37 protein-coding genes, 1 tRNA gene and 11 pseudogenes (1 of these 49 running past the window's edge) are annotated in these 57,671 nt (G+C 43.3%); 34 read left to right on the forward strand and 15 right to left on the reverse strand.

Annotated features, from left to right (window positions below; all coding sequences use genetic code 11):
• Nucleotides 1-352 precede the first annotated feature (352 nt).
• Nucleotides 353-1,579 carry an RNA-guided endonuclease InsQ/TnpB family protein gene (locus tag LYNGBM3L_RS30970; protein WP_008190732.1) on the reverse strand — a complete coding sequence of 409 codons (1,227 nt, stop codon included), beginning with the start codon at nucleotides 1,577-1,579 and terminating at the stop codon, nucleotides 353-355.
• 971 nt (nucleotides 1,580-2,550) lie between these two features.
• Here LYNGBM3L_RS30970 and LYNGBM3L_RS30975 point away from each other — a divergent pair.
• The 4 genes from LYNGBM3L_RS30975 (at nucleotide 2,551) to LYNGBM3L_RS30990 (ending at nucleotide 7,134) form a co-directional block, all read left to right on the forward strand.
• Complete coding sequence (locus LYNGBM3L_RS30975) at nucleotides 2,551-3,171, forward strand: vWA domain-containing protein (RefSeq protein WP_071986975.1); 621 nt, start codon at nucleotides 2,551-2,553, stop codon at nucleotides 3,169-3,171.
• Nucleotides 3,172-3,479: 308 nt separating this feature from the next.
• Nucleotides 3,480-4,763 carry a circadian clock protein LdpA gene (gene ldpA / locus LYNGBM3L_RS30980; RefSeq protein ID WP_008190735.1) on the forward strand — a complete coding sequence of 428 codons (1,284 nt, stop codon included), beginning with the start codon at nucleotides 3,480-3,482 and terminating at the stop codon, nucleotides 4,761-4,763.
• A gap of 165 nt (nucleotides 4,764-4,928) precedes the next feature.
• A complete protein-coding gene (locus LYNGBM3L_RS30985) occupies nucleotides 4,929-6,872 on the forward strand; it encodes a R3H domain-containing nucleic acid-binding protein (protein ID WP_008190737.1) in 1,944 nt (647 codons plus the stop codon).
• Between the two features lie 190 nt (nucleotides 6,873-7,062).
• Nucleotides 7,063-7,134 (forward strand) — tRNA-Gln (locus tag LYNGBM3L_RS30990).
• Nucleotides 7,135-7,233: 99 nt separating this feature from the next.
• Here the strand turns inward: LYNGBM3L_RS30990 and LYNGBM3L_RS30995 are convergent.
• Together LYNGBM3L_RS30995 and LYNGBM3L_RS31000 are read right to left on the reverse strand one after the other, a co-directional pair.
• The gene (locus LYNGBM3L_RS30995) at nucleotides 7,234-8,106 is read right to left on the reverse strand and encodes a hypothetical protein (RefSeq protein WP_131827215.1); all 873 of its coding nucleotides are present in this window, start codon (nucleotides 8,104-8,106) and stop codon (nucleotides 7,234-7,236) included.
• A gap of 220 nt (nucleotides 8,107-8,326) precedes the next feature.
• Nucleotides 8,327-8,929 carry a DUF1517 domain-containing protein gene (locus tag LYNGBM3L_RS31000; protein ID WP_008190740.1) on the reverse strand — a complete coding sequence of 201 codons (603 nt, stop codon included), beginning with the start codon at nucleotides 8,927-8,929 and terminating at the stop codon, nucleotides 8,327-8,329.
• Between the two features lie 599 nt (nucleotides 8,930-9,528).
• Between LYNGBM3L_RS31000 and LYNGBM3L_RS42250 the strand changes: the two are divergent.
• The 5 genes and pseudogenes from LYNGBM3L_RS42250 to iscB all read left to right on the forward strand — a co-directional run.
• Nucleotides 9,529-9,723: pseudogene (locus tag LYNGBM3L_RS42250) on the forward strand (transposase); the annotation flags it as partial.
• Nucleotides 9,638-9,940, forward strand: a complete 303-nt coding sequence (locus tag LYNGBM3L_RS49590) for an ATP-binding protein (protein ID WP_044495539.1) — start codon at nucleotides 9,638-9,640, stop codon at nucleotides 9,938-9,940. The pseudogene LYNGBM3L_RS42250 and the gene LYNGBM3L_RS49590, both read left to right, overlap by 86 nt.
• An 845-nt stretch (nucleotides 9,941-10,785) precedes the next feature.
• Complete coding sequence (locus LYNGBM3L_RS42255; RefSeq protein ID WP_044495541.1) at nucleotides 10,786-11,055, forward strand: hypothetical protein; 270 nt, start codon at nucleotides 10,786-10,788, stop codon at nucleotides 11,053-11,055.
• Entirely contained in the window at nucleotides 10,979-11,335 is a 357-nt protein-coding gene (locus tag LYNGBM3L_RS50035; protein ID WP_008190749.1) for a sodium:solute symporter family transporter, read from the forward strand. Before LYNGBM3L_RS42255 ends, LYNGBM3L_RS50035 begins: the two co-directional genes overlap by 77 nt.
• Before the next feature lie 208 nt (nucleotides 11,336-11,543).
• Nucleotides 11,544-11,930: pseudogene (gene iscB / locus LYNGBM3L_RS31020) on the forward strand (RNA-guided endonuclease IscB); the annotation flags it as partial.
• Between the two features lie 97 nt (nucleotides 11,931-12,027).
• Here iscB and LYNGBM3L_RS31025 read toward each other — a convergent pair.
• Nucleotides 12,028-13,008 (reverse strand): transposase family protein, encoded by a 981-nt coding sequence (locus LYNGBM3L_RS31025; protein WP_008190751.1) that lies wholly within the window; start codon nucleotides 13,006-13,008, stop codon nucleotides 12,028-12,030.
• 68 nt (nucleotides 13,009-13,076) lie between these two features.
• Between LYNGBM3L_RS31025 and LYNGBM3L_RS37510 the strand changes: the two are divergent.
• Nucleotides 13,077-13,367, forward strand: a pseudogene (locus tag LYNGBM3L_RS37510) (RRXRR domain-containing protein); the annotation flags it as partial.
• A gap of 3 nt (nucleotides 13,368-13,370) precedes the next feature.
• Here the strand turns inward: LYNGBM3L_RS37510 and LYNGBM3L_RS31030 are convergent.
• Nucleotides 13,371-13,976, reverse strand: a pseudogene (locus LYNGBM3L_RS31030) (iron-containing alcohol dehydrogenase); the annotation flags it as partial.
• Between the two features lie 419 nt (nucleotides 13,977-14,395).
• Nucleotides 14,396-14,560 carry a carbohydrate porin gene (locus tag LYNGBM3L_RS50040; RefSeq protein ID WP_131827430.1) on the reverse strand — a complete coding sequence of 55 codons (165 nt, stop codon included), beginning with the start codon at nucleotides 14,558-14,560 and terminating at the stop codon, nucleotides 14,396-14,398.
• Between the two features lie 116 nt (nucleotides 14,561-14,676).
• Between LYNGBM3L_RS50040 and nadA the strand changes: the two genes are divergently transcribed.
• The 14 genes and pseudogenes from nadA (at nucleotide 14,677) to LYNGBM3L_RS31095 (ending at nucleotide 36,343) form a co-directional block, all read left to right on the forward strand.
• Complete coding sequence (nadA, locus tag LYNGBM3L_RS31035; protein ID WP_008190756.1) at nucleotides 14,677-15,651, forward strand: quinolinate synthase NadA; 975 nt, start codon at nucleotides 14,677-14,679, stop codon at nucleotides 15,649-15,651.
• A gap of 147 nt (nucleotides 15,652-15,798) precedes the next feature.
• Entirely contained in the window at nucleotides 15,799-17,523 is a 1,725-nt protein-coding gene (gene nadB, locus LYNGBM3L_RS31040; protein ID WP_008190757.1) for an L-aspartate oxidase, read from the forward strand.
• Nucleotides 17,520-18,356: an SAM-dependent methyltransferase gene (locus LYNGBM3L_RS31045; RefSeq protein WP_008190760.1), complete on the forward strand. Its 837-nt coding sequence runs from the start codon at nucleotides 17,520-17,522 to the stop codon at nucleotides 18,354-18,356. Before nadB ends, LYNGBM3L_RS31045 begins: the two co-directional genes overlap by 4 nt.
• Nucleotides 18,357-18,374: 18 nt before the next feature.
• Nucleotides 18,375-18,815, forward strand: a complete 441-nt coding sequence (gene ybiA / locus LYNGBM3L_RS31050) for a riboflavin biosynthesis intermediates N-glycosidase (RefSeq protein WP_008190762.1) — start codon at nucleotides 18,375-18,377, stop codon at nucleotides 18,813-18,815.
• 591 nt (nucleotides 18,816-19,406) lie between these two features.
• Nucleotides 19,407-21,095, forward strand: coding sequence for a methyltransferase domain-containing protein (locus tag LYNGBM3L_RS31055; protein ID WP_008190764.1), 1,689 nt, complete (start codon nucleotides 19,407-19,409; stop codon nucleotides 21,093-21,095).
• 351 nt (nucleotides 21,096-21,446) lie between these two features.
• Nucleotides 21,447-22,841, forward strand: a complete 1,395-nt coding sequence (locus LYNGBM3L_RS31060; RefSeq protein ID WP_008190766.1) for a flavocytochrome c — start codon at nucleotides 21,447-21,449, stop codon at nucleotides 22,839-22,841.
• A gap of 224 nt (nucleotides 22,842-23,065) precedes the next feature.
• A pseudogene (locus LYNGBM3L_RS31065) lies at nucleotides 23,066-24,760 on the forward strand (vitamin B12 dependent-methionine synthase activation domain-containing protein); the annotation flags it as partial.
• A gap of 224 nt (nucleotides 24,761-24,984) precedes the next feature.
• Nucleotides 24,985-32,538: a type I polyketide synthase gene (locus tag LYNGBM3L_RS49595; protein WP_008190769.1), complete on the forward strand. Its 7,554-nt coding sequence runs from the start codon at nucleotides 24,985-24,987 to the stop codon at nucleotides 32,536-32,538.
• 103 nt (nucleotides 32,539-32,641) lie between these two features.
• The gene (locus LYNGBM3L_RS31075; RefSeq protein WP_008190772.1) at nucleotides 32,642-33,388 is read left to right on the forward strand and encodes a sulfotransferase-like domain-containing protein; all 747 of its coding nucleotides are present in this window, start codon (nucleotides 32,642-32,644) and stop codon (nucleotides 33,386-33,388) included.
• A 568-nt stretch (nucleotides 33,389-33,956) separates the two neighbouring features.
• Entirely contained in the window at nucleotides 33,957-34,883 is a 927-nt protein-coding gene (locus tag LYNGBM3L_RS31080) for a glycoside hydrolase family protein (RefSeq protein WP_008190776.1), read from the forward strand.
• A gap of 4 nt (nucleotides 34,884-34,887) precedes the next feature.
• Nucleotides 34,888-35,001: pseudogene (locus LYNGBM3L_RS37520) on the forward strand (element excision factor XisI family protein); the annotation flags it as partial.
• Between the two features lie 21 nt (nucleotides 35,002-35,022).
• Nucleotides 35,023-35,196, forward strand: a pseudogene (locus LYNGBM3L_RS31085) (element excision factor XisH family protein); the annotation flags it as partial.
• Nucleotides 35,197-35,225: 29 nt separating this feature from the next.
• Nucleotides 35,226-35,543: pseudogene (locus LYNGBM3L_RS31090) on the forward strand (XisI protein); the annotation flags it as partial.
• 56 nt (nucleotides 35,544-35,599) lie between these two features.
• Entirely contained in the window at nucleotides 35,600-36,343 is a 744-nt protein-coding gene (locus tag LYNGBM3L_RS31095) for an isochorismatase family protein (protein WP_008190782.1), read from the forward strand.
• 47 nt (nucleotides 36,344-36,390) lie between these two features.
• Here the strand turns inward: LYNGBM3L_RS31095 and LYNGBM3L_RS31100 are convergent.
• From LYNGBM3L_RS31100 to LYNGBM3L_RS31110, 3 genes and pseudogenes are all read right to left on the reverse strand, one after another.
• Nucleotides 36,391-36,826 (reverse strand): annotated as a pseudogene (locus LYNGBM3L_RS31100) (RNA-guided endonuclease InsQ/TnpB family protein); the annotation flags it as partial.
• Between the two features lie 63 nt (nucleotides 36,827-36,889).
• Nucleotides 36,890-37,954, reverse strand: coding sequence for an IS4 family transposase (locus LYNGBM3L_RS31105; RefSeq protein ID WP_044495626.1), 1,065 nt, complete (start codon nucleotides 37,952-37,954; stop codon nucleotides 36,890-36,892).
• Nucleotides 37,955-38,011: 57 nt separating this feature from the next.
• On the reverse strand, nucleotides 38,012-38,854 hold the full coding sequence (locus LYNGBM3L_RS31110; RefSeq protein WP_008190789.1) for an RNA-guided endonuclease InsQ/TnpB family protein: 843 nt from the start codon (nucleotides 38,852-38,854) through the stop codon (nucleotides 38,012-38,014).
• Between the two features lie 393 nt (nucleotides 38,855-39,247).
• Between LYNGBM3L_RS31110 and LYNGBM3L_RS31115 the strand changes: the two genes are divergently transcribed.
• Both LYNGBM3L_RS31115 and nadC read left to right on the forward strand, forming a co-directional pair.
• Nucleotides 39,248-40,051 (forward strand): SDR family NAD(P)-dependent oxidoreductase, encoded by an 804-nt coding sequence (locus LYNGBM3L_RS31115; protein WP_008190792.1) that lies wholly within the window; start codon nucleotides 39,248-39,250, stop codon nucleotides 40,049-40,051.
• A gap of 136 nt (nucleotides 40,052-40,187) precedes the next feature.
• The gene (gene nadC / locus LYNGBM3L_RS31120) at nucleotides 40,188-41,045 is read left to right on the forward strand and encodes a carboxylating nicotinate-nucleotide diphosphorylase (RefSeq protein ID WP_008190794.1); all 858 of its coding nucleotides are present in this window, start codon (nucleotides 40,188-40,190) and stop codon (nucleotides 41,043-41,045) included.
• 391 nt (nucleotides 41,046-41,436) lie between these two features.
• Here nadC and LYNGBM3L_RS31125 read toward each other — a convergent pair whose 3' ends face one another.
• The 4 genes and pseudogenes from LYNGBM3L_RS31125 to LYNGBM3L_RS31140 all read right to left on the reverse strand — a co-directional run.
• The gene (locus LYNGBM3L_RS31125) at nucleotides 41,437-42,852 is read right to left on the reverse strand and encodes an ABC transporter substrate-binding protein (RefSeq protein WP_008190799.1); all 1,416 of its coding nucleotides are present in this window, start codon (nucleotides 42,850-42,852) and stop codon (nucleotides 41,437-41,439) included.
• 546 nt (nucleotides 42,853-43,398) lie between these two features.
• Entirely contained in the window at nucleotides 43,399-44,826 is a 1,428-nt protein-coding gene (locus LYNGBM3L_RS31130) for an ABC transporter substrate-binding protein (RefSeq protein WP_044495551.1), read from the reverse strand.
• A 59-nt stretch (nucleotides 44,827-44,885) separates the two neighbouring features.
• Nucleotides 44,886-46,310 (reverse strand): serine/threonine-protein kinase, encoded by a 1,425-nt coding sequence (locus tag LYNGBM3L_RS31135; protein ID WP_008190803.1) that lies wholly within the window; start codon nucleotides 46,308-46,310, stop codon nucleotides 44,886-44,888.
• A 462-nt stretch (nucleotides 46,311-46,772) separates the two neighbouring features.
• Nucleotides 46,773-47,685: pseudogene (locus LYNGBM3L_RS31140) on the reverse strand (LysR family transcriptional regulator); the annotation flags it as partial.
• Nucleotides 47,686-47,803: 118 nt separating this feature from the next.
• Here LYNGBM3L_RS31140 and LYNGBM3L_RS31145 point away from each other — a divergent pair.
• From LYNGBM3L_RS31145 to LYNGBM3L_RS50700, 5 genes and pseudogenes are all read left to right on the forward strand, one after another.
• Nucleotides 47,804-48,520, forward strand: coding sequence for an NnrU family protein (locus LYNGBM3L_RS31145; protein WP_008190806.1), 717 nt, complete (start codon nucleotides 47,804-47,806; stop codon nucleotides 48,518-48,520).
• A gap of 86 nt (nucleotides 48,521-48,606) precedes the next feature.
• A complete protein-coding gene (gene trxA / locus LYNGBM3L_RS31150) occupies nucleotides 48,607-49,038 on the forward strand; it encodes a thioredoxin (protein ID WP_008190808.1) in 432 nt (143 codons plus the stop codon).
• A gap of 745 nt (nucleotides 49,039-49,783) precedes the next feature.
• Complete coding sequence (locus tag LYNGBM3L_RS31155) at nucleotides 49,784-51,850, forward strand: NAD(P)H-quinone oxidoreductase subunit 5 (protein ID WP_008190813.1); 2,067 nt, start codon at nucleotides 49,784-49,786, stop codon at nucleotides 51,848-51,850.
• Between the two features lie 104 nt (nucleotides 51,851-51,954).
• Nucleotides 51,955-53,538, forward strand: a complete 1,584-nt coding sequence (locus LYNGBM3L_RS31160) for an NAD(P)H-quinone oxidoreductase subunit 4 (RefSeq protein WP_008190814.1) — start codon at nucleotides 51,955-51,957, stop codon at nucleotides 53,536-53,538.
• Between the two features lie 521 nt (nucleotides 53,539-54,059).
• Nucleotides 54,060-54,672 (forward strand): annotated as a pseudogene (locus LYNGBM3L_RS50700) (Uma2 family endonuclease).
• 169 nt (nucleotides 54,673-54,841) lie between these two features.
• On the opposite strand, the gene LYNGBM3L_RS31170 reads toward LYNGBM3L_RS50700, so the two are convergent.
• Nucleotides 54,842-55,591 (reverse strand): Uma2 family endonuclease, encoded by a 750-nt coding sequence (locus LYNGBM3L_RS31170; RefSeq protein ID WP_008190821.1) that lies wholly within the window; start codon nucleotides 55,589-55,591, stop codon nucleotides 54,842-54,844.
• An 83-nt stretch (nucleotides 55,592-55,674) separates the two neighbouring features.
• On the reverse strand, nucleotides 55,675-56,502 hold the full coding sequence (locus LYNGBM3L_RS31175) for a Uma2 family endonuclease (protein ID WP_008190822.1): 828 nt from the start codon (nucleotides 56,500-56,502) through the stop codon (nucleotides 55,675-55,677).
• A gap of 63 nt (nucleotides 56,503-56,565) precedes the next feature.
• Between LYNGBM3L_RS31175 and LYNGBM3L_RS44700 the strand changes: the two genes are divergently transcribed.
• The 3 genes from LYNGBM3L_RS44700 to LYNGBM3L_RS31180 form a co-directional block, all read left to right on the forward strand.
• Entirely contained in the window at nucleotides 56,566-56,739 is a 174-nt protein-coding gene (locus LYNGBM3L_RS44700) for a hypothetical protein (protein WP_154659977.1), read from the forward strand.
• Between the two features lie 263 nt (nucleotides 56,740-57,002).
• Complete coding sequence (locus tag LYNGBM3L_RS49180; protein ID WP_267872122.1) at nucleotides 57,003-57,128, forward strand: hypothetical protein; 126 nt, start codon at nucleotides 57,003-57,005, stop codon at nucleotides 57,126-57,128.
• A 9-nt stretch (nucleotides 57,129-57,137) separates the two neighbouring features.
• On the forward strand, nucleotides 57,138-57,671 hold the beginning of the coding sequence (locus LYNGBM3L_RS31180; RefSeq protein ID WP_202799283.1) for an agmatine deiminase family protein. The gene runs 609 nt beyond the window's last position; the window shows 534 of its 1,143 coding nt (coding positions 1-534); its start codon is at nucleotides 57,138-57,140; the stop codon falls past the right edge of the window.

The following is a 57,671-nucleotide window of genomic DNA, read 5'->3' on the forward strand; positions in this document are numbered from 1 at the left end:
ATTGTTAAATAGCCTCATAACCATTACACAGTAAGCTTTTCGGGGGTTTTTAACTAGAAATTTAGCATAGTAGGTACTGAAGAACCAAAATTATTAACTTATAGTTATTGTCCATAGCGGCACGAAGCGCGTTTCATTGTCTTGATATAGTTGTTTATGGTTAAGGTTGCTGCGTGGGTCACATGCAAGCACCGCTGTTTGCCCCGTGAGAACCCCCATCAGCAACTGGCGCTGTTGCCATGGACGGGCTGGGTGTCGAAACAAGTTCCGCACAAAGACCCAAAACCATAAGCGACTTCATCAAGACGCCGTTTGTCATTTGTCAGACAACTTAAGACGTTCGTGACAGCTCCTACACCGACCTTTCAGGTTCGGTGTAGGCTTCCCAGCCAATCCGGGCATCCCTTAGGAGGCGCTGGGCTTTAAGAACGGACTGCCCTGCCGCTCTATTTCTTATATTTATTGCCGCATTATGATCCCGGTCAAGACTGCATCCGCAATGAGGGCAATCATGCCAGCGAACATGCAGTTTTTTAGGAACTTTTTTTCCACAATTGGAGCAATTCTGCGAAGTATTTTTGGGACTTACTGCAACTGCCAACAAGCCAGCATTTAAGGCTTTGCTTGAAAGAATTGTCAGAAAGCGTGACCACCCGGCATCTAACACAGATTTAGCCAATCGGGATTTAGCTAATCCCTTAACATTTAGCTTTTCATGGGCTACTACATCATATTTGGACAACAAGTAATTTGCTGTCTTGAAATGAAAGTCTTTTCGCTGATCAGCTACTTTTTTGTGCTGCCTACCAAGTTGCTTAATAGCCTTGAGTCTATTGTTACTACCCTTCTTCCGTCGAGATATCCGCTTCTGGATAACCTTTAATCTTTTTTGACACTTTCGGTAATACTGGGGAATGCCAATAGTTTCCCCTTCAGAAGTAGTCAAGAATTCTTTTAGGCCAACATCAATGCCAACTATTAAATCAGGGTTAATATCAGGTTTCACTTCGGGAACGGTCTTGTCTTCTAGAGACAAGACCAAGTAATAGCCATCACACTTTTTAGTGATTGAAGCTGTCTTAATCTTGAATCCATTAGGAATAGAACGATGCAATACAATCTTGATTTGTCCTAATTTTGGCAGGTTAATCAAGTTACCCTCCAAGCATCCTTCTTTCATTTGGGGGTAAGTGAACGTACGGTACCGGTGACGCTTCTTGAATCTGGGTCTTCCACTACGTTTTCCGTTACTATCTCCTTTAATAAACCTGTCAAAAGCCAATTTCACCCTTTTAACCACATCCTGAAGCACCTGAGAATGCATGTTTTTATACCAAGGATGAGTCTTTTTGAGGTTTGGCAAGCTTTTCTTCTGACTGTAATAATCTGGATTTTCTCTTAATTCTGGAAGGTAACAAACAAGGGGGCAGGCATTAATAGAACAGCGATTTTGCTCATACCAATTAAATCTATCAGCCAAAAGGTAATTGTACTGACAACAAAGCATAGATAACCAATTGTCTATTGTGGCTTTTTGCTCTTTGGTTGGTTTTAATCGGTATTGATATGCTATCCTCATCACTTGCCTCCTATTTATCGACCTACTATAATGATAACAAACGTATATACATATAACAAGTCAAAATTACAAATAAAAAGTTGATTATCAGGCTTACCGATTTTGAAAAAAGACAGTTACTACAGGAAGCAGAACTCAGAGGAATGACTCAATCGGAATTGATCACAAGCTTAATAGCTAGTTTCCCCATTCCGTGCATACCCTGTGCAAAATTCATCCCACACCTATGCTGCGCATTAGGATGTGGGGCTTCTTTTGCCGGACAGCTAAAAATTAGTCATGAAATCACTATCTCATATTTGGTGCTCAACTTAACCGGCGTTTAGTGCAGGGTAAACGAAAGCATCTAATTTTCTGAACACTTGATATATATAGTGTTTGCTAAATCCACAAAACACTATATGTGACAAATCCATTCTCAACAAGCACAACTTGGCGGCACTATAAGCCAGGGTTTATTGACAATATGAATTCGCTGCGGGATTTATTATATCACAGGGTGCATCTCATCTTTGTAAAAAACAAGGGAAGTGCCGGAAGTGTCGGAAGCGTGGGGATTTTAGGGAGGGTGGGTAGTGTAGGCAGTTTGGGAATTTTATTAGAATTTTTGTTTAATTGCAAAAGTGAGATGCACCATTATCACAAAATAGAAAATTTGTCAATAAAATTTAGAGGCGTTTGCCCTGTTAAGGTGCGGAATTCCGTCCCCCTCACGCTCCCCCTATTTGTTAATATCTAAGTTTAGAATAGTAAATAGATAAAATAGTCAAGGGAATACATCTACCTTAAGGTCTCATGGTTATCAAGCCTATGGTGCTGCTATTAAAGGATAGTTCTAATAATAATTAGATATTGGCATCATAAACTCCTGGCAAGAATCTTAGGGCAAAAACACTCAGATGAGCTGTGGGAATATTAGCTAAGCTAGATTAAGAAATCGTGGCAATTAAAGGTAAGGAGGAAATTTTTTCGTGGGAGGTTCACTCGTGGAAGACCGTGACTATACGTTAATCATCGACAAAAGCGGCAGTATGTCTAGCCCAGACTACCAAGATAGGAGCAAAAGTCGATGGCAGATTGCCCAAGAGTCTACCTTAGCAGTGGCCAGAAAATGTGAACAGCTCGATCCAGATGGGATTACGGTTTACCTGTTTTCTAGTCGCTTTAGACGGTACGATAATGTTACCTCAGATAAAGTAGAACAAATTTTCCAAGAAAATGATCCCATGGGTCGCACCGATCTCGCTGGTGTGCTAAAGGATGCCACCGATGACTACTTTAAGCGCAAAGCGGCTGGGCAAACTAAACCGAATGGGGAAACCTTCTTGGTGATAACCGATGGTGAGCCAGATGACCGCAAAGCTGTAATGCGAGTGATCATTGAAGCATCTCGGCAAATAGACAAGGATGAAGAACTAGGCATTTCACTGATCCAAGTGGGTAATGATGCCATGGCAACTCGGTTTCTTAAAGCACTTGATGATGACCTTCAAGGGGCTGGGGCTCAATTTGACATCGTGGATACAGTCACTCTAGAAGACATGGAGAATATGACCTTAGCCGAGGTCCTGCTGAACGCGATTATTGATTAACCAAATAAGCGCCAAGATTCCCAATGCTTAAACTCCATCCCACGACTAACTATCACGTGGGATGGCTTGTAATCAAAAGAATTTTGAATTAATTGACACCATTATTTTATTGAGATCAGCTGTAAAAAATCAACCGCTACATTTAGTGTAAGAAGAAAACCAACTACCCTAAATCTGCATTTTTTGAAAAAAATTGAGGGAGTTTCCCCCCCGGAAAGGTTTGTAAGCGCCTCAAAAAAAACCTTTTTCATTACTCGAATTGTAAAATTAGTCTCCCCATTTTCGGCTTAAAGATTTAGCATATAAGAGTGACTGAACTTTACTATCCCTTACATTCCTTAAGGGAGGGTCATTGGTTCAAGCTCATTTGCGGAGCCAGTTTTCAACACCTCCCTGCTGTTAGAAGCCTAACCTTGGCTTACACCCTCGCCGGTGCCGATTGTATTGATGTGGCAGCTGACCCGGCGGTCATTTCGGCGGCGAAAGATGCCTTACAAGTCGCCAGCACCATGGGAAAAGAAGCCAAACAGCGAGGGTTTGGCTTCCTTGGCAGACCATGGCTGATGGTGAGCTTGAATGATGGGGAAGACCCCCATTTCCGGAAAGCCGAATTTGACTCGGATTTGTGTCCAGGGGACTGCCCTCGTCCCTGTGAAAAGATTTGCCCAGCACAAGCAATTACTTTCCAGAATGGCAGTGAAGCTTACTCTGGTGTGCTCGACCAACGCTGTTATGGCTGTGGTCGTTGTCTGCCAGTTTGCCCCCATCAGCTGATCACTACTCGGTCATACGTATCAGCTCCTTTTGCGATCGCACCCCTGATTCTAAGCAATGGCGTTGATGCTATAGAAATTCACACCAAAGTCGGGAATTTACCAGATTTTAAAAGACTCTGGCATGCGATCGCACCCTGGTGCGCTCAACTCAAACTCCTAGCCATTAGCTGCCCAGATGGTAAAGATTTGATTGACTACCTAAAAGAAATCTACCAACTAATCCAGCCTTTACCCTGTCCTCTAATCTGGCAAACCGATGGACGTCCTATGAGTGGGGATATAGGCATGGGCACAACTCATGCTGCTATCAAACTCGCTGAGAAAGTCATCGCTGCTGGATTACCAGGATACGTACAGTTAGCTGGTGGTACCAATAACCACACCGTCAGCAAACTAAGAGCAGCTAAGCTGTTGAACCGCCAAGTTGGTAGGTTGCCCGTTGAAGGTTCTAAAGAATTGTTGAAAGTTGGCAGGTTGCCGGTTGAACGTTCTTACAACAACCTTGGCCTTTCGGCCACGCTACGCGAACAACCAAATAACCTACCCTACTCGAACCCCAAGGGCGAACAACCAAATAACCTATCCTACATTGCCGGTGTGGCTTACGGTAGCTACGCCCGAGTTCTACTCTCACCGATTGTAGAAAAATTAGAACAAGACTATGACAAAGACGTTGATCACCACCAGGGATTCGTTCCTAATCCCTCCTCTAGAAACCTTGAGGATGTACCAGATCTGCTCTGGCAGGCTGTGGCAACTGCCCATGCCCTGGTTGCTCAACTCAAATCAGTCAAAAAAATCCCCAAGAGTATCTAATTTTCTTGACTTTAATCGAGAAAGAATGTTCGATTAAATTGGGATAAAAATCGTCAAGTATTAGGAGTTAAATTAGACATGAATTAAATCCAAGATCTGACCAATAACCGCAATTTAAATAGGGCAAAACGTAACAGCAGAAATCGCTTTATTTGAGCAAAACAAATGGTGAATTTTCCACTAAGCAAGTTTTCAGATCAACAAGTGTCATTCAATCAAGAATCACCAGTGGTTTATGAAAATAACTTGGTTGAGGCGATGACCGTAAGGGCTCAATCCTCAGAGGTAAGTGACAATCTTCAACTAGATTGTGGCACTCTACCTACCAAGGAACACCAAGACACAGTGGACAAAACTCAGAGGATTTCAAACTGTCAACAAATTACAGATGACCTGCCAAAATTACTAGACATTTTGCCAGCCGAAATTCGCTCATTATTGGAGCAACATGCTGAAAGGGACAGTTTGATCGAAGTGATTATGGATCTCGGTCGCTTCCCAGAAGTGCGCTTTCGTGATCGGGCAGAGTACCTTTCTGATCAACCAGTTACTATCGAACAAATCAATCACTGTGTTGAGCGAGTGGGATCCTTTAGCGGTGATAACCGAGCCGGAATTGAGGGCACCTTGCACCGCATTAGTGCGATTCGGAACCGTCCAGGGGAAATTATTGGCTTAACCTGTCGTGTTGGTCGAGCGGTCTTTGGTACCATCGGCATGATTCGTGACTTGGTGGAAACTGGTAAGTCAATTTTGATGCTCGGGCGTCCTGGTGTAGGCAAAACCACTGCTTTACGGGAAATTGCCCGAGTTCTGGCAGACGAATTAGACAAACGGGTCGTGATTATCGACACCTCTAATGAAATTGCTGGAGATGGCGATATTCCCCACCCAGCTATTGGTCGAGCCCGACGGATGCAGGTGGCTAGCCCAGAACATCAGCATCAGGTGATGATTGAGGCGGTGGAAAACCATATGCCAGAGGTGATCGTTATCGATGAAATTGGCACAGAACTAGAAGCTCAGGCCGCTCGTACCATTGCGGAACGGGGGGTGATGCTGGTGGGAACTGCTCACGGCAATCGGATTGAAAACTTGATTAAAAATCCCACCCTTTCCGATTTAGTAGGCGGTATCCAGGCTGTCACCCTAGGCGATGACGAAGCCAGACGGCGAGGCTCTCAGAAAACCGTTTTGGAGCGCAAAGCCCCCCCAACCTTTGAAATCGCTGTAGAAATGCTAGAGCGTAAGCGTTGGGTAGTACATGAAAGTGTTGCGGACACGGTTGATAATTTGCTCAGGGGACGTCAACCAAATCCCCCAGTCAGGACAGAAGATGAAAATGGGAAGGTCACCATTACCCGAGAATTACCTAGCGCTCCAGTTGCCACTCCCCTAAATGGTCGGAGCAGGGGTCACCTTACCCTAACGACTCCTAGCCAACCAAAAGGTTGGCGTTCATCTGGACAGATGAAGCCCCTATCCCTTCAAGAACCAGAGCCAGCTCGAGAAAATAGCATGTTTGAACAGCTGCTGGCTGAATCTTGGTCACAGCAAGAGCTCTTGGGTCAAGGGATGCAGATGTTAGGACCAAATGGTGAGGATTTGCCACTACAGGTCTATCCTTACGGCATTAGTCGTCATCAAATCGAGCAAGTGATCCAAATCCTAAATTTGCCTGTGGTCTTGACAAAAAACATGGATACTGCTGATGTGGTTTTAGGATTGCGATCGCATGTCAAAAGCCACTCCAAGCTCAAGTCCATTGCTAAATCTCGTCAGATCCCGATTCACGCCATCAAAGCTAGCTCCATACCCCAGATTACTCGGGCATTAAGGCGTCTGTTGCACATGGATGACCCCACAATTCCCGATGCTGCTGATTTGGAGTTATTTGCCCAAAACGGTAGCGAGGATGAAATCGAGGCTCTAGAAGAAGCCCGTTTAGCAGTTGAGCAAATTGTGATTCCCAAAGGCCAACCCGTAGAATTGTTGCCGCGATCGCCTAAAGTGCGGAAGATGCAACACGAGTTAGTTGAACACTATCGCCTCAAGTCTTCTAGCTTTGGCGATGAACCCAATCGACGTTTACGGATTTATCCGGCCTGAATCTAAGTTAAAGAGGAAGAGGGGGGACAAAGACAAGATAGCTCATGCCATTAATATCTCTTTGTCTTCCTTCCGGCCGGTAACCATCAACCCATCACCCCATCACCCTTTAAGCCAAAGGAAAAATAACAAAAAAAATAACTTGACATATTCCCAGTCAAATCTGTTATCATCTTAGAAGTGGAATCAATGGGGTGTAGCCAAGCGGTAAGGCAGCGGGTTTTGGTCCCGCCATTCCTAGGTTCGAATCCTAGCACCCCAGTTATATTAGTCAGTGGCAAACTAGCCTGATAGTGCAGCAAAAAAAGAAGCTTCTAAAGTCAAAAGAAGCTTCTTTTAGGTTTTTAAGGGGCGTTAAAAACTAGCGGCGGCGTCTGAAGGAACGACTACCACCACGACTACTACCAAAGCCAGAACGCGTCCGCTTCGTGCTGCCAAAACCACTGCTTCTGGGTTTGGCTTTCTTAGTACTCGATGGACTAGAGGTGCGTAACTGACTTGAGCCGAAACCCTTTCCTGTGGAGCGATTAGCGTTGGGTGAGGCTTTACGAGTAGTTGCTTGATTAGCTGCAGGAGATTTTCTTAAGCTACCAGTCGTGCGGAAAGAGCGAGTATTTTTAACCACAGGTGGCGGTGCTTTGTACCTTGTTTCATATCGCTTCACTGCTTGACTATAGCTGTTACCATACCCACCATAACCAGTTAAAACTCCTCCCGGTTGATAAACTGGTGGAACATAGTATTGAGGTCGAAATAGCATACTACCGATAGCTTGACCAGCCAAAGCACCAGCAAACGGAGCCCAGAAACTGGATTGCTGACGCACGATTACTGTTTCTTGTTGACCACTTTGAGGATTAGGTCTAGTCTCAGTGACATTGTGGACATATTCAATCCGGAAGTCTTCAGTCAGGTACATCACCGGCTGATTGTCATCAATACTCAGATACGTATTTTCCCCAGCAGCAACCTGCTCATCAGTCAGACGTGCCATCTGCAAATCCCTGCTCCGAAACACTGGTGGACTACCCGCAGGAGTATTGAGCACCATTAGGGTATATACCCCATTAACATCATCGTAGGTTGCCTGTTGTACGGGATATTTCCCATCACTCAACCGAGTCGGAGTAAAGGAAGTATTGCCACCCCGATTCAGCGACACTTGGCTTGAGTTAGGAGAACCACACCCTACTGTAGTCCAACATAGGGTTAGAGATAGAACAAAAAATCGCAATTGTACGTAACATATAGTTAAAAAAAGTTTTCTTAAATCACTATTGTTCTGTTAAATCATTATTGTCTAATCGCGCTTTGCTATGGGCTAGCGTTCTTTGCAAGACGAAAACTTGGGGATGATGTTTCGTTCGTCTTGGCCATCACCCCATCACCCCATCACCTGATTTACTGATAGTGACAACTATAACACTATCTATATTTATTTAATTTACTTATGATTACAGGGGAACCAGTTCCGGGAAATTGAGTAAAATTTGCTCATCAGTCAGTTCATCACCCAACTGTGCTGGAGAGAAGTGAACCTGAATAGCTTGCAAACTTTCCTGATAGTGGAGATTAATCAATGCCTTTAGACCTGCTTCGAGGTACTCAACACTAGCTAGGTTAGTTTCTAGTTCAGGAACTTCCCCTTCGTAAGCTACTGTGATCATAACAATTACGTTTTGGGTCACAGGTAGGGATAAAGGTTCGTTTTCACCTAAGGGTGTAGTGAAATCTGGTTCAGACAGATAGCGCCCAGCTGAGTCAGTAAACAGTTCATTAACGTAGTCCCCAGCTTCTCCTTCTTTCCAGAAGACATCCCCTTCATTCGCTGCGGATTGCCAGTAGATCTGCAGCTGTAGGAGGTTTTGACAAATTGCTACCAGTTCTTCCCCTAATACCTTCAAATCCCCATCTGATTCAACGGCTTCCCGTGCCGCACGATTGAGTACCCCCAACAAGGGTGTTACTTCTGAACCAGCTAAGTGTACAAACAAACGAAAAACTACAAATCTAGTTTTGCCACCAAATTTATTTAAGCGATCGCGCCAAGAGCTCATCCTTCTGTCGGCTGACTTACGCCGTTAATTAATCTCAATTACCCTATCTATCCTACTCTAGCGCATTGCTCACTACCCATACTGGATCTCCGCAAACTGGGGTTGCTCAGGCAGAGGAAGGGGGTTAGGTAGGCAAAACCAAGTCAACTGTGTAATTCCTATAACAAAAGAAAACAGGAGCGATCGCGTCTGCACCAGTCAACCACAACTGACTGAGCCATCACTCCTGATTACACCCCGTTTTTTTTTCTGTAGCGCTTTATACCACTTATCTCAAAAAACTACAACAGGTTTTCTATGTATCTAACTGGGTTGAGTTGAAGGGGATCTCACCACCTAGAAAGATTCTGAGGGTTGAGTGTTAACCCTCAACCATTAACCGTTAACCGTCAACAATAAATCAGTTGCTTAGGGCAGTGCAAGTTAACTGATGAGGGGGTTTGGGGGAGCGATAAGTCCCGCACTGGTCGAATAGAGACAACTGAATCCAAGTTGCGGTGGTTTTAGTGGGTTGATCGAAGCCAATGACCATTGGATACCTTGATTGTGACATCGGTTCCCCTAGCATATTATGAGTTCGTTTTTCTTGCGCTTACCCTGGATGGCATACCAGTAAGGGGGTAGAATTACCAGAGGGATTGCATTTAATATTTTTACCTTCTCACTCACCGGAATTGCAACCAGCAGAAAGATTATGGACTCTGGTTGATGAGCCAATTGCCAATCGCTCATTTGATACTCGCGCAGCAGCTAGAAGTTGTTCTCTTTCAAAATCTGATCAGCAATGCCATTAAATTTCAAGCACCAGGGAAATCCCCCCAAGTCAAGGTTTCAGTAAAGCCCGTAGACTATCCTGGCACTGGTATTGGTCTAGCCACCTGCAAGAAGATTGTGGAAAATCACGGGGGACAGATTGGGGTAGAGTCTGAGCCTGGAGTGGGAAGTACGTTTTACCGAAAAAATTGGGTAATCGCGCCCCGTCCTTATAGGACGGCTTTCTTTTTCAGCTAAAACTTGACAGTTTTCACAGAGCGTGTTATAATAAAAACCCTTACAATAAACTAAAAAGCTAGATAAATACTATCTAATCATAAGTAGACAACGTAAAAAATATGTATGAGATACGTATTGCGTAATTTGGTCTAACGACTACAACGTCTATGAAAAACTTAGATAAAAAAGTATAAAGGTGCGCTTGACCTTGGCGAATTTAATTCGCCACGGGTCGCACCTCTGTCTATTCATATAAAAAAGGTACGGTGGGGCACACCGAAACCTAGATCTATGATCTAAACGCTTGGGGAGATTTGTCCTCTACTTTTTCTGACTCCGGTTTGAAAGAGCCACGACGAGTCGTAGAGCCAAGAATCCCCGCTCATAAGCGGGCGGGGAGTGTCAATTTACGCTTCCTGCACAACACTGAACACTAAGCACTGAACACTAAGCTTTGCAATAATATTATTCTTCCAACGCGAGTAACAACGGGATTAACATAGCAAGAACACAACTTGGTATAAGCAACCCCCCGAAATTATCGGTATTTAATCGAATATGATACTATAGGAAAAACTTTTTCCTGATCGGTGTAATAGCTTGTAGGAAACGGTATCGCCTTGAAATTTTAAAGCTCTCTAATCCCCTTTCTATAAAAGAAATTAGAGAGCTGATTATGGCGTCATGGCTAATCCTTAATTGGACGACCATTACCCATTACCAAAAGCGAATAAAAATTTTTAGTGGCAGACATCCGGGAGAATTTGTTTCAGTTTTATACCATAGTATTCATACATGGTATTCATAGCTTGGGAGTTCGCAAACCGGAGCAGTTAAACCTCAAAAACCTTAGATAAAAACTAATGGAATCAGGTATTACAATTTTCAGTTTTGGATTGTTTATAGTAATTTTTTTGTGGATTGGGGCTCTAGCTGCTAAATCTTCCGATAATACAGAATCCGACTACTTACTTGGCTCACGCTCTTTTGGGAAAGTCTTTGTGGGTCTGAGTGCTGGAGCAACGGGAAACAGTGGATGGATTATGAGTCGGTATTGTGTTGGCTGGTGTCTTTTCTGTCATTGCCTCTACAGCGGATTCCCAACTTCTGGTTTGTTCCAGTGCGATCGCTAGAGATATTTCTCCGGGGTTGGATCGGAGGATGTCCCGGAAATATGGCGTGAAATACGAGCAATTCATGACCTTAGTGGTGGGACTACTCGCTGTAATTGCGGCGATTTCTATTTCCTCCACAGTGTTTTCATTGGTTCTTTTTGCTAGTGGAGCTGTGGCCAGTTCCCTCGGTCCAGCAATGCTGATGATATTATTGAAAAGGCGAACTCATTATTTAGCATTGAACTCTGTCAGGAGCCTGGGAGTAGCAAACCCCACGGATAAATCCGGGGGCTTGTGAATCATTACCTGACCAGCCCAAGTCCCATCAGGGACTACGTTATCAGCAAGAGTTAAAGTTCCTACCTTGAAATGCGACGCTAGTTTCAAGCTCTAGAACCGGATTGTTAAACATCTTTATCAGGTTAAGGAAGTGCAACGCGCGAAAGTACCGACTGATAACATTGGCGCAGCGAACTTTACCCTAGCAATAGGAGAATACTCACATTATGCGAGTTTTTGTACTTGATAAAAACAAAAAACCATTAGACCCATGCCAGCCTGCTAGAGCTAGAATCTTGCTCAAACAAGGAAGGGCTAAGGTCTTTAGGAGATACCCGTTCACAATCATCATATGCGATTTGGAGGAATTGGAATGTGTGACACATAATCATCAGATCAAACTTGACCCTGGTTCTCAAACAACAGGTTTAGCAATTGTTCAAGAAAAGGTGGTTGTTTGGGGTGCGGAACTAACCCACAGAGGTCTTCAAATTCGAGATGGTTTAACCTCACGTAGAAAGTTGAGAAGTTCTCGTAGAAACCGCAAAACTCGTTATCGACAGCCACGGTTTCTTAACCGTAAACGTCCTGATGGGTGGTTAGCTCCCAGTCTAATAGACCTCTCCAAAAACTTGAAACTTTCTCAGGCACTGCTTTTCAGCGATCAAATTGACCAAGTCAATTTTACGTTGAATTAACGCTATAATAAGCTTAAGAAGCTATTGATGTTAATTTAGCACTAAAACTATGAGCATAGACAACCTCAATTGTTTCAGCAATTTCCGAGGCTTTTGTTACTTGTAATACTAAGGCTCCTGTTCTCAATCTTACCAAACCACATATTGTCAAAATCACCCCAGAATATTTATTAGAATTTAGGCGAAACCTTTCTCCCGCTATTTTAAAAATTTTTACCAACCTAATCACATGTTCTACAAATATTCTGTTTGAAGATAATAGCTTGTTATATTTCTTTTGCTGTGAGGTTAACTCACCATTTCTTGGCTTTTTATGGGGAGTTCTTATTTGTTCTTCTCCTAGATAAGCTTTGTCCCCACTCAGTCGTTGTTTATCATCAAATTTTTTTAAACTTTCCCGACAAATATTTATGTCACTTTTGGGGCCTGGTTTACCGACCACTACATCCACTATATCTTCCCCTTTTGGCAAAACAATAAATTGATTTTTAAATGTATGGTTTTTCTTCTTGCCAGAATAGAATAATTTTTGTTGATTATAGTCTGAAGGTCTTTCTCTGACTTGTTCTGCGCTATCTACTATTAACTCATACTCAGTTAAGGCTTCTTGAATTATATCCTCGGATTCTTCGTACTTTTTTACTTGTTCTAACAAAGAAGCTGGTAGAGCTTCCCTGAAAATAGATTGCCAGTAGTTAAAAGTAGAGTTTGCTTTAGATTCACTCACCTGGAACTGTAGTCCGAGAAGTTGAAAGTTTATGTGATGTCGTAAGTAAATTAATGTCAAGACTATTTGGTCTTCAATTGATAATTTTTGTCCAGCACCTCCCCCAGGCTTTATTAGCCGGACTTTTTGATTTTCAATTTTTTCTTGATGTTGACGATGTAATAACTTAGCTTGTTCTATCAGTTGAGAGAGTTGCTCATAATTTATTCCTAGCAATCTTTTTGTTTGTTTAGGATTTTTTTGGATGTAGTTCCAAGTGTAGCTCATGGTTTTTGAGGTTGATAAAAGTGATTAATTTTATCTTATTTTACCATAAGTTTGTTTTTTGGAGAGGTCTAATGTCGAGAGTTCATAATATTCTCACATGGGTAAAAAAACTTACTCGATTTTGTCCGATAACTGGCATTTCTCAGGAATTAGTTAGGTTCGATACTCAGAAGATGGAAAACCCTGAAATTTCTGGAACAGAGTATCAGCAGGGCACACTCTACGGATATGAAGTTAGAGAATATCTACTTTCCAAATGGAATCGTAAATGTGCTTACTGTGGTGTGACTGATACTCAACTAGAGGTCGAACACATCAAACCTAAATCAAAGGGCGGTTCTGACCGAGTAAGTAACCTAGCAAGTGAGGTATGGTTCCAGTGTATGAGTGAAGGAGTCAACTATCCCGTTACTGATTTGGTGTCGTGGCAGGGAAAAAGTTACTGTGGGGTCTAGTACGGAAAAGCGGGGAAATACTAACTCGCTTCTCCTCTGGAGTTTTTCTTGACTGGAACGTCTAGTTACTACAAAATAAGAGTTCATTTCTGAACCAGTCGCTGGCAAGGTTAGTACTGTCCCCAAAGGCAGTGCTGCTGTTAATGGAGCATTGGCAACTAAGATGTCCCACAAGTCCCCAACAAACGGAACCGCCACTGCGATAAATTTGGTAGCATCAATTACAGAACCGCCACCGACAGCTAACAGGTAAGTTATCTCTTCAGTGCGAGCAAACTTGACAGCATCTAACAGTATTTCCAGCTCAGGGTTAGGGGTGATACCACCGAATTCTAGAACTGTATGTTTGGCAAGAGCAGCTTTGACTTGTTCATATACCCCGTTCTTTTTAATGCTGCCGCCACCGTAGGTCATTAAAACTCTGGCATCGGTGGTAATCTCATTAGCAATAGCTGCAATCTTACCTTTACCAAATAGAACTTTAACAGGGTTGTATAAGTCGAAGCAATCCATTGGGTTACCTTCGATAGTGATAAACTAAAACGTTTGGTTGGTTTTGGTTAGGCTATCTATAAACATAGCAATCAACTATCAATATTCCGAGCCTAGGTTGTCTTTTATTTTCAGTCTTTTCATGAAGCCAGTTAGTTGTTCAGTTTGAGATTCACTTGATTAACCTTCCCTAATTCGGCTGAATTAAAAATCTTACCCCTTTAATTTTATTTATAATCTAATTTGGCTGTTTTTTTTAATAAAAATTAACATAGCCCATAAGTAAGTTTTCCGATCATAAAAGTTGTAATAGTAAAACTATACACTTGTCAATACCCTCCCCCAAAATTACTGAATCGAAGAGTGGGGGGATATCACGGGGAGCGAAATCGGCTCATAGTTATAATCATCAAATCAACAAAATCAAATCAACAAACAAATTAAAAACCAAATTGGATTTTGATCATTGGCACTAGGATACTAGGGTTTTTACTGTTGTGTTCTGGGTACAAAATTACAACTAGACCGGGAGTGATGCAGATCTTGTGATGAATCGGGTAGCGATAAAAGGTCTCTAAGTGGTAAGATCCGCAGAAAGATAGCAGAACTTAAGGAAATTTTCCTAGTACACCACCCAGTGGGCTACCGCAGATTTAATATTTATTAAAGAAAGAAAAGCTTCAAAAACTAGTAAACTAGTCAGAAATAGGTAAATAATACGATGTTTACAAATGTCCTCCCAAAAACAACCCTAGAGTTGGAGTATCCGCCCAAAGACCTTTTTGAAGCGATTGAAGACCTCAAACAAGAATTAAACGCAGTTATTCTCGCTCACTATTACCAAGAACCAGATATTCAAGATATTGCTGACTATCTCGGCGATTCTCTAGGTCTTTCTCAACAAGCGGCGGCTACAGATGCAGATGTTATCGTCTTTGCTGGGGTTCACTTTATGGCAGAAACTGCCAAAATCCTTAACCCCAATAAATTGGTACTACTCCCCGATTTAAACGCAGGTTGCTCCCTAGCTGACAGTTGCCCTCCCCAAGAATTTGCGGCATTCAAAGCAGCCCATCCTGACCATTTGGTGGTATCTTACATTAATTGCTCCGCTGCCATTAAAGCGATGAGCGATATCATTTGCACCAGTTCTAACTCAGTTAAAATCGTCAACCAAATTCCGAAAGACCAGCCGATTATTTTTGCCCCAGATAAGAACTTAGGTCGCTATGTCATGGAGCAAACCGGACGGGAGTTAGTCCTGTGGGAGGGGAGCTGTATTGTCCATGAAACCTTTTCTGAGAAAAAGATCGTGGAACTGAAAATACAGCATCCTGAAGCGGAGTTTATTGCCCATCCAGAATGCGAACCCCCTCTATTGCGTCATGCCAGTTACATTGGTTCCACAACAGGTTTGTTAAAGTATATCCAGCAAAGTTCAACGGAAAAATTTATCGTGGCTACTGAGCCAGGAATTATTCACCAAATGCAAAAGAGGGCACCCCAGAAAAATTTCATACCTGCTCCAGGTATGGATAGCAATTGTGCCTGTAACGAATGCCCTCACATGCGGCTCAATACTTTGGAGAAGCTGTATCTAGCCATGAAGCAGAAAACACCAGAAATTACTATGCCGGAAGATATCCGAGTAGCGGCGTTGCGACCAATTCAACGGATGTTGGAGTTATCAGTGTAGTGCTGTAGTGCCCCTGAGCAGGTTGACACAATTACTTGACAAAAGTATAAGTTATAAGTTAGAGCTTATAACTTATTAAGCAATTTGTCTTGTGAAAACGAATAACTGCTTAGGGATTAATCAAAAATTAGTGACATATGATCTATCGTGCAAGATTTTAAATCATCCCCTGACGAGTCTTCCAGATCTGCCAATACTCCCTCCCAATTTGACATCATAGTGGTCGGCAGTGGTGCAGCTGGGCTTTATGCAGCCCTTTGTCTACCTGCTCATTTGCAGGTAGGTTTGATTACCAAAGACACCCTGAAAACAGGCTCTAGCAACTGGGCTCAGGGAGGAATTGCTGCTGCTATTGACCCATCTGATTCCCCAGAGCTTCACCTAGAGGATACCCAGCGAGCGGGTGTTGGTCTTTGCGATCGCGAGGCGGTAACGTATCTGGTGGAAAATGCCTCTGCTGCCATTGACTCTCTAGTGAAGATGGGAGTAGCCTTTGACCGCAAAGGCAAAAAGCTAGCCATGACCCTAGAGGCAGCCCACTCTCGTCCCCGCGTCCTCCATTCCGCAGACACCACCGGTCGAGCAATTGTGGATACGCTGACTGGTAAAGTTTTAGAGCGTCCAAATATTCAGGTGCTATCTCACGCAGTGGCTTTGAGTTTATGGCTCAATCCAGCAACTGGTCATTGTCAGGGGATTAGCCTCCTCCATCAAGGTCAGATATCTTGGCTAAGAGCCTCTGCGGTAATCCTAGCAACAGGTGGTGGCGGTCAAGTGTTTGCCCAGACCACTAACCCAGCCGTAAGTACAGGAGATGGAGTAGCACTGGCTTGGCGGGCTGGGGCAATTGTTAGAGATTTGGAGTTTTTCCAATTTCATCCCACAGCTTTAACCAAACCAGGGGCACCTCGATTTTTGATTACAGAAGCTGTCCGGGGAGAGGGGGCACATTTAGTAGATCACAAAGGCGATCGCTTTGCTTTTAATTACCACCCTTCAGGGGAATTGGCTCCTAGAGATGTGGTAAGTCGGGCAATTTTTAGTCACTTAGAAAAAACCTCCGCCGATCCTAGCCACGGGAATGTTTATTTAGACTTGCAACCCATTGAGCCAGAGCAAATTCGCTATCGTTTCCCCAATATTATTAACGTATGTCAACATTGGGGCATTGATATCTTCAAACAACCCATTCCCGTTGCACCTGCTGCCCATTACTGGATGGGAGGAGTGGCTTGCGATCTGAGCAGTTGCACCTCGATTCCGGGGCTATATGCCATTGGTGAAACAGCTAGTACGGGGGTTCATGGTGCCAATCGCTTAGCGAGTAATTCCTTATTGGAATGTTTGGTTTTTGCCGCCCAATTAGCTGAAATTCAAACAGCTCCTAATCCAGTTCTGCAGGAATCCCTACCCTTTATAAAAGAGAAAGGTGACTGGGCAAGGGACATCGAGAAGATAGCATCAGTAAGGCAAAGTTTACCCTCCCTGATGTGGCAAAGTGCAGGAATTTGTCGCTCCCAGGAAGTTTTGGAGTCAGCCCTTGCTGAAGTTAATTCCTGGCGCTCTGAATTGGCTGGCTTAGAGGTGAGTCAATACTTGCTCGATTTACAGCCCAACCAAACAGTTAAATTTGAGTCACCATTAGCCGAGCAGCAATTGCGAACGGCTGCAGAAACCTTCAATCTCCTGGATATTGCCCATTTAATTCTCAAAAGTGCAGCATTGCGCACAGAAAGTCGGGGCGGACATTACCGCAGGGATTATCCCCAAACCTCACCCAGTTGGCAAGTTCACACCTTATTACAGGGCGAGCGCTGGTGGAAATCTCCACAACTTTCTCTAAGGTTAGAACCCAAGGAGATAGCGGTATGAATACCACTTATTCAGAAGCGGTGAAAACAGCGCAAACCTATTATGATGGTGCAGAAACAGACCGATTGTATGCTACTTTCTGGGGTGGTGAGCATATCACTTATGGGATATACAAGAGTTCGGATGAACCGATCCATGATGCCTCCAAGCGCACGGTGGAAACAATTGCCCAAACTCTGGAAAATCTAGCTCCCGATTCACGAGTCATCGATCTAGGTGCTGGTTATGGAGGGGCGGCGCGGTATCTGGCCAAAACCTACGGTTGTTCTGTCTGCTGTCTCAATTTAAGCGAGCGGCAAAATCAACGCAACCGCCAACTGAACCAAGAGCAGAATTTAGCCCACTTAGTTGAGGTAACTCAGGGGAGTTTTGAGGATATTCCCTATCCAGACAATTCCTTTAATATTGTCTGGTCCCAGGATGCCATTTTACACAGTAGCGATCGCACTCAGGTCTTTGAAGAAATTAAGAGGGTTTTGCAGCCAGGGGGAGAGTTGATTTTTACTGACCCCATGCAAAGGGAGACTTGTCCACCAGGGCTACTGCAACCAGCCTTTGACCGTCTGGGTATCAAGGATATGGGTTCCTATCGCTTTTATAGTCAGACAGCCCAGGAATTGGGTTTTGAGGAATTGCACTTTATTGACCTTTCTGAACATGTGCCTACCCATTATCGACGATTTGGGGAAGAAGTGCGCGTACGCTATCAGGAGGTAGTCAGAATTACTTCCACCGAATTTGCCGATAAAACCTTGAAAAGCATTGAACCCTGGATCGAGTATTACGAAAAAGGGTACATGCAGTGGGGCATTTTGCATTTTCGCCTGGGGTAAAATTTTGGGAGTCAAGCTGTGACCATTTACTTTTACGACATTAGCGAAAAGCCCTATGGTTGTTTCTCCAACTTTTCCCCCCATGGGTTTGAACTGGACGGACTCTGGTGGCCCACCTCAGAGCATTATTTCCAAGCCCAGAAATTTGCTGGTACGTCCCATGTAGAAGAAATTCGCTCTTGCAAGACTCCCGCAGAAGCTGCGAGCATGGGACGAGAGCGTACTCGTCCTCTGCGCAGGGATTGGGAAGAAATCAAAGAGGATGTTATGGGGCGAGGCTTACTCTGTAAGTTTCAAACCCATGCTGATATCCGCGAAATTCTGCTGGGGACAGGGGACGAACTAATTGTGGAAGATGCTCCCCAGGATTATTATTGGGGTTGTGGTAAAGATAGGAGCGGTAAGAATCGCCTGGGAGAAATTTTAATGGAAATCCGAGCTATCTTAAGGGAATCTTGAGCAGGAGGAATTCCGAACAAGCATGACAGAGTTAATGAAGGCAGTTATTCTTACTGAATTTGGGGCATTGCTTAATAATGGAATGATTTTAAGCATTTTGTAGAATGGGCATCTTGGTGGAACTGGCATCTTGCCAGTTTCAATCCAGTTTCAATATATTTTCGGGCGGGCAGGATGCCCACTCTACTCCTATTCATTCAAAGATTCAGTAACACCTAAAAAAGAGCCCGAAAAACTGGTACATACCCAAAGTACCTAAACCAGTCCGGAAAAAGGTAGAACTGTTAATTAAAGTTGGAGCTTGTAAGGGTTTTCTGGCTCTACCGGATTGGGGATGTAAAACTGTCAGTAAATAATTAATCTAATCTTGATTGGGCGGGAGTTTTAGTTGTTCAGATAAGGATTTTTCAGAAATAACCTGCCCAATCATACTTAGTGGGCTCATACTTACTGGGCAATAAGCGCGTTTTTCTGCATACTAGGTTCCCTAGAGCCATTTTTCTGTACTCCATCCGAAATGCTTGATCCGAAATCCTTCCCACATAACCAGGATTGTTGACTTTTTAAACACGAAATTACCTTGGAATAACCATGACACTATCACAACCAGAAAAAGAATATCCTCTCTCAAAAGATGAAGCTTTGATTTACGATTGGCGCATCCATAGTATTCGCCAAGCACTGAAACAAAAAGGAAAAGCCACAGGTCCTTTGCAAATTGAAGATTTGCTAGAATTGGATCACCTAGACCAATACCACTACTTTGGCACCAAAGCTTGCGATCGCGCTATCAACCGTTTGGCACTATCCCCCAACTCGCGAGTTTTGGACATTGGCAGCGGTGTTGGTGGGCCTGCTCGATACATTAGTTATAAAACGGGATGTCACATCCAATGTGTGGAATTAAGAAATAATTTTAACGAAATTGCCCAAGAACTCACCCAACGAGTGGGACTTGACAAACGCATCCAATACCTCACAGGCAATATTCTAAGTCCCCAAGTCATTGACGCCCTGTTACCAAGCTCATTTGACAGCATCATTTCTTTTTTATCATTTTTACACATTGAAAACCGCGATAAAATACTGGAAATTTGTTTTCGCTCTTTGAAGGACAACGGCCTGATCTATATCGAAGACTACGTGGCTAATGGCCCTCTGACACCAGACGTTAAAACCACTCTAGAAGAAGTAGTTCAATCCTCTTATTTACCAACCCGCGAAACCTACCGCAATCACCTCGAGCGTGTAGGATTTGCTGACATTTGTTTCATCGATTTAACAACAGGATGGAAAGGTTGGGTAAAAGAACGCTATCAAAAATTCCTCCAATCAAAAGAAGAATCAATCAAACTATTCGGTGAAAACGTTTATGAACACCGTCGTCAATTTTATCAAACCATTAGCGACTTGTTTCAAAGCGGGAAGATTGGTGGCTCCTCCATCCTTGCAAAAAAACCTTGTGTTCCAAAAATTCACCAAGTACCTGATACATATTTCTGCTCTGTAACCTCTGTCTATAGTGAACAATACCATTTCTTTCTCGAAGATGGTTCTCTACTTGCTCTAAGATATTTCAAAACAGGAACAATCGAGCATTATTCAGCCTGGTGGAGCGACACCAAGGGCTACTCCCTGGAACTTATCAATACCTCCGAACACCAACGCTCAGATCAACACATCTCTATCAAAAACAACGATGGAACCGGAACCATTTGTTTGCCAGAAGCTAATATAGAAATTCAATTCCAAGTTGCCGCCGAATTCACTTGGGCGGTTCCCGCTGAAAAAAATCATCGCGCCGTCATTCACCAACCAAAACTCCTGTGCACTGTGAACACAGGCGATCGCACTCAAAAAGCTATAGGTTATTGCAAAATTTATGATGGAGATTACCCCAAGTTTTGGGGCTACCACTTTGTTCATGCCTTTTTCCCTGATTACGGAATCATTTGGAGTGCTGAAGCCACATTTGGCGAAGAAAAATACAATTATTTCAAGCTCCTCAACACCTCCCAAACAGAAAAAGAAATATTGTTAAACGGAGAAGATTCTTACCATCGCAAAACAAGTGCCCATGGCCGCATTCAAGACAAAATATATCACTTGAAATTCGACAATAATGCTTTTGCCAATTGGTCGAGTATCCTGCGAAATCAACCATCGACTATGGAAAGTAAGCTATGCTTGGCATACAGACCCGCTATTCTAGAAATAGACGACCAAAAAGTTTGCGAAGGAATTTGTTTAAAAGAATTTTGTTTCGGCACAATTACATAAAACAATTACATAAATTGATTATCAATTAGTTCAAGGCTATAATATCGAAAAAAAACAGCTGATCAAAAAATAGCTAATCAATAGAAAATTACCGAGAAACGATGGTGAAACCCCCTGTATTTTAAGCAGGGGATTAAACCGAGCGAGCCGTTTAGGCGCTTTCATATTTATGTGTCCTGCCTATGGTAAAATGATTCTTACTGGGGTAGGTTATAGCAGAAGTCAGAAGTCAGAAGTCAGAAGTCAGAAGTCAGAAGTCAAACTATTGCTATACTTAGCTTTGAGACTTTTGTCATGTCCTAACTGCCCTGGCGACTGCTATAACAGCAGATTAAAAATAGCAGTGAAGTGATGGATAAGTCTACTTTCTCTAATTGGGATACAGAGGCAGACGTGGTAGTTGTTGGTAGTGGAGTTGCTGGACTAGCGGCTGCGGTTGAAGCCAAAAATGCTGGTGCATCGGTAGTTGTTCTGGAAAAACGCAGCAGCTGTGGCGGAAATTCCATCATGAGTGATGGAGGGGTGGCGCTTGCGGGGACTGATTTTCAGAAACAATACGGTATTCTAGATTCTTGGGAACTCATGTATGAGGATATGTTGAGAGCTGGCTTGAATATGAATGATGCATCTCTGGCTAAGATAGTTGCTCAACAGTCTAATTCTGTACTAGAGTGGCTTACTGAATATTTAGCTGTCAAATTTAGACATAAGCCCATAATCTTTGGCGGCCATTCTGTTCCTCGTATCCATCTGCTACACAATTTTTCTGGAACAGCAATTGTGAAACCTCTCCTTTCAAAGGTAAAGGAGTTGGGCATTGAAATCAAAACCAATATTTGCCTCACAAAGTTCGGAAAGGATGTTCGAGAGATTGAAGTTTATGACAAAAAGGAAAACCAAGCCAGAGCAGTCTATGCAAATACCGGTGTCGTTTTAGCTACTGGTGGTTTTGGCGGAGATGTTGCTTTCCGAATCCTTCATGATGCTCGTCTAACCAGCACCGTAGGTAATACTAATCGTTTGGATACTACAGCAGAAGGAATGCTAGAGGCGATCAAGATTGGTGCTAGTTCTGTGCATTTAGAATATATTCAGTTATCACCTTGGAGTTCTCCTGACGAGAAACGTGATAAAATTGCTACCGAATTTTTTTATACAGTTTTTCCCTATGGGATAGTGGTTAATCCCTTAACAGGAAAGCGGTTTTTTAATGAATTAGCGGACAGAAAAATTAGAGCAGATTCAATTTTAGACGTTGGTCAACCCAGCATTGGTATTGCTGATTTGGAAGGTATGAACATTTCTGGTCACAATATGGATCGGTACTTAAGCATGAATATTGTGAAAAGGTTTGAAGACTTGGAGGAACTTGCTGCAGCATATTCTCTGCCTTATCAAGCTTTAAAAGAAACTATCGATCGCTACAACAAGTATGTCGAGAATAAGAAAGATGAGAGTTGGCAAAAGCCTATTCCATTAGATGCAAAACCTCTCCATGCTCCATATTATGCTATGCGATTGTGGCCTAAGGTACATTACACTATGGGAGGCGTTACCATCAACGCTAAAGCTCAAGTTATTGATAATAATGGCCAGCCCATCAAAGGTTTGTATGCTGCAGGAGAAGTGACAGGCGGTATTCATGGTGCCTCTCGCCTAGGGGGTTCTTCTTTAACTGAATGCCTGGTGTTTGGTAGAATCGCCGGTAAAAATGCTGCTTTACAAAAATTTACATCAATATCCTAGACTTACTCTAGTAAGTTATGGAAAAATTTAAATTGTGTTTGCTAAATAATCATTTGTAATTTGTGTTGTTGACTGACATGCTGGAATATCCCGATGTACATACAATAGGCAAATTGCAACATGGCTAGCTTTGTATACTGAAGGGTATCAAGCAAATCACTATTGATTTAGCCATAAAAACTTTAGGTATTTTATCAATGGGTGTCGATCTCCCACAACTAACAATGAACAAAATCGTTTTAGAACGTCTCAAACAACATATTATTGATAGCGAATCGATTGGTTTAGAGGAAGCTTTAGAGGAAGCTTTAAAAGACTATTCACCCCGACAGATTATTAACACTTGCCTCTTACAGGCTATGAGGACTGTCGGCGAATTATATGGTTCAAGAGAAATTCCGTTACCGTCCGTTATAAAATCGGCGGAGACTAAAAAAACGGCGGTAGCCTATTTAGAACCCCATATGGATAAGGAAGAAATTGACGATATTACTCAGGGTAAATGTCTGATTGCGACGGTAGAAGGTGACCTTCACGATCTTGGTAAAAATCTAGTTGATATTCTCCTTTCTAGCAATGGTTACAAAGTAATTAATTTAGGCATTAACCAGCCAATCGATAACATTCTCAAAGCCTACGAAGAACATCAACCAGACTGCATTGCCATGAGTGGCTTGTTGATCAAGACTATGGCAGTTATGAAAGATAATTTGGAAATTTTTAATCAAAAAGGCATTACCGTTCCTGTTATCTTAGGTGGCGCTGCATTAACTCCTAAGTTTGTGGAAAAGGATTGCAAAACTACCTATAAAGGTCAAGTTGTATATGGTAAAAATGCTTTTGTTGATTGGCATTTTATGGATAAACTAATGGCAGCAAAAGCTGAAGATAATTGGGACGACCTGAAAGGATTTTTAGATGAAGAAACTTCACCTCCCCCCCCACTAACCTTAGAAGAGATGGGGCAAATGCCATTTGCAGAAGCCAATCAATATAAACTTTATATGAATGACTCATTTGTTTATACTGAAGAATCTTTGGCAAAAGAATCATCGGCAAAAAAATCTGTGGTAATTGATACTAAGCGTTCCCATGTAGTAACTTTAGATGTAGAACGCCCTACTCCTCCTTTTTGGGGAACTCAAGTATTAAAAGATGGAGACATATCAATTGAAGACATTTACCCTTATGTAGATGTACAGCTTTTATACGTCGGACGGTGGCGGTTCCGTAAGCTAAAAGATCAATCACAAGAAGATTATAATGACTTTTTAGCAACAAAAGCTTATGGAATTTTAGAAGAATGGAAAGAAAAAGTTATTGCCGATGACCTAATACATCCGGCAGCAATTTATGGCTATTTCCCCTGTAACGCCGAAGGGAATACAGTGTATGTCTACGATCCACAAGATCACAATAAACTACTAACAAGCTTTGAATTCCCCCGTCAACGTGGAGGAAAACGTCTTTGTATTGCGGATTTCTATGCCACTAAAGAATCAGGTCAAATTGATGTCTTACCGATGCAAATTGTAACAGCAGGTGAAATAGGAACCACCCATGCACAGAAGCTATTTGAAGCGGATAATTATCTTGACTACCACTATTACCATGGTGTGGCGATGCAGATGGCAGACGCTATAGCGGACTGGCTGCACGCTAGAATCCTTAAGGAGTTAGGATTTGGGGCGGAAGAACCCGATAATATAACCGATATAATGCGCCAACGCTATCGAGGATCTCGTTATAGTTTCGGTTATCCTGCTTGTCCTAATATGGCAGATCAATTCAAACAAATGGATTTACTCGATACCTCTCGCATCGATGTGTATATGAATGAAAGCGAGCATCTACTTCCGGAACAGTCTACCACGGCGTTTGTTGCTCATCATCCTGTAGCAAAATACTTTAATACTTAGTTAATTAGATAAATAAGCCTATGATGGTGGGTGAAATACAACCTTTTTTGTCTCCCGTAGAGACAGAAAGTTTGTAGATAAATTTTAGACAATAATATATAGCGGTTTTCAGTTGAATGGAATACAAATTTATGTGATTTAATGTGATAAAATTTTGACTGGCAGTGATGCCCATCCCACTCATATTGTATTGAATTAAAGTGAAAACCGCTATAACATCAGAAATGATAATTGACAAAGACTTAATTTATGCAAAACAAAATTTTATCAGCTTACCTAATTTATTTAAATTACAAGCACAAAGAACGCCAGAGGCAATTGCGATCGTAGATCGGACAAATTCAATTACCTATCAAAAACTAGACCAGTTGACAGATAACTTAGCGGGTTACCTTCAAAAACAAGGAGTCACTTCAAATCAACCTGTTGGAGTTTTACTGGAAAAATCTCAAGACTATATTATTGCTTGTCTCGCTATCCTAAAAGCTGGTGGGGCTTTTATGCCCCTAGAATTAAAATATCCTGATGCTTTGCTTGCCAAAATAGTGGCAGATGCTAAACCTAGTTTAATTATTACCAAGAGCCAATATTACCAAAGATTAAGTATTGAAAATCCTCTACAAATTTTACCTATAGATAGAGAAACTAATTGGAACTTACCCCTAAACCCAGAGCAAAACTTACCATCCATAGACCCTAAAAATATAGCCAATATTATCTACACATCGGGAAGTACAGGAGAACCAAAAGGCGTAATATTAACCCATCAGGCAATTGTTACTGGGGAATTGAGGCGAGAGCAAGTAAGTCTCAGTAAATCAGGATATCCTATAGCCTATGTATTATTTCAATGGGAAATATATAGACCTTGGATTAAAGGTGCAACTATATATATTGTTCCTGATGAAATAATTTACGATCATCAGCTATTTTTAGACTTCATATCTCAAAATAAAATCAAGGAAATCACCATATCTCCTTCCTTAATACAAAGTATTTTGAATACAGTTGAAATCGAAACTATTACTGCACAATTATCAGGGTTGGAAGTTGCTTGGGTAACCGGAGAAGCACTAACACAACAACTAAAATATCAATTGATAGATAGACTCCCATCTGCTCGGTTACTCAATTATTATGGGATAAATGAATGTTTTACCGTTGCTATTGATAACCTGCGAGAAAGTCAAGATTTACCATCAGGATTCTGTGCTGTTGGGATTCCTTTTGAAGACGATGAAATTATTTTATTGGATGAGAATGGGCAGCAAGTTACTCCAGGAAATGAAGGGGAGATGTATATCCGTAGTCCCTGTATGTTTCGAGAATATTTGAATAAACCCAAGCTGACTGCTGACAGTTTTGTTGACATTAACGGTAGTCGCTTTTTCAGGACAGGAGATTTAGCAGCTATTTTACCCAACGGCAAACTAGAAATCAGAGGTCGTTGTAATTATATGGTCAATCTGCGGGGATATAATGTATCTTTAGCTGGGATTGAAAACACCTTATTAGAACATCCTGAAATAAAAAGCTGTGTAGTTATTATTAAAGGCAAAGAAGAAGCAGAAAAGAAACTGATCGCCTATTTCGTCCCTCAGAAACAAAGCACTGAACCCCAGCAGATTAGGGAGCTAAAATTAAGGTTACGTCATCATTTACAAGACCATTTACCTCCTCATATGATTCCATCGGTGTTTGTGGTAATCGATAAAATTCCCATGACACCGATGGGTAAGTTGGATCGTCGCCAACTACCAAGTATAGACCATTCTCGCCCAGAATTGGCAGTACCTTTAGTCAAATCCCAATCCGATACAGAGAAACGTATTGCTCAGATTTGGCAAGAAGTACTTCAGTTAGAGGAAGTAGGAATTAATGATAATTTCTTTGATTTAGGTGGTAATTCTTTACTGCTGATCCGGGTTCACAAAAACCTGAGAAAAATATTTGCAATTCATCTACCTGTAACAACACTGTTTGAACACCCAACCATCGCTACTCTAGCTCAACACTTGGAGCAAGATAAGGGAGGAAAAACAGCCGCTAAACAGTACGATAAAAGAAAGAAATTCATCGGGCATGGGTCTGATATCGCCATAGTTGGTATGTCTTGTCGGTTTCCTGGGGCAAACAATACCGATGCTTTCTGGAACAATTTACGAGATGGGGTAGAATCAATTTCCTTCTTTAGCGATCGCGAAATTGAGCTAGAAGATCCAAACTGGATCGAACACCCCAACTATGTTAAAGCCAGTCCTATCTTGCCAGATATTGACCTATTTGATGCTGAGTTCTTCGGCTATAGCGATAAAGAAGCTGAACTAATGGACCCCCAACATCGGCTTTTCCTGGAATGTGCTTGGGAAGCGCTGGAAATTGCGGGCTATAATCCTGGAAATTATCCAGGTTCGGTGGGAGTTTATGGGGGTTCGAGTCCCAGCACCTATCTAATTAACAATATATCTCATAGCTTAGGATCTTCTCGGACAAGTCCTTTGCTTACCCATTGTCTATTTAGGGGCACTAAAGATGTCCATACCGACCTAGGCAATGGGGGAGATTACTTACCCATGCGGGTCTCCTACAAATTGAACCTAAAAGGGCCTAGTCTTAATGTTCAAACTGCCTGTTCCACCTCACTAGTTGCGGTTCACTTAGCTTGTCAGAGTTTACGCAGTGGTGAATCTGACTTAGCACTAGCTGGGGGGGTTTCGATCTTCGTTCCTCAAAAGACTGGTTATTTATACCAAGAAGGCATGATGTTGTCTCCCGATGGTCACTGTCGTGCTTTTGATGCTGAAGGTCAAGGAACTTTATTTGGTAGTGGAGTTGGCATAGTTGTCTTGAAGCGATTAGAGGAAGCGATCGCTGATGGAGACCATGTATATGCCACCATCAAAGGGTCAGCAATTAATAATGATGGGGCGGTTAAAGTTAGCTACACAGCTCCTAGCATAGAAGGACAGATAGCAGCCATTTCCGAAGCACTGGCTATGGCTAACATAGATCCTAGGACGGTGAGTTATGTGGAAACCCATGGAACTGGGACACCCCTGGGAGATCCAATTGAGATTGCAGCACTGACAAAAGCGTTTCGACAAAGTACGAACAGCCAGGACAATAATTTTTGCGCGATTGGATCGGTGAAAACTAATATCGGGCATCTCGATGTCACAGCAGGGATAGCAGGTCTAATTAAAACAGTGCTGGCACTCCACAATAAAGCCATCCCACCAAGCTTGCACTTTAAAGAACCCAATCCCAACATAGATTTCCCCAATAGTCCCTTTTACGTTAATACAGCTCTCACCCCATGGGAACCAAAGGTCACCCCTCTCCGTGCTGGAGTAAGTTCCTTTGGTATGGGCGGAACCAATGTCCATGTTGTTCTGGAGGAAGCCCCGAAACAAGTTGAAAGTCGATCCCCCCTCCTTAATAAGGGGGGCATAAGCGAAGCATCCCATGGCTTCCCCCTTGCTAAGGGGGACGGGAGGGGGATCGACGGGGGTGATGCAAAAGTCAAAAGTGAACGTTCTCTGCATATTTTGACTCTATCAGGGCAAACAGAGCAGGCTGTGGCAGAGTCGGTACAGAATTATATAACTTATCTGGAGTCTCATCGGGAAGCGGAGATTGCCGATATCTGTTTTACTGCCAATGGTGGACGTCAGCATTTTAACCATCGTTTGGCTGTTATTGCTGGCTCCACTCAAGACCTTCTGGAGCAGTTGCAAAGGTTTGGAAAGTCTGTTGAGATCAACGATAGTTCCGAACCCCCAACAATTCACTCCCTCAAAGCAGACTCTACCAAGCAGATTGCCTTTGTGTTTACCGGACAAGGTTCTCAGTATATTGGTATGGGTCGTCAACTCTACGAAACTCAGCCCACTTTCAGCAAAACTTTAGACGAATGCGATCGCATCCTCCGTTCCTACTTAGATATTCCCTTGTTAGAAGTTCTCTACCCGGATTTAGATAACAGGGAACAGGGAACAGAACCTGACTCACCCATTCACCAAACAAGCTATACCCAACCTGCCATCTTTGCCATTGAATATGCCCTGGCCGGGTTGTGGAAATCCTGGGGTATCGAACCGGATGTAGTAATGGGTCATAGCATTGGGGAGTATGTGGCGGCTTGTGTTGCTGGGGTTTTTAGCCTAGAAGACGGACTGAAACTAATTGCCCAACGGGGTAGGTTGATGCAATCCTTACCCCAAGACGGAGAAATGCTAGCGTTGTTAGCTTCAGTTGCAGAAGCAGCAGAAGCAATTAAACCCTATGGCCGGGATGTGTCTGTTGCTGCGATTAATGGACCCCAGAGTGTGGTAATTTCGGGAGAAAGAGCCGCGATTAACACCATTGAGCGCAATCTTGCCGCAAAGGGAGTCAAAACCAAGAAATTAACTGTTTCCCATGCTTTCCACTCTCCTTTGATGGAACCGATATTGGGAGAATTTGAGCAGGTGGTGGCACAGGTGCGGTTTAATCTACCACAGTTAAAACTAATCAGTAATGTTACCGGAGAACTAGCCACAGAAGAAATAACCACTAGCAAATATTGGTGCGATCATCTCCGGCAGCCTGTGCAATTTATGGCTAGTATGTCAACCATTGCACAGCAAGGGATAGATGTATTGGTAGAGATTGGAGCCAAACCAATTTTATTAGGAATGGGTCGTCAGTGTCTCCCAGAACATCAAGGGTTATGGTTACCTAGTCTGCGTCCTGGACAAGAAGATTGGCAACAAATATTAACCAGTTTGGCAGAACTATATTTGCATGGTGTGCCAGTCAATTGGCTCGGTTTTGACCAAGACTTTGCTCGTCATCGCATTCCCTTACCCACTTATCCTTTTCAACGGCAACGTTATTGGGTGAATCCAGAGGATAGTTTAATGGGAATAACTGCCCCTTCAACATCCCCAGGAGCGATTGGCGCGGTAGCGCCAGGGCTAAAAGCGATCGCGTCAAAAGATATAGGTAAAAAGCAGGATATTGCTGACTGGTTTTATATTCCATCTTGGAAACGGTCTATTCCCCCTGCTTATCAACCAGGTGAAAAACTGCTTGAGTCTGACACTCTAGTATTTATCGATGAGTGCGGACTGGGAGAAAAACTCGCAGAAAAACTGGCAATACAGGGGAGTGACGTTGTAAGGGTGAGTCGCGGTTCGGAGTTTGCTAAGCAAAGCGATCGCGTCTACACCATTAACCCGACCCAAGCTGATGACTACCATACCCTACTCCAAGAACTGAAACAACTGAATAAAAACCCCAGTAGCATTATTCATCTCTGGAGTGTCACCCCAAATAACCACACAGAATTAGGAATAGAATCTTTTGAAGCGTCTCAGGATTTGGGTTTATACAGCCTGATATTTCTTGCCCAAGCCCTTGACAAACTGAATTTGATCGATCCACTCCAACTTACAGTTGTATCAAACAACCTGCAGGAAGTGAGCGGAGAGGAAGTATTATCTCCAGAGAAAGCAACATTGCTGGGAGCCTGTAAAGTGATTGGACAAGAATATCCAAATATAAACTGTCGCAGTATTGATATTGTTCTTCCCCCATCCCAAAAGCAAAAGCAGGAAAAACTTCTAACCCAACTACTGGCAGAAATTACAGCACAGTCGGAAGATTTAACCATCGCTTACCGGGGTAAACATCGCTGGGTGCAAAAGTTTGAACCCATGGGATTAGAAACACCTGGAGCAGAGACATTACCTCTGACAGAAGAAGGGGTTTATCTGATTATCGGTGGACTAGGGGCGATTGGTCTGTCCCTAGGGTTACACTTGGCAAAAACTGTACGCGCCAAACTAATCTTAATAGGGCGTTCGCAGTTTCCTGCCAGGGATGATTGGTCTCAATGGCTAGCTACTCACAATGCAGAGGATCGGATTAGTCGCAAAATTCAGAAATTGCAGGCTATGGAGGCTATGGGAGCCGAGGTGATGGTACTCAGTGCTGATGTAGCCGATGGACAACAAATGGAGGCTGTAGTCGCACAAGCAGAGGCTCGCTTTGGTAACATCAATGGAGTCATCCACAGTGTTATGTTTACTGGAGACAAGGCATTGTGTTCCATCAAGGAAATAACTAAAACTGATATTTGGCAGCACTTTCAAGGAAAAGTACAGGGAACCATAGTTTTATCAAAGGTTTTGCACAACAAAAACCTTGACTTTTGTATCTTAATGTCCTCCATCGCATCAGTGCTAGGAGGTTTGGGGGACGTTGCTTACTCAGCAGCCAATTTGTTTATGGATGTTTTCGTTCACCAGCAGAACCGAAGTAATTCCGTTCCTTGGCTGAGTGTGAACTGGGAGACTTGGGAATTCGAGAAACAAGATCAAAATTATGAGATTGCAGCAGGGCTGGCTGAATTTGCCATAACTCCAGAAGAGGGTATCCAAGCCTTTGAAAGGGTTTTATCCACTCAAGAACTCAATCAAATTCTTGTTTCCAGTGGAGATATACAAGCTCGCATCGATCGATGGGTCAAGCTTAAATCTGTAAAACAACAAAATAATTCCCACAATCAAGTATCATATACACCAGTTACCTTCCGTAAGCAACTAGAAACAGTTCCTGTGGGAGAGCGTCAGGGATTATTGCTTACTCACGTCCGGGCGCAGGTAGCCAAGGTACTGGGAATTTCTCCTGAGCGAATAACATTAGAGCAAAAACTCATAGACTTAGGATTAGATTCTTTGATGTCTATTGAGTTGAGAAATGCTCTCCAATTGAGTCTGGGTTTTTCTGTGCCTTCTACTTTACTCTTTGACTATCCTACACCGGAAGCCTTGACTAGTTATTTGGCTCAAGAAGTTGCTCACTTGGAGGACTCAAAAAGTTTAAGCAATGGCTCAATTCAACAAGGTATAGTTGAGGATGACTCTTACCACTCTACCTTAGTATCGATTCAGCCAAATGGCTCTAAACCTCCTCTGTTCTTTGTCCCCGGAGTCTTGGGAAATGTTTTCGATATCTATCCCTTGGCACAACACCTAGATTCAGAGCAACCTTTATACGGCTTGCGAGCCCTTGGTTTAGATGAGAGGGAAAAGCCATTAACCCGGATGGAAGACATAGCAGCCCATCACATCCAAGCCTTACAAGCCGTTCAGCCTGAAGGGCCATACTTTCTGGGCGGTCATTCAGCAGGAGGAAAGGTGGTTTTTGAGATGGCTCAACAGTTAAAAAATCAGGGACAGGAGGTGGCTTTACTTGCCATTATGGATGGTTTAGGGACAAATCTGCAAAAATATCAAGATTTTGCTGAGTGGGACAATAGCAAACTGATCGACGATCTAAGCAGTTTCTATCAAGGTTCTTTGGGAGAAGCGGTCAAAGTTGATCCTGAAACACTTCAATCTATTGGAGAAGACCGCAAGTTAGATTACCTTCTGGAAAGATTGACCATAGGTGGTTTGAATTTAAGCCAAGGTGAACTAAAACGCATTTTTCAAATTTACAAAGCTAACGTTCAAGCTGATGTTGACTATATTCCACAGGAGAGTTACCCAACTGCAATTACTTTCTTCCGAGCTATGGAAACAGAAGTCTTTGAGGCTACCCTCGGTGAAACAACAATACTGGAAGACCCAACTTGGGGCTGGGGAGAGATTTCTGCTCAACCTGTGACAATTCACAAGATTCCAGGCAACCATTTCACGATGATGCGAGAACCAAATGTTGGAGTTCTAGCCCAAACCCTTAGGACTTGTCTGGAAAGCTACCCACGGGCGGTGCATCACCCCCTATGAATGGAAGAGCCCAATTTCTTTTCCTTTTCCGAAGCTCCCTGCTCCCTACTCCCTGTTCCCTGTTCCCTTGTGTTTTATAAAATTACCGAAAAATAGAACAACCATGAAAAAAATATTAGCTTTATGGGCAACCCTTCGCTCAACCTCCACCGCCTTTGAAACTATGATGCTCCAAAGAGGTGATTTTATTATTTCCCATGAACCTTTTGGCTTATCTTACTACAATTCTCCAGAGCGTCGCGATACTAATCGTTATCCAGATCTAGAACTCAATCCTGAATATAATTACCAAACAACCTGGCAAAGGCTAAAACAACAGGCAGATTCCCAGGCGGTTTTTATCAAGGATATGGCTTATTATATGTTCCATGTAGCCGATCGAGAATTTTTGTCTATATTTGAAAATACTTTTATAGTGCGTCATCCCGCTAAAATGCTGCCATCATTTTACGACAAATGGCCTGATTTTACTTTAGAAGAAACCGGTTATGCTGAGCTCTACAAACTCTTTGAAATGGCTAAAGAATTCAGTGGAAAAATTCCAGTAGTAATTGATTCCGATGATCTGGTGCAAAAGCCCGAAGCAACAGTTAAAGCTTACTGCGATGCTGTTGGTATACCGTTCATTAGAGAAGCCCTACAATGGGAACCGAAATCCCGTCCCGAACTTACCCATTGGGAAGGGGGGTCTTGGGTACTTAACGCCATGTTTAGTACTGGCTTTAAGGAACAAAAAAGAGATAATTATGTGTCAGTAGAAGATAATAAACACTTACAAAATGCTTATGAATTTTGTTTGCCTTATTACGAAAAGCTTTACGAATATCGAATTCGTATTGCTGAAAATTGATCTTGAAATTAATTAACATTATAGCAACTATAGCAATTCTACGACTTGTGAGGTACAAATTTCTGAGGTGCGACCCGTGGCGAATTTAATTCTTAATGCGGAAAGCGCACCTAAGGAGGGAGCAGGGAGCAGGGACTGAGGCCGTAGGCCACGCTACGCGAACGGAGCAGGTAAGAGAGAAGAGGCAAGAGCCAATAGTCAAACAATTCTGTGTACCTCATGAGTCCTAGAAACGCTATATTAAATTTACAATTCAAGCTGTAATATTCCAAGAAATCCAATGATTAACTGGGGAATGGTAAAATTAGAAGGCGATATCAAAAATTAGATATCAAACTCATACCAAACAAACGTTTTATAACAGTTTATGGCAACCGTTTTTACTATACGGCGCTTTGCATAACTATTAAGTACACTGAATTTTTTTCCTATTCTCTCTTACCTGCTCCCTGCTCCGAAGCTCCCTGCTCCCTAAAAACCCAGAACTTTGTACCTAATTGAATTGCAAACCGCTGTATGTGGTTGCGGAATAACTGCCAATGATCATTGAAAACCCCTGCAAAGATATATGAAATTCCCAATTAAAGCTGTACGCTTCCCAATAAATCCAATTATTAAGCAGGGAATGCCAGGATTAGAAGGCGATCGTGGTACTAATATTAATGGCCCATCCCTGATTCGTGTTCCTGAGTGGATTGAAAATCCCCTAGGACGCTATTATCTTTATTTTGCTCATCACTTGGGTAAATATATTCGTCTTGCTTATGCCGACTCTCTAGAAGGAGAGTGGAAGATATATGAGCAGGGAACCCTACACTTGGACGAAACAACTTGCTTGGATCATATTGCTTCTCCAGATGTCCATGTTGACAATGAAGCCAAAGAAATACGGATGTACTTTCATGGCGACTATCAGGGGAGAGATAAGTACGATCAGGTGACAATGCTGGCAAAATCTGAAGATGGTCTACATTTTACTGCTTTGCCAGAGATACTTGGACCATACTATTTTCGAGTTTTCCAGCACAATGAATTCCACTATGCTATTGCCAACAACTGGTATGGTACAGTGATGAATAATCGTCCCATAGCTGGCATTTCACTGCGCTCGAAAGATGGTGTGACGGCGTTTGAGCCAGGACAAGACTTTATACCTAATCTACGACACGGTGCTGTATTGGTAAAAGGTGACTGGTTGCTCCTATTCTACTCCAGATATGGTGATGCTCCCGAACGTATTTTAATGAGCTACGTGGATTTAACCAAGGATTGGGACAAGTGGATTTTTTCAGAACCAGTGACAGTTATGGAACCAGAAATGGATTATGAAGGAGTTGCTTTGCCTATTGTTTCTTCGGAGGTTGGTATTGCAGAAGAACCGGTGCGAGAACTGCACGACCCAGCTATCTACACCGAGGGAGAAAAGCTGTACTTACTCTATTCAGTAGCAGGGGAACAAGGTATTGCGATCGCTGAACTAAAATTTTGCTATTAATGGGACAGAGGATGGCATCGCTGGGGAACTCCTAGAAGCAGGGATTCCCAAAGAGCTTATTGTTCTAGGCTTTAAATCACCCGGAGTGAGGAAGCACACAGGGTTTGCAGTTGCCTAAAGTCACCCTGAATTCCATACGGTTTTGGTACAATTCCTTAACTATCGCTTTGCCCTCAAAGCCGAAGATCCAGAGAGACTCTTGTATTTAGCTATTCCTCTTGAAATTCACGAGACCTTCTTTGCCCGTCGCTTCGTTCAAATGATTACCCAAGAGTATCAACTGAAATTGATTGTATTCGAGCCAACTAAGTAGGAAATTGTTCAATGGCAAACCTAGAGTAATATCGGCAACTCGTCAAAGAAATTATAACCGAATATAGTAGCCACAAACCCGCTTATGGTGAAGTAGAAGTGGAATTAATCTTTGATACCGAAAGAGACCGCTACCAGCTTGTCCATGCCGGATGGAGTAATCATCGCCGTATTTATGGTTCCACAATCCACATTGACCTTAAAGATAATAAGATTTGTATTCAAAATGATGGTACAGAAGTTGGGATTGCTAACGTCTTAGTTGAACGCGGTATCCCTCACCAAGATATTGTTCTGGCCTATCATGCCCCTTACCTCAGGAAATTTACTGACTTCGCAGTAGGATAAGAAATAATAACTGAGCTTTTTAAATTGTCCATACCAAGAATAACCAGGAGGTTTTGATGGTAACTGCTTTAAGCACTCCCGATGCAACCTTAGCAGCAATTGAAGCCGCCTTACCCATTGACCCTCAGCCCTATACTATTGGCGATCGCGCCACGGGTTTGATCGTTGTGGATGTGGTCAATGGCTTTTGCACTGTTGGTTTTGGTCCTTTGGCTCCAACAGAACCAAATCAACAAATAGCCACCATGGTATCAGAAAGCGATCGCCTAGCCAAAGCTTTCACAGCCAAAGGTTGGCCAGTCTTAGCTTTCCTAGATACCCACGAACCAGGCAAACCAGAACCTCCCTATCCTCCTCATTGCGAGAAAGGGTCTGGGGAAGAAAAGCTGGTTCCTGAACTGGAATGGCTAGAAACTCATCCCCACACCACCTTAATTAAAAAAGACTGCATCAATGGTTTTATTGGTTCCATTGATGTAGATAGTGGCAACAATAGTTTAATTCGCTGGATAAACCAGCACAAGCTAGAAGCCTTAGTAGTTGTGGGCATCTGCACAGATATTTGTGTAATGGACTTCGTGGTTACGATGCTATCAGCACGCAATCATGATATGGTACCAACGTTAAAAGATATTGCCGTCTATACCGAAGGTTGTTCCACCTTCGACCTCTCCGCAGAGATGGCAGCCCAGCAGGGTTTGCCAAAGACGGCAATTCATCCCCAGGAAATCGCTCATCATGTTGGTTTATACACCATGGCAGAGCGTGGAGCGTTCATTGCTTCTACAATTTTGATGTGACCAATCCCAAGTTCAAAACCAATTGACACTCCCCGCCCGCTTATGAGCGGGGATTCTTCAATCAACGATTCGACGTGGCTCTTCCAGGTCGGAACCAAGAAGAGTAGAGGCCAAATCTCCTGAAGCGTTCGGATCTAGGATCCAAGTTCCGACGTGCCCCGTCGTACTTATGGCTCTATTTCGGATATTGATGGCAGCATTGTGGTCTCTATCTAGTTCGCACCCGCATTCACAAACATGAGTTCGAGTAGATAATGACTTTTTGACAACTTCGCCACAATCGGAACAATTCTGGCTAGTATAGGCAGGATTGACAGCAACTGTTATCCTGCCAAACTTGACACCAAAATATTCCAACCATTTCCTAAACTGATACCAACCTGCATCATTAATAGACTTGGCAAGGCAATGATTTTTTACTAGGTTTTTTGCTCTCAAGTCTTCATAGGCGACCAGATCGTTAGATCTGATTACGCAACGCGCCGGAGACGAAACCTTAGAAGAGTGCAGCCTTACAACAAAACCTGCCACCTTTGATGCATAGCCCTAAGTACAGGACAAAAAGCGAAGAGAGTGGCGAAACTCGCAGTCAAATTGTGTAAAATTAAAGAACAGACGGCGCAAATAATCAAAGCCACAGCGAAAAATGCTTTTGGCTTTACGCCCATGCTTTTTGATGGTAATCGGTTGGCATTGAGACAGCCACTGACCAGTGCGAAAAGCCCAACACAAAGCAATAGTGAGTAAAGCGACTAAACGACTCAAACGCTCAGAATCTAGTAAATGAGTATCTTCGAGGTTGAAACCACGACTCTTAAAAATGCCAAACAAAGTTTCGATACCCCAGCGATGAGCATAATCACTCAGTAGATCGGGAGGGCTTTTTGGAGGAGCAACCACCACCAGTAAAGAATTATCTTCGAGACGAAGAGCTTCCACATCCACCCAATGACCCCACAAACAGCGACTGGTTTTGAGTCTCTGAGATTGACCAATCTGAAGATGGGCAAAAACGACACGAGCTGACAAGGTGGTGTGACCATCTCCCAAGCTATCGCTGTGGCGAATCCGAATCCTGAAAGGCATCATTGGTTGTGAAAGCAAGTATTGTAACCACTGGTTTCCCAGAAATTCTCGGTCAGCAGCAAGATAGGCAATTTGATGTTGACAAAACAGTTCTATAAACTCCTCCGATAATTCTATACGTTCACCAGTGTCGGAGTTTCCTTTCTTGTCGAGCATCCACCACAACAGTGGAAATGCTACCCCCTGATGAACAATGCCCAAGGTGAGAATATTGAAGATTTTGTGACCAAATTGCCACTGTGTCCGGTCTAAGCTTAACACCCAAGGTTCAGGAATCTCCATCATCGAGACGATTAACTTAGCCACAGCATAGTAGTCTAGCTCAAAGTCTCGGAAAAATCTTTGTAGTCGCTTGTAGTTAGATGATGTTTTTGCTGTGCCCATAAACCCGGTGGCTAGTTGTGTGAAGTTTACGGTTTTGACTCGAAATAGAGCAATCAGAAACAGTGCCAGGAAGCTTAGTCGCGCTCCATGCCATTTCAGATCAGGTTTCAATGTTTGCACCAGCAAGTTAACCTGGTTCATGAGGGTTTCGTTGAAAGTTGTTGTTTTTTCCATGAAACCCTTTTCCTGTCTATCTTTTCAACTTTTTGTCCTGTACTTAGTGCATAGCCTACCAACTATAAAGGCTGCACTCTTCTTGCGGTAACTTCTAACCAGTCTCTTGGCGTGTTCTTCACGTTGCCTACTTATCTTAAGATGTTGCCTGCCTAATTTATTAACGGCTTTTCTACGATTGGATGAGCCTTTCTTTTTTCGGGAGACCCGACGTTGATAAAACTTTAAGCGTTTTTCTCCATTGCGGTAAAACCGAGGGTTTGGTTCGCTGTATCCTTCGGAATCAGTATAGAACTCTTTCAGTCCTACATCCAAACCAATAGTCTTGCCAGTAGTGTCTAATTCTTCCGTCACTTTAACAGCAACACAGAATTGAACATAATACCCATCAGCTCGGCGAACTATGCGAACCCGGTTGATTTGTTTTTTATCAAAGCGCCACAAGTCCCAGGTACCCTTAAGCTTGAGCTTCCCGATCCCTTTCTTGTCAGTGAACGTTATTGACTTTTTGTTAGGGGATAATTTCCATCCTGACTTTTTGTACTCAACGGAATGTCCACGTTTATGAAATTTCGGAAAACCTTTCTTTCCGGGTACCTTTTTCTTGCAATTATCATAAAAACGAGCAATCGATGACCATGCCCTCTCAGACGCAGCCTGACGGGCAGTAGAGTTCAATTGATTAGCAAAAGGAAACTCTTTGGCTAGAATCTTAGAATACTTACTAAGGTCGTTCTTGCTGGTTCCCTTGTTATCCATCCACAGGCGAATACAGCTATTCCTTATGAACTTGACAGTCCTAATAGCTTCGTCTATAGCTGAATATTGAGACGGCTTCCCTTTTGCTTTGAACTCTAGTACAATCACCGAATTTCGACCTTATTCGATACACTTTTATATTAGCAGAGTACATATAAAAGTGTCAAACCCATGCCAATAAAAAAGCCGTCCTTCTAGGACGGGGCTTTAAACCCAGAATTTTTGGTAAAATTTTAAGCATTCAGCCGTTGGCCTTTGGCCACGCTACTTGAGGTGCCGTCAGCCGTAAGCTAAAGGCTCACGCTACTTGAGATGCTTTTTGGAACAGGCTTTGGCCTTGGCCTTTCGGCCACGCTATGCGAATGGCCACGCTGTGCGAACGACCCTGGGACTTCACTCATATTAAACCAATGCTTACTTGTTTTATTCAAAAGCTGATAGCTGATAGCTGATAGCTGATAGCTGAATACTTACGTAAAATTTACCTTTTTAATAAAAAAAATGAAATCTCGACTAACAATTGTCACAGGTGCAAGCGGCGCTCTGGGTAACAGTTTTGTTCAACACTTTATACAGCAAGAAAATACCACTTGCGTAGCCATTTCTAGATCCCCTATGGAAACGGATGCCCTGCATTGCCAATTCGATCTTCTCGATAGCCAAGCCGCAGAGCAAGCCATCACTAATCTCGAGCTTTCGGAAGTTTCTGATGTGATCCTTATCCATGGCGTAGGCAAATTCAAATATGAAATCGAGACAGAAACCACCGAGGCAGACTGTGATGAAAAGGGAATTGATGATGAAATATTATCATCAAACTACCATACCTTTGTCAACGTAGCCCAGCCACTTGTCGAAAAACTTAACCAAGAGCATAAATGCAATCGCCAGACGACCCTTGCTCTTTGTGGTTTCGGTTCTGTTACGGATAAATATAAGATCCCTTTCTGGCGCTCTTATACTTACGCCAAAGATACCTTACGGAGCTATATCCAAGACCTAGCTAAGTCAGAAGACTGGCAAGGACTAATCAGGGGACGGTTTATCAATGTGAGTACTACAGACACAGGTAATGAAAACAAATTGCGACCCAATGCAACAGCTGAAGAGAAAAAATATTGGCTCAAGCCAGAAAAAATCGTCAAGCAATCTCTAGAATCTCTGGAGTCCTTGCAGCCTCTGTGGCAGGAAATAGATGTCTATGAACCCATGCCAGGATTCGAGCCAGACGACTATTACAGCAATTACGATAAAATTCAAGAAAAATGGCAACGACAGATGGGAGTGCCATCTTCATTAACTTAACTGCTTTTTTGCTAAACTTTTAACTGAGTAGTATTTCCTTATCCTTTTTTGGCAATAAGATAGGAAATACTCCTGGATCTAGGAAGTATAAATAGTAGTCTAATTGCTGCATAGGAAATTAAATTGGTTAAGAGTTATGGCAATATTACCTCCCCCAATAGTGTTAGACTCTCTACTGCATCAATGGCTCAAAGAAGATATTGGTAGAGGCGATCGCACCACCCAAGCTTTGTTCGCTCAAGAAGTTAGTTCTGGAAACGGACAATGGATCGCTAAGCAAGCAGGTACAATTGCGGGACTGACAATTGCAGCGCGGGTGTTCTATTTATTAAATGAAAAGGTCAGCTTTATCCCCCTAGTAGCAGAGGGAGAAAGTTGTCAGCCAAGCCAAGCCATTGCTCGTTTTCACGGACCATTTGATGCTTTGTTAATGGGAGAGAGAGTAGCTTTAAATCTAACTATGAGTCTGAGTGGCATTGCTACCCTAACCCGTCAGTATGCCGAAAAAATTGCTGATTTGCCTGCTCAGTTGGTGGATACTCGCAAAACTACTCCAGGCTTAAGACTCTTGGAAAAATATGCAACTCAAGTGGGAGGAGCTATTAACCATCGCATGGGCTTGGATGATGCGGTGATGATTAAGGATAATCATATTCAAGCGGCTGGGGGAATTGGGGAAGCGATCGCTCGAATTCGTAAGACTATTCCCTATCCTATGACCATTGAAGTAGAGACAACAACTCTCGCGGAAGTAGAAGAGGCTATCGCCCACAATGCTGATATTATCATGTTGGATAATATGCCAGTTGAGCAGATGGAGGTAGCAGTTAAGCTAATTCGCGTACGCAACAACAACATTAAAATTGAGGCATCGGGTAATGTTACCTTAAAGACGATTCGTGCAGTGGCAGAAACAGGAGTAGATTACATCTCCAGCAGTGCTCCCATTACTCGCTCTAGTTGGTTGGATTTGAGTATGAGATTAGGGAGTTGAGATAAACAGTAGCACAACCGCACAGGGGATTTGGGAACAGGGAACGGGAAATAACCAATTTAAAGGCGTTGCTGATTCTGAGTATGGTTTCGCCCCCCTAGCCCCCCAAGCGAGGGATTGCTCGCTTGGGGGGAAAAACTCTCAAGCGATGCAGCGCGGTCTTGGGGGTTTCCCCCATGAGCGACTGCATCAAGACAAGTCCCCCAGAATTGGGGGATTTAGGGGGCTTTAATAAAACCAGATTATCGCGCATTCATTCCTTAATTCAGCAACGCCCATGAGCTTACCAATTTTTAAGAATATTCCTACAGATTAATAATCTCCCCATCTCTCCATCTCCCTATCTCCCCATTATCATCGGTAGCAAACATAAATGAAATTAATATAAGGGTTAAGGAATTGGCACAAATTCATACTCCAAGCTAGAACTATTACTTGGTTCAATTGTCACCAAATTGACCGGTTGATAGCGATCGCCTGATGGAAAAAAACGAATCGGAGCAGCAGCACCTCTAGCAAAAAAGTTCGGTGCTGAAAGTTCTTGTTGAACTCCGCTGCGAGTAGGATTATGTCTAATCGCCGCACTTAAGGCTTGGACAGCATCATAAGCCATGGCTGTGCGCCAGTTAACATCAATACCCCAAAGCTGATCAGCGGTTTTCGGAAATTCAGAACCAGGCTTGGCTAGGGGATGCCAGGGTAATGCTACTACCATCCCTTCAGCATCTTTACCTGCTACTGTCAATGTCTTGGTATTGTAAACTTGATTTCCCGCCAAAATCACTAATTGTTGACCCAAACTATTGCGGTGTTTGCTATTGAGCTGAACCACATTTAGTACCTGATGTTGGGTGCTAGAATCAGCACCTAACATCAGCGCTTGAGCACCACGATGAATCGCTTGTTTAAAGCTTTTAGCAGCACTAAAATTTTTCTCAGACACGTCAAAATCACTAACTACTCGTCCTCCTTTCAAGAATACAGCGGTTACAAACTCTGACTTAAGAGACTGACTAGACTCACTTTGAGAATTGTAGAAAACAGCAACATTATGCTGCTTGAGGTCTTGCACCATGTGTTTAGCTAATGCTCTACCTGCCAGGAAATCATTCGGGACAGTACGAAAAACAAAATTGCTAATTCCTGATAGGTTTACTGAAGTGCTAATGGGCGAAATCGTTACCAATTGACCGGATTCATAGCTATCTGCTGTAGCTTGAGTAACCTTGCTGTTGAAATTACCAACAACTGCCAAAATCTCTGGCTTACTTACCAACTTCAATGCTAATTTTTTGGCCACCTCTGGATTATTATCATCATTAGCGATCAGTACTTTGACAGGAATACCTTTAATTCCACCAGCTTGATTGATTTCCTGTTGAGCTTGAGCCACACCCCGAAGTATATCTTTAGCAGTATTTATGTCATCACTAATGGACACAACAGCAGCAATCGTGTAATAGGGTTTTTCCCCAATACGAGCGTTATTAAGGTAGATGAGAGCTTCTGGATCATCACGGTGGAGGTCTAAGGATTCAGTGAATTTCACCACTGCCTCGTCGTAATTAACAGCAGTAACCGCTTCTACTCCTAGCTGTTTTTCCAGTGTTGTTGAATCAGAAAATAAAATATGGTCTCCCCCACTCAGGTAATTTGGTATCATTGTTTTCTCTGAAGACGTATTTTTCGATACCAGCATAGATAAGGGAGATGTGGTCACTTTAAACCACCACAGACACCCAGATACCAAAGCTAAGGAGATCATCAATGATAGCCCAAGAAGCTTAGTTTCGTTGTTCTGATACATACGCTATTGCTAATTTTTATACATGCCAACCCTGTTGATTACCCGGAATAATGCTTAATACTAATTTGTTTTGTAATCTTTCAAGGTAATTGATGAGTGGAATGGTTGACGGTTAACGGTTGACAGTTGAAGGTCAACGAAAAACCATCAACGGCGCTTGAAATAGTGACCCTGTAGAATACAACTGAATACAACTGAATACAACTGAATACAACTAAATACAACTAGTTAACAAAAGCCCTTGTTGGATACTCCTGGTTAAGTAAATAACTTATGGAAATAACTTATGGAAATAACTTATGGTACAAGATTTGAGCACTGATCAGGTGACAAAATGGCAAAAATATTTATCAGTCCTGAGTTCTTAGTCCTGATTCCTTAATCCTTAGTTCTTAGTCAACTCGACTGTTGCCATTGCTGAATAGGGTTTGGGTACTCAATTCGAGTTAGGTCAGTTACCGATTACCGATTACCGATTACCGATTACCGATTACCCTCAATCATTCCAGAATTGGGCAACGCTCTTATTTCTATGTTGCCCCGTTTCTACTTGCTAGGAATCGGCACAAAGTCATAACCAAAGCTGGAACGATTACCTGGTTCAATCTTGACCAGCTGGACAGCCTGGTTGCGATCGCCTGATGGTAAAAACCGAATTTTGCTGGATACTCCTTGGGGCTGAAAACCTGATCCGGATAGGGAGTTTTGCACACCGGAACGGCTTGGCTGCTGTTTAAGGGCTGCAATTAAAGCTTGAGTAGCATCGTAAGTCAAGGCAGTGCGCCAGTTCACATCTGAACCCCATAATTTCGTGGCGGCTTGGGGAAAGGGGGAATTTGGAGCGCCCAAAATATGCCAGGGGACTGCCAACACCATACTAGCCGCATCCTTACCACCGATTTGCAAGGTCTTGGGTTTGTAAAGACTATCCCCTGCTAGCATCGGTAAACGTCCATCATTGACTTGCACTACTAGTAACGCTTGGTCAAGGGTGGCGGAATTGGGGGCTAAGATCAACACTTCTGCACCTGTTTCGATCGCCTGTTGGACATCAACAGCAGCATTAAAGTTAGGTTTAGTAAAGTCAAACTCTCTCACGACCTCGCCGCCATCAGCAAACAGGGCAGTGGTAAATGCATCAGCAAGAGATTGGCTGTAGTTGCTCCGGGAATTAAAAAAGACAGCTGCTTTGCGTAGATTTAATTGATTTAGCATGTAGCGAGACAGGGCGCTACCAAAAAAGCGATCGCTAGGGATAGTCCTAAAGACATAATTACCCAGTCTTGAAATAGTTACTGAGGTACTAGTCGGAGAAATCACCACCAACTGATTCTCTTGATAAACCTCTGCGGCTGCCAGGGTGACCTCACTGCTAAAATGACCAATAACCCCCAAAACATCTGGATTATCCACAAAAGCTTTAGCTATTTTTTTAGCAACCTTGGTATCATTGTCATCATTAGCAATCAGCACCTTCAATGGTATATTATTAACGCCACCCCTAGCATTGATTTCCTGTTGGGCTTGGGCAACACCCCGTAACATTTCTTTGGCTGCATTTACCTCGACACCAATAGGTATTGAGATCGCAATTGTATAAGACTCAGATGTACCGATCCGAGCGTTATTGAGGTAAATCAAAGCTTCTGGATCGTTTTTCTTACTTTTAAGCGATGCCTCCAGTAAGGAAGCCGCTTTCCCATAATTCCCAGAAGCAAATGCTTTGACTGCTGCCTGTTTGGCTGGTGTTACCTCTTTTGGGATTAAGGTTCTATCTCCGGCACTAAGGTGCTCTGCTATGATTATCTGAGGCTTAATTTTTGTAGTTTTTGGAGTTACCTTAGCCCTAGGTTCATCTACCTCCGCAAATGGCAGTGTGATTATCTGACTTTTCTGAAGCCACCATAACCCTCCCAACACCATAGCAACCGTAATCACCATGGATAGCAAAAGAACACTCGTTTCGTTTTTCATCGGACATAAGTTCCGTTGTCAGTTACCCTGCATCATTCCTTTAATCAGCAACGCCCCTGCTATAGTATTCGAGATAACAGTTGATAAACCAGCCGGAAAAGTGCCGTCAGAGCGATCGCTGCTGCTGCAGCTAGAACTGATATTATGATAACTAACTGGATTGACTGCTGGACTCGCAGCACCGGGAAAAGTATCAAAAGTCCCAAGCTTATGCCTCCAATAATCACTAAGTCAATTTTTTCAATAAACCTGCGATATTGAGCATAAATTAGCCCTCCCAAACTCATTCCCCATAAAAGCATACCCAGTGGGTTGGAGGAGACGATCTTAGCAAAAGCAGTTGCAGCAATGAATAATAAAGCTCCCTCAAATCCAGTAAACGCAGCCGCCCCTAGTACCTCAAGTAGAGAAAAGTTTGGTCTGAGGGGTTTGGATAGGGGTGAGTGGGTTTGTGGTCGCCTGGTGTGGGGCTGGGAGGGTGGGGATACTGGTAGAACTGAGCCATAATGGCGTTGAGGGGTTGTCTGAGCAATGTTTAAACAATTTATGGCATCAAGAACCTCCTGAGCAGACTGAAAGCGTTGATGGGGCATTGGCATAAGTAGTCGATTGAAAATACTCTCAAGTGCATTGCTGATTTGGATATAACTTCTCCAGTTCCATTCATGGGTAACAGGTTCGTAGAGTTCATTGGGTTCTCTGCCAGTCATCAAAACCATCACAGTCACTGCCAGAGCATACAAATCCGTTGAAGGGTAAATTTGAGAACCGGTCATTTGCTCCGGTGGTGCAAATCCGATGGAATAAATACCAGTAGACCTCGCCGCTGTTGATCCTGGGTTGACCTGTTGCTTAACTGCACCAAAGTCTAATAGATAGAGAAGCCCATTGCGATCGCGCATAATATTGGAAGGCTTGATATCGCGATGAATGGAGCCATTGTCATGGACAAATTGGAGGACTTTGAGAATTTCTGTTAACACTTCTATGGCTTTGGCTTCAGAAAATGCTCCTAAGGTGTTGAGTTCTTCCTCCAAGTTTTGTCCATCAATATATTCTTGTACCAGATAGAAAAACTGGTCTTCTTTACCCGGTTTCAGACTCGGCACAGTCAACGGAAAGTAGGCATACAAATCGGGGATTTGGGGGTGACGCCTGCCCAATTTCTCTAAAACCGTTGCTTCCCGCTCAAACAATCTGTGGGCAGTTTGTAGTTCCCTCTGGCTAATTCTCCCAGACGGTTGGAACTGCTTAACTACACATTGACGCAAGGTAGGGGTATAGCGATCGCGTGCTAGAAATGCGGCTCCAAATCCTCCTTTCCGCAGCAGCTGGGAGGGAATGTAGCGACTTGCTACAATCAGGGGCATACCACAGCTATTACAATACCTTTGCTCTGTGGTGGTTAGAGTGGTTCTGTTATCTAGATCATCAAAGTAATTATGGGGATTTGGGCAGCCAGGACGGGTGCAGAAAATTTCCATGTTTTAGAGGATCACTATGAAAGACAAGGCGCTACCAGGCATCTACTTGATACTCTACTAGAGTCTATTTATATTCCTCAATCGAGGGCTAGGCATTTGTACATTAGTTCTATAGTTTTAATCTATATCTATATCCAAATGCTAATGTTCATTCCTTGCTACCGCTTCGCGCTTCGCTCAGGTATCAGAGGTTAGAACTCAGCTGACAAGCTCTAGCAAGTCGCTCGTTGTTGTGTTTATTTTAGTCGTTAGCTAATATTAAACTCACGCCATTTTGAAGAAGCCCCTGGAATTTTTTGCATTACTGATCAGATCTTCTCCTGGGCAGCGGGATAAATTCCGTCACTTGTTTTCTACCCTTTCAACCCCCGGCTTCAGCGTGGGGGCTATCCACTTCTAGATTGTTGGGATTAGTTACCATCCCTGATAGTGGCAAGGATTGCCCGTGCCATGCTACTGAGCCAAACAAGGGCAAAATCTGCCTACAGAAGGCTTCTGTTGCTTTGGAAAGGTAACGATTGGGGTTAATCACCAAAGACAATACCCGTTTAACCACTACTCCCTCTATTTTTGCCCTGTGTAGCACGCCCATTTGTAATTCTTTTTCAATAGCTGTAATCGATACAAAGGCAGCTCCTAGTCCTGACTGTACTGCGTTCTTAATCGCTTCAATGGAGTTAAGTTCCATCTCCACCTTAAACCGTTTAGCATCAATGCCACTGCGACCTAATACCTGGTCAATTACCTTACGGATGGTGGATTGGGAGTCCAAGGCAATAAACTGTAACTTATACAGGTCCTCTTTTTCGATCTTCTCCAAAGAAGCCATGGGATGAAATGCAGGCAAGATTAGCACTAGCTCATCTTCAGCATAAGGACTAATGGTCAAGGTTTCCTGAAGTTCTAGGGGAACTTCACCACCAATAATGGCCAAATCCACCAGTCCATTGGCTACACCCCAGGAAGTGCGGCGAGTGGAGTGAACCTGTAATTGTACTGTCACTTCAGGATAGTGTTGTCGGAACATACCAAGCATCCGAGGTAGTAGATAGGTTCCGGTAGTTTGAGATGCACCAATAATTAAGGTCCCACCTTGGAGACTTTGTAAGTCGTCAATGGCTCGGCAGGTTTCCTGGCATAGAGCCAGAATTTTTTCCCCATAGTCCAACAGCAGGTGTCCAGCTTCGGTCAGTTGGGCACGGCGTCCACCCCTGTCAAATAACGGCACCTCTAACTGTCGCTCTAAATTTTGTACTTGCAGGCTGATAGCAGGTTGGCTTACGTATAGACTATCAGCAGCACGCTTGAAACTCCCCTCAGTAGCGATCGCTTTGAGTATACGGAGTTGATCGAGAGAAAAAGGTAGGTCAGACATAGGGCTAAACCATTAACAGAAAGGAGCGAGCTGAAATCGACACTAACATAACCAGGACTCAAATTCTTGCTCTTTTTTGCTATAATAGAGCGTTATTTCTCATCTATCACCCTTGCCTATGGTATTTCCAAATTGGCTGAGTGTCAGCCACTTTGTCATGTTTGGGTTGCTATTGACTTTTGCGATCGCTCATAGTGGTTTAGCCGCCCTGCGTTCTAAGGGTGAACAAATAATTGGTCCAAGGCTTTATCGTATTGTCTTTGCTTTAGTGAGTCTTCCGCTAGCAGTTGTATTAATTATTTACTTTTTGAACCATCGGTATGATGGTCTACAGTTGTGGCTCCTTCAGGACCTGCCAGGGATGAAGTCATTAGTATGGGGGCTTTCAGGGATTTCGTTCTTGTTTCTTTATCCAGCTACGTTTAATTTATTGGAAATTGCTGCGATTCAAAAGCCCCAAGTCCATCTATATGAGTCTGGCATTATGCGGGTTACCAGGCATCCCCAAATGGTAGGACAAGTAATATGGTGTATTGCCCATACCCTCTGGATTGGTAGCACCTTTACCCTATTGACCTCCGTGGGATTAATTCTCCACCATCTTTTCGCTGTCTGGCATGGAGACCGCCGGTTGTTGGCACGGCATGGAGAAGCCTTTTGTACAGTCAAAGCTCGCACATCGGTAATCCCTTTTTTGGCAATTATCCAGGGACGTCAATTCCTGAAATGGCAAGAGTTTGTTCGTCCGGCATACCTAGGAGTCATCGGTTTTACTGGGCTGTTGTGGTGGGTACATCCCCTCATGATTACAGCTGTAGCCCAAGTAAATTGGTAATTAGGGCATTTCTGTTGTTCAGATGATCCCGATTCGATGTAGCATGATCCCAAACAAATGTAAAAACCCTTATATTTTAAAAAACCATGGTATTGTCTGTTGATGAACGGACGTTTTCAAAAACAGTTTTAGACTCTTCCACCCCAGTTATCGTTGATTTCTGGGCCCCTTGGTGTGGAGTGTGCCGGTTTGTTCACCCCATACTTGAGGAATTCCAAACTCAAGGAAGCAATTATGTCAAGGTTGTCAGAGTAAACGCCGATAACAATCTCAAGCTTGCCAATACCTATCGACTCAAGACCCTACCGACATTGCTATTCTTTGAGCAAGGTCAGTTGGTCTCACGAATAGAAGGTTTCCAAGGTCGGGATGAGCTGCTCAGGGAAATTGCCAGGCTGCTCAAATCACACTGCCAATACCCAGATTTCACCAAGGACTTGGATAAAAGGCAGCGCCAAGGTTTGAAAGCTTTTTCGGTCAATATCTCCTCAAGAGAAATTATAGGTATTAGGTATTAGGTATTAGGTATTAGGTATTAGGTATTAGGTATTAGCTATTAGGTATTAGGTATTAGGTATTAGGTATTAGGTATTAGCTACAAGAGGGTAATGGTACAGAAGGAAAGCTTTTGAGAGCCTCCGTGCTTGACCAGGCGCTAGCCAACTAGGTCAGAACACCCTTAGCCATTCAACCTAAAAGCCTAGAACCTTAACTTAAACTAATTAGCGCGCCTTAACCTAATTAGCCATTGAATTGGTCATCGGTAACCAGGTTGTGGGTTTACCCTTTCCCATGACCAATTACCGATTGCCAATTACTAATTGGTTTCTGACTCTTGTGCCTGATCTGTGCCTGTGAATTTATAAATTATCGATTATAGCACTTCCATTCCTAGTAATTGGCAATGGCTCCGTAACGAAAAGATAAATTTTTGTTAACTAAACTTTTTTTATTATTTTCATCAATTAGTCCGATTATCTCATGATGATTACCCATTTTGATGAGATATTTTGTGATGAAGATTACGAAAAAGGTTAAGATTTGTATCAGATATGAGACCTTAGTAGCCTATTCACGGGATGGCGGCTGTTGGTAGTAGTCGCCGCAAGCCAATGCCGACCGTAAGTCCATGGCCTAGGCTGCTATAGTGCAGTTGAGATTAAAGCGTCTGGCCTTCTACAGACAAACAAAAAGAAAAACTTTAGACATGAGCGGTTAACAGTTTGCCAAAATAGTAACGAAATCTGAAGTAGGCTGTCTTAAATGGAACCGCTTTATCAATATGCCTGGCTAATCCCAGTGTTTCCCTTGGCAGGGGCAATGCTGGTTGGTCTGGGGCTAATTTCCTTCAATAGAGCAACGAACCGTCTGCGGCAGCTGTTAGCTGTATTTATTGTCTCCTGGTTGGGGGCGTCCATGGTGTTCTCCTTTGCTATACTCTGGAGTCAATTTCATGGTCATGAACCCTATCAACGCACCCTGGAGTGGGCTGCTGCTGGCAATTTTCACCTAATGATGGGCTATACCATCGATCACTTAACGGCACTGATGCTGGTAGTTGTGACCACCGTAGCTTTTCTGGTGATGATTTATACCGATGGCTACATGGCTCATGACCCCGGTTATGTGCGCTTTTATGCTTATTTAAGCTTGTTTAGTTCCTCTATGCTAGGGTTGGTCGTTTCTGCCAACCTGTTGCAAGTTTATATTTTCTGGGAACTGGTGGGAATGTGTTCCTACCTGTTAATTGGATTCTGGTATGACCGTAAGGCAGCAGCAGATGCTTGTCAAAAAGCTTTCGTGACTAACCGTGTCGGAGACTTTGGTCTGCTGTTAGGCATGTTGGGACTCTACTGGGCAACTGGCACCTTCGACTTTGATGTCATGGGAGCCAATCTGGAAGCCTTTGTGGAATCAGGTTACCTGGGTGCAGGCATGGCAGCTGTGTTCGCTGTCTTAGTGTTTCTAGGTCCGGTGGCTAAATCCGCCCAATTTCCCCTCCACGTTTGGCTTCCCGATGCCATGGAAGGCCCAACCCCGATCTCTGCCCTAATTCACGCCGCAACCATGGTAGCTGCTGGGGTGTTTTTGATTGCCAGGATGTACCCCGTGTTTGAAGGGATTCCAGTCGCCATGACTGTGATTGCCTGGACGGGAGCATTTACCGCTTTCTTAGGGGCAACCATTGCTATTACTCAAAATGATATTAAGAAAGGGTTAGCCTATTCAACTATGTCTCAATTGGGTTATATGGTAATGGCAATGGGCATTGGAGCCTATGGTGCTGGCTTATTTCACCTGATGACCCACGCTTATTTCAAAGCCATGCTGTTCCTCTGCTCTGGGTCAGTAATTCACGGTATGGAAGCTGTGGTTGGCCATGACCCGATTTTAGCTCAGGATATGCGGTTAATGGGAGGCTTGCGTAAGTTTATGCCCATTACCTCCCTGACATTCCTAATTGGAACCTTGGCAATTTGTGGAATTCCCCCCTTCGCAGGGTTCTGGTCAAAAGATGAAATCTTAGGCAGTACTTTTGAAGTAAGTCCAATACTTTGGGGAATTGGCTGGCTGACTGCTGGAATGACTGCTTTCTATATGTTCCGGATGTATTTCTCTACCTTTGAAGGGGAATTTCGGGGCAATGAAATGGAAATCCGTCATCAACTCAAGGAAGCTGCTGGTGTAGCTGTACCTGCTTTTGGTCCTGGTGCTATGGATGTACGGGAACTTGAAGCTCAGGCTGACCATGATCACCACGACCACCACCACAGTGAGTTTCCCCATGAGTCACCCTTAACGATGACTCTACCGTTGTTAGTCTTAGCCGTGCCATCGGTACTGATTGGTTTGGTGGGAACTCCCTTTAACAACTACTTTGAGGAATTTATCCACCCAGCCAGTGAAACCATAGCCGAAGTCGTGGCAGAAGCAGAAGCCTTTGACTGGTCAGAATTTCTGATTATGGGCGGCAGTTCCGTGGGAATTGGTCTGATTGGGATTTCCGTTGCGGTACTGATGTACTTACAGGGCAAGATTGACCCCAATGCGATCGCTAAAAAAATCCAGCCCCTATATCAGCTGTCTCTCAATAAGTGGTACTTCGATGAAATTTATGACCGGCTGTTTGTTCAGGGAAGCCGTCGATTAGCACGGCAAGTTATGGAGGTAGACTACCGTATCGTTGATGGTGCTGTAAACCTGACTGGCTTTTTCACCCTGCTCAGTGGTGAAGCACTGAAATACGTAGAAAACGGTCGTGCCCAATTCTATGCTCTAATTGTCTTCCTCGCAGTACTGGGTTTAGTAATTGTCTCAGGTGTGACCTGACCTGCTTTGTTAATTGTTAGTTGTTGATCAAAAATTAACAATTAACAATTAACAATTAACAATTTGCAATTTTCTTTTGACCAATGGTGACTGACTAGTTGACTATGACAGATTTCCCCTGGCTAACAATAATTATTCTGTTTCCGATTGCGGCATCGCTTCTGATCCCGTTTCTGCCAGAAAAAAATGGGACTTGGGAGCGTTGGTACGCTTTAATTATTGGGTTAATTGATTTTGCCCTAATTGTCTATGCTTTTGTGACCCAATACGACCTGAGCAACCCAGAACTGCAACTGGTCGAAAAATACAGCTGGGTGCCTCAAATGGACTTGAATTGGTCAGTAGGTGTAGATGGCTTATCCATGCCTCTAGTGTTACTGACTGGCTTTATTACTACCCTAGCGATGCTGGCAGCTTGGCCGGTAACCTTCAAGCCTAAGCTGTTTTACTTCCTGATGTTGGCAATGTACGGTGGTCAGATTGCTGTATTTGCTGTTCAGGATATGCTGTTGTTCTTCTTGGTATGGGAACTGGAGTTAATTCCGGTTTACATGCTACTGTCAATCTGGGGGGGCAAAAAGCGTCTCTATGCAGCTACCAAGTTTATCCTCTACACCGCAGGGGGTTCCCTGTTTATCTTGCTAGCTGCCTTAGGCATGGCATTCTATGGAGATACCGTAACCTTTGATATGCGATCGCTAGCCCTCAAAGATTACGCCCTCAATTTCCAGCTATTGCTTTACGGAGGCTTCCTGATTGCTTACGGGGTCAAGCTACCCATCTTCCCTCTACATACCTGGTTACCAGATGCCCACGGGGAAGCCACAGCCCCGGTACACATGCTCCTGGCTGGAATTCTGCTGAAAATGGGGGGATATGCCCTCATCCGCATGAATGCTGGCATGCTACCCGATGCCCATGCCGTGTTTGCTCCGGTATTGGTGATTTTAGGGATTGTCAATATTGTCTACGCTGCCCTTACCTCCTTTGCCCAGCGTAATCTCAAGCGTAAGATTGCTTACTCATCCATTTCCCATATGGGATTTGTCTTAATTGGTATTGCTTCCTTTACCGACTTAGGCATGAGTGGGGCAGTGATGCAAATGATTTCCCACGGTTTAATCGGTGCCAGCCTATTCTTCTTAGTAGGAGCTACCTATGACCGTACCCATACCTTGATGCTCGATGAGATGGGGGGTGTTGGTAAGAGAATGGGCAAAATGTTCGCCATGTGGACAACCTGTTCCATGGCATCCTTAGCATTACCCGGAATGAGTGGGTTTGTGGCAGAAGTGATGGTGTTTGTTGGCTTTGCTACCAGTGATGCTTACGGTTCCTTCTTCAAGGTATTAGTGATCGTCCTGGCAGCTGTCGGGGTTATCTTAACACCAATTTACCTGCTCTCGATGCTGCGCGAGATTTTATACGGTCCGGAAAACAAGGAATTAGTCGCCCACGAAGCCTTGATTGATGCGGAACCTCGGGAAGTGTTTATTATTGCCTGTCTATTAGTACCAATTATCGGGATTGGTTTGTATCCGAAAATTGTGACTCAGATCTATGACGCTACCACAGTCCAGCTAACCGCACGACTCCGCAACTCTGTACCAACCTTGGTCAACGAACCACCAGTAGCACTAGAAAATGCTCCAATAGTTTCTTTCGCTCCACCCATTAGTCCTCGTTAAGGATTGATATTTTACTGTTGACTAGCTAGTAGCAAAAACTAGTAGGGTGGGCAAAAACAGTTCTATTTTTTTGAGCTTGTAGGGTGGGCAAAAACAATTCTATTTTGTTGATTCTTTTAGACTCGATTACTTTGCCCACCCTACTAGTGCTTAACAAATTAGTAGGGTTTATTAATGTAGTAATGTAGGGGGAGTATGAACCAACCCCTACATTTTTTTGTTGAAAAATACACTAACTATAGTTAATGTTCTCTTCCCTTAGAGAAGCTCTTGCCAGCGATCGCTTAACCAAAACTTTAGAATAGAATAAACGTAAGCATTCAGCCGTCAGCCGTCAGCCGTCAGCTTTAGACTCACGCTGCTTGAGGTGCTTATTTTGTTCAAAAGCTAGCTGTTTGGTGTAGCGTGCGCTATGGGTATAAATTGTTTACGTAGCGTCGCCACAAGCTTTTGGCTGATAGCTGATAGCTGAGAGCTGAATGCTTACGAAGAAACTCTTTTATGCGGGAAGTAGCTAAATCATGACAGTAGCCACCACACCTGTTGAAACTAATCCCATTGTGCTGAGGATGCCTCCAGCATTGGATATGGATGATGACCAATTTTTTGAGTTTTGTCAGGTTAATCGAGATTTACGTATTGAACGTACATTAGACGGAAAAATAATTGTTATGCCCCCAACAGGAGGTGAAACATCTGACAGAAATTCCGACATTAATTTTCAGCTACGGTTATGGAACCGCCAAACAAAGCTAGGGAAGGTTTTTGAGTCTTCTTGTGGCAATAAGGCTGCCCAATGGGGCAGATCGTTCTCCTGATGCATCTTGGCTCAAGCTGGAGCGCTGGGAATCCCTGAGTAAAGAAGAAAGAAAAAAATTTATTCCTCTGTGCCCAGATTTTGTGATTGAGTTGCGTTCCCCCAGTGATAGGGTAAAAGATCTCAAGGAGAAGATGGAGGAGTACATGGACAATGGTGCGAGGTTGGGGTGGTTGATTGAGCCAAATAGTCGTCGGGTGTATATTTACCGTCCTGGTGCTGATGTGGAGCAATTGGAAAATCCCGCTACGGTGAAGGGGGATGATTCGGTGCTGCCTGGTTTTGTCATGGTTATGGAAGAAATTTGGGAAGCTTGAGGAGTGGCACGTTCGTAAGCATTCAGCTATCAGCTATCAGCGTGTCGCGTATCAGCTTATGGGCTACGCGCACGCTACGCCAATGGCTGACAGCTGACGGCTGACGGCTGAATTCTTAAACACTTTCAGCCTACTCCCTTCGCTCCTCCTTATCCAAAACTGACCTTAGTTATTCTTGCAGTCTGTGATTAATGTCTTCTACTGATAAGCTCAAGGCTTCAGCTATCTGTTCCACACTTAACCCTAATCCTAATAAATGGGAAATAGCTTTCTGTAGTGCTTGTTCAGTTTGCTGTAGTGCTTGTTCAGCTTCCTGATAAGCCATGTCCAGTTCTTGAAAGTTTAATAGCTTTTTTCCCAACTTCGGATCGAAAAACTCTAGTTTTCCCTGATTCACTTGAAGTTCTAAACCTAAGACTTCACTGTAAATCGAGAAATCTTCATCTCCTAAAGGTTTGCTAGCTATAGGCTCATAGTTTCCCTCCACCAGACGTAATCCTTTCAGGGGTGGTTGGAGATAATCTTCCACAGGGTCATACTGCATGTATTCTAATACTCCCATATCTTGGTATGTTTGGCGATTAAATCTTTGATCAGTTCCCTTAGTATTTATTGAAGTTACTTCTAATATCCAACTCGGTAAATTTCCTCCTTCTTCCCAAACTTTGTAGTGTTTTCGTAGTTTATTTTCTACTCCGAAAATTACAAATACATCAGGCTCAATTACCGCATCATATACGCCTTCTAGGTAGTAAATCGATAAGTTGCCGGAAACATAAACATCGTCTCGATTTTTGAAATAGTTTTTCAAGGCTTCTACGCCATAAATGATATAATCTCGGTTAGGGTCACTTTCTGCCATTGGTGTACCATTAGTATTGCGATAAAAAAATTTAGGTTTTAATTGCTCATTAGTCATTGGTGATTAGAACAGGGAACAGGGAATAGGGAATAGGGAATAGGGAGCAGGGAATAGGGAATAGGTAAGGGGGAATAACCAATTTAAAGGTGACGGTTAACCTCTGGCACTGATAAATTTAGTGCTTCAGCTATCTGTTCAACAGTCAAGCCTAAGCTTAATAACTGGGAAATAGCATTCTGTAGCCCTTCTTCCGCTCGTTGTCGGGCTTGAGCTTCAGCAGCTCGCTCTAACTCCGCTTGTTGTCGGGCTTGAGCTTCTGTGGTTTGCTCTAACTTTGCTCGCTGATAAGCTATCTCCAGTTCTTGAAAATTTAATAGCTTTGTACCCAGCTTCTGATCAAAAAATTCTAGTTTTCCCTGATGCACTTGAAGCTCTAGACCTAAGACTTCACTATCAATAGAAAAATCTCCATCCCCTAAAGACTTGCTGGGGATAGGTTTATACTTTCCCTTCACCAAAAGTAATCCCTTAAGTGGCGGGTTAAGATAATCCCCAGTAGGGTCATACTGAAAGTATTCTAATACTCCCATAGTTTGGTATAGTTGGCTTTTTGTGGTTTGATCACTATTCCGGCTGCTTTTTGAGGTTATTTCTAATACCCAACTGGGCAGTTTTCCTCCCTCTTCCCAAGTTTTGTAGCTTCTTCGCTGTTTGTTTTCTACGCCAAAAACCACAAATACATCGGGAGAGACTACCTGATCGGGTTCTCCTTTCTGGTAGTAAATAAATAAGTTACCGGAAACATAAACATCTTCCCGATTTTTGAAATAACTTTTTAAGGCGTTTACCCCATAAATCAGATAATCCCGAGTAGGATCACTTTCTGTCATAGGCTTACCATCACTGTCGGGGTAGAAAATTTCGGTTTTGAGTTCGTCAGTTACTTTAGTAATAGGTACTTTAGTCATAGGAAAGACACCATTCGATTAAAATTGAAACTAGAAACTTGAAACTTAACAAATTAACCGGACTTGGTATTAGTGAGTAAGCAGTCAGCGGTCAGCGGTCAGCGGTCAGCGTGGCACAGGCTTTGGCCTTGGCCTTTCGGCCACGCTACGCGAATGGCCACGCTGTGCGAACGAAGCTGTGACTTCACTGAGATTAAACCAATGCTTACCTGTTTGATTCAAAAGCTGTTCCCATAGCGCATTAGCTGATAGCTGATAGCTGATAGCTGATAGCTGATAGCTGATAGCTTACATTAGTGAGCATTTTCTGTATGGGAAATAAGGGTAATGGTAAAAAGACTTTCCCCATTACCCAAAGGTGTAATTGCAATCACACCGCATTACAGAATCTCTAATTACCTTAATTTGACCATCAGTAGAAAAAACAGATCACCTGTCACTGGACATTTGAGCCACTCTATGATACCGCTGCTAGCATTGACCATCAAAAAGTGTGTTAAGTGTCGGAAGTGTCGGAAGTGTTGGAAGTATGGCAGGATTCCGACTCCCGACTCCCGACTCCCGACTCCCGACTCCCGACTCCCGACTCCGGACTCCCGACCCAAGTGATAAGTACTCTAGAATAGATACACGCTATGTTGAATCGTCGAAGGTTACTAAAGTTAAGTCTTGTTTCAGCTGCTAGTGCCTTGGGTATGTCAGCAGTCTGCTCAAGGGTGAGAACTGAGGTTAGTAGTAGAATGCCGGACTATAGCAGCAGTGGAGTTACGTTATTACAGCAGACAACACCCCTTGAGGATGGCTTTTTCTTTCCAGCGGAATGGCAGCCCCATGAATTCACGATCATGGTGTTTCCTCCAGCTCAGAATTGGAAAGGCTATGGTCTGAAGAAGGCAAGGCGGGAATGGGCAGCAGTGGCGAATGCTGTCAATGAGTTTGAACCGGTTTCGATGGTTGTTCATCCTCAAGACAAGGGTGTGGCTAAAGGCTTGTTGAGTTCAGATATCGAACTAATTGAATTTCCCGTAAACGATGGCTGGGCCAGGGATTCCGGTCCAATGTTTTTGGTGAACGGCAAGGGTTCACGTCGGGTAGCTGGGTTTACGTTCAACGGTTGGGGTGGTAAGTTTCCCCCCTATCAGGACGATGCTTTACTTAAGGCGCGATTG

The organism is Moorena producens 3L (assembly GCF_000211815.1).
In the GTDB taxonomy this organism is placed as follows: domain Bacteria; phylum Cyanobacteriota; class Cyanobacteriia; order Cyanobacteriales; family Coleofasciculaceae; genus Moorena; species Moorena producens.

What these genes read in the sequence shown, in the direction of transcription:
- LYNGBM3L_RS30970 (WP_008190732.1), bottom strand. Translation starts at nt 1,579, where the DNA reads ATGAGGATAGCATATCAATACCGATTAAAACCAACCAAAGAGCAAAAA.
- LYNGBM3L_RS31000 (WP_008190740.1), bottom strand. Translation starts at nt 8,929, where the DNA reads ATGAGCTCTTGGCGCGATCGCTTAAATAAATTTGGTGGCAAAACTAGA.
- LYNGBM3L_RS49595 (WP_008190769.1), top strand. Translation starts at nt 24,985, where the DNA reads ATGATAATTGACAAAGACTTAATTTATGCAAAACAAAATTTTATCAGC.
- LYNGBM3L_RS31130 (WP_044495551.1), bottom strand. Translation starts at nt 44,826, where the DNA reads ATGAAAAACGAAACGAGTGTTCTTTTGCTATCCATGGTGATTACGGTT.
- LYNGBM3L_RS31170 (WP_008190821.1), bottom strand. Translation starts at nt 55,591, where the DNA reads ATGACTAATGAGCAATTAAAACCTAAATTTTTTTATCGCAATACTAAT.
- LYNGBM3L_RS31135 (WP_008190803.1), bottom strand. Translation starts at nt 46,310, where the DNA reads ATGGAAATTTTCTGCACCCGTCCTGGCTGCCCAAATCCCCATAATTAC.
- LYNGBM3L_RS31075 (WP_008190772.1), top strand. Translation starts at nt 32,642, where the DNA reads ATGAAAAAAATATTAGCTTTATGGGCAACCCTTCGCTCAACCTCCACC.
- trxA (WP_008190808.1), top strand. Translation starts at nt 48,607, where the DNA reads ATGGTATTGTCTGTTGATGAACGGACGTTTTCAAAAACAGTTTTAGAC.
- LYNGBM3L_RS31175 (WP_008190822.1), bottom strand. Translation starts at nt 56,502, where the DNA reads ATGACTAAAGTACCTATTACTAAAGTAACTGACGAACTCAAAACCGAA.
- LYNGBM3L_RS31060 (WP_008190766.1), top strand. Translation starts at nt 21,447, where the DNA reads ATGGATAAGTCTACTTTCTCTAATTGGGATACAGAGGCAGACGTGGTA.
- LYNGBM3L_RS49590 (WP_044495539.1), top strand. Translation starts at nt 9,638, where the DNA reads ATGAGCCAATTGCCAATCGCTCATTTGATACTCGCGCAGCAGCTAGAA.
- LYNGBM3L_RS31160 (WP_008190814.1), top strand. Translation starts at nt 51,955, where the DNA reads ATGACAGATTTCCCCTGGCTAACAATAATTATTCTGTTTCCGATTGCG.
- LYNGBM3L_RS31115 (WP_008190792.1), top strand. Translation starts at nt 39,248, where the DNA reads ATGAAATCTCGACTAACAATTGTCACAGGTGCAAGCGGCGCTCTGGGT.
- LYNGBM3L_RS42255 (WP_044495541.1), top strand. Translation starts at nt 10,786, where the DNA reads ATGGAATCAGGTATTACAATTTTCAGTTTTGGATTGTTTATAGTAATT.
- LYNGBM3L_RS31045 (WP_008190760.1), top strand. Translation starts at nt 17,520, where the DNA reads ATGAATACCACTTATTCAGAAGCGGTGAAAACAGCGCAAACCTATTAT.
- LYNGBM3L_RS31125 (WP_008190799.1), bottom strand. Translation starts at nt 42,852, where the DNA reads ATGTATCAGAACAACGAAACTAAGCTTCTTGGGCTATCATTGATGATC.
- nadC (WP_008190794.1), top strand. Translation starts at nt 40,188, where the DNA reads ATGGCAATATTACCTCCCCCAATAGTGTTAGACTCTCTACTGCATCAA.
- LYNGBM3L_RS31155 (WP_008190813.1), top strand. Translation starts at nt 49,784, where the DNA reads ATGGAACCGCTTTATCAATATGCCTGGCTAATCCCAGTGTTTCCCTTG.
- LYNGBM3L_RS31080 (WP_008190776.1), top strand. Translation starts at nt 33,957, where the DNA reads ATGAAATTCCCAATTAAAGCTGTACGCTTCCCAATAAATCCAATTATT.
- LYNGBM3L_RS31105 (WP_044495626.1), bottom strand. Translation starts at nt 37,954, where the DNA reads ATGAACCAGGTTAACTTGCTGGTGCAAACATTGAAACCTGATCTGAAA.
- LYNGBM3L_RS31095 (WP_008190782.1), top strand. Translation starts at nt 35,600, where the DNA reads ATGGTAACTGCTTTAAGCACTCCCGATGCAACCTTAGCAGCAATTGAA.
- LYNGBM3L_RS31055 (WP_008190764.1), top strand. Translation starts at nt 19,407, where the DNA reads ATGACACTATCACAACCAGAAAAAGAATATCCTCTCTCAAAAGATGAA.
- LYNGBM3L_RS31025 (WP_008190751.1), bottom strand. Translation starts at nt 13,008, where the DNA reads ATGAGCTACACTTGGAACTACATCCAAAAAAATCCTAAACAAACAAAA.
- LYNGBM3L_RS31145 (WP_008190806.1), top strand. Translation starts at nt 47,804, where the DNA reads ATGGTATTTCCAAATTGGCTGAGTGTCAGCCACTTTGTCATGTTTGGG.
- nadA (WP_008190756.1), top strand. Translation starts at nt 14,677, where the DNA reads ATGTTTACAAATGTCCTCCCAAAAACAACCCTAGAGTTGGAGTATCCG.
- LYNGBM3L_RS30985 (WP_008190737.1), top strand. Translation starts at nt 4,929, where the DNA reads ATGGTGAATTTTCCACTAAGCAAGTTTTCAGATCAACAAGTGTCATTC.